The organism is Rhodococcus sp. IEGM 27 (assembly GCF_033142305.1).
In the GTDB taxonomy this organism is placed as follows: Bacteria; Actinomycetota; Actinomycetes; order Mycobacteriales; family Mycobacteriaceae; genus Rhodococcus_F; species Rhodococcus_F oxybenzonivorans.
The window spans coordinates 170675-228345 of record NZ_JAWLSG010000009.1 but is presented as its reverse complement, the minus strand read 5'-3'; the positions used below and the strand labels follow the sequence as shown (position 1 = coordinate 228345).

At 64.6% G+C, this 57671-nt stretch carries 43 protein-coding genes and 5 pseudogenes (1 of these 48 cut by a window edge); 13 read left to right on the top strand and 35 right to left on the bottom strand.

Going from position 1 to position 57671, the window contains the following annotated elements; all coding sequences use genetic code 11:
• Both R4P95_RS26730 and R4P95_RS26725 read right to left on the bottom strand, forming a co-directional pair.
• Nucleotides 1–1653: the 5' portion of an AMP-binding protein gene (locus R4P95_RS26730; protein WP_317745429.1), read on the bottom strand. It extends 45 nt beyond the left edge of the window; the window shows 1653 of its 1698 coding nt (coding positions 1–1653); the start codon lies at nt 1651–1653; the stop codon falls past the left edge of the window.
• On the bottom strand, nt 1650–2843 hold the full coding sequence (locus R4P95_RS26725; protein ID WP_317745431.1) for an NADH:flavin oxidoreductase: 1194 nt from the start codon (nt 2841–2843) through the stop codon (nt 1650–1652). The genes R4P95_RS26730 and R4P95_RS26725 overlap by 4 nt, the downstream gene beginning before the upstream one ends.
• Before the next feature lie 155 nt (nt 2844–2998).
• Here R4P95_RS26725 and R4P95_RS26720 point away from each other — a divergent pair, with 155 nt between their 5' ends.
• Nucleotides 2999–4660, top strand: coding sequence for a class I adenylate-forming enzyme family protein (locus tag R4P95_RS26720; RefSeq protein ID WP_317745433.1), 1662 nt, complete (start codon nt 2999–3001; stop codon nt 4658–4660).
• A gap of 134 nt (nt 4661–4794) precedes the next feature.
• Here R4P95_RS26720 and R4P95_RS26715 read toward each other — a convergent pair whose 3' ends face one another.
• The 5 genes from R4P95_RS26715 to R4P95_RS26695 form a co-directional block, all read right to left on the bottom strand.
• On the bottom strand, nt 4795–5445 hold the full coding sequence (locus R4P95_RS26715) for a PaaI family thioesterase (protein ID WP_317745440.1): 651 nt from the start codon (nt 5443–5445) through the stop codon (nt 4795–4797).
• Nucleotides 5442–6317, bottom strand: a complete 876-nt coding sequence (locus tag R4P95_RS26710) for a MaoC/PaaZ C-terminal domain-containing protein (RefSeq protein WP_317745442.1) — start codon at nt 6315–6317, stop codon at nt 5442–5444. Before R4P95_RS26710 ends, R4P95_RS26715 begins: the two co-directional genes overlap by 4 nt.
• Before the next feature lie 6 nt (nt 6318–6323).
• Nucleotides 6324–8513: an acyl-CoA dehydrogenase gene (locus R4P95_RS26705; protein WP_317745443.1), complete on the bottom strand. Its 2190-nt coding sequence runs from the start codon at nt 8511–8513 to the stop codon at nt 6324–6326.
• A 25-nt stretch (nt 8514–8538) separates the two neighbouring features.
• Nucleotides 8539–9702, bottom strand: coding sequence for a steroid 3-ketoacyl-CoA thiolase (locus tag R4P95_RS26700; protein WP_317745446.1), 1164 nt, complete (start codon nt 9700–9702; stop codon nt 8539–8541).
• A gap of 171 nt (nt 9703–9873) precedes the next feature.
• A complete protein-coding gene (locus tag R4P95_RS26695) occupies nt 9874–10485 on the bottom strand; it encodes a TetR family transcriptional regulator (protein WP_317745448.1) in 612 nt (203 codons plus the stop codon).
• A 191-nt stretch (nt 10486–10676) separates the two neighbouring features.
• On the opposite strand from R4P95_RS26695, the gene R4P95_RS26690 reads away from it, so the two are divergent.
• Nucleotides 10677–12215: an FAD-dependent oxidoreductase gene (locus R4P95_RS26690; protein ID WP_317745454.1), complete on the top strand. Its 1539-nt coding sequence runs from the start codon at nt 10677–10679 to the stop codon at nt 12213–12215.
• Here R4P95_RS26690 and hsaA read toward each other — a convergent pair whose 3' ends face one another.
• Complete coding sequence (gene hsaA, locus R4P95_RS26685; RefSeq protein WP_317745459.1) at nt 12216–13382, bottom strand: 3-hydroxy-9,10-secoandrosta-1,3,5(10)-triene-9,17-dione monooxygenase oxygenase subunit; 1167 nt, start codon at nt 13380–13382, stop codon at nt 12216–12218.
• Nucleotides 13383–13566: 184 nt separating this feature from the next.
• Here hsaA and R4P95_RS26680 point away from each other — a divergent pair, with 184 nt between their 5' ends.
• The 3 genes from R4P95_RS26680 to R4P95_RS26670 are packed head-to-tail and all read left to right on the top strand — an operon-like array spanning nt 13567 to nt 15776.
• Complete coding sequence (locus R4P95_RS26680; RefSeq protein ID WP_317745462.1) at nt 13567–14730, top strand: Rieske 2Fe-2S domain-containing protein; 1164 nt, start codon at nt 13567–13569, stop codon at nt 14728–14730.
• Entirely contained in the window at nt 14708–14962 is a 255-nt protein-coding gene (locus R4P95_RS26675) for a hypothetical protein (protein ID WP_317745467.1), read from the top strand. Before R4P95_RS26680 ends, R4P95_RS26675 begins: the two co-directional genes overlap by 23 nt.
• Before the next feature lie 22 nt (nt 14963–14984).
• The gene (locus tag R4P95_RS26670; RefSeq protein WP_317745472.1) at nt 14985–15776 is read left to right on the top strand and encodes an SDR family NAD(P)-dependent oxidoreductase; all 792 of its coding nucleotides are present in this window, start codon (nt 14985–14987) and stop codon (nt 15774–15776) included.
• A gap of 461 nt (nt 15777–16237) precedes the next feature.
• Here the strand turns inward: R4P95_RS26670 and R4P95_RS26665 are convergent, their stop codons facing one another.
• From R4P95_RS26665 to R4P95_RS26635, 7 genes are all read right to left on the bottom strand, one after another.
• Nucleotides 16238–16753, bottom strand: a complete 516-nt coding sequence (locus R4P95_RS26665) for a hypothetical protein (protein ID WP_213575129.1) — start codon at nt 16751–16753, stop codon at nt 16238–16240.
• A gap of 1357 nt (nt 16754–18110) precedes the next feature.
• Nucleotides 18111–18884: an SDR family oxidoreductase gene (locus tag R4P95_RS26660; protein WP_213575131.1), complete on the bottom strand. Its 774-nt coding sequence runs from the start codon at nt 18882–18884 to the stop codon at nt 18111–18113.
• A gap of 108 nt (nt 18885–18992) precedes the next feature.
• Entirely contained in the window at nt 18993–19433 is a 441-nt protein-coding gene (locus tag R4P95_RS26655) for a tautomerase family protein (protein ID WP_213575133.1), read from the bottom strand.
• A gap of 146 nt (nt 19434–19579) precedes the next feature.
• Nucleotides 19580–20479, bottom strand: coding sequence for an alpha/beta hydrolase (locus R4P95_RS26650; protein WP_213575135.1), 900 nt, complete (start codon nt 20477–20479; stop codon nt 19580–19582).
• Nucleotides 20480–20910: 431 nt separating this feature from the next.
• Nucleotides 20911–21822 (bottom strand): MBL fold metallo-hydrolase, encoded by a 912-nt coding sequence (locus tag R4P95_RS26645; RefSeq protein WP_213575136.1) that lies wholly within the window; start codon nt 21820–21822, stop codon nt 20911–20913.
• A 196-nt stretch (nt 21823–22018) separates the two neighbouring features.
• Complete coding sequence (locus R4P95_RS26640; RefSeq protein ID WP_213575138.1) at nt 22019–24046, bottom strand: acetoacetate--CoA ligase; 2028 nt, start codon at nt 24044–24046, stop codon at nt 22019–22021.
• Nucleotides 24047–24086: 40 nt separating this feature from the next.
• Nucleotides 24087–25040 carry an AraC family transcriptional regulator gene (locus R4P95_RS26635; RefSeq protein ID WP_317745473.1) on the bottom strand — a complete coding sequence of 318 codons (954 nt, stop codon included), beginning with the start codon at nt 25038–25040 and terminating at the stop codon, nt 24087–24089.
• A gap of 156 nt (nt 25041–25196) precedes the next feature.
• Between R4P95_RS26635 and R4P95_RS26630 the strand changes: the two genes are divergently transcribed.
• Together R4P95_RS26630 and R4P95_RS26625 are read left to right on the top strand one after the other, a co-directional pair.
• The gene (locus R4P95_RS26630; protein ID WP_317745477.1) at nt 25197–27524 is read left to right on the top strand and encodes an ATP-binding protein; all 2328 of its coding nucleotides are present in this window, start codon (nt 25197–25199) and stop codon (nt 27522–27524) included.
• Nucleotides 27525–28318: 794 nt separating this feature from the next.
• Complete coding sequence (locus R4P95_RS26625) at nt 28319–28510, top strand: hypothetical protein (protein ID WP_317745483.1); 192 nt, start codon at nt 28319–28321, stop codon at nt 28508–28510.
• A 150-nt stretch (nt 28511–28660) separates the two neighbouring features.
• On the opposite strand, the gene R4P95_RS26620 is transcribed toward R4P95_RS26625, so the two are convergent.
• From R4P95_RS26620 to R4P95_RS26605, 4 genes and pseudogenes are all read right to left on the bottom strand, one after another.
• Nucleotides 28661–31939, bottom strand: coding sequence for a protein kinase domain-containing protein (locus R4P95_RS26620; protein WP_317745487.1), 3279 nt, complete (start codon nt 31937–31939; stop codon nt 28661–28663).
• A 457-nt stretch (nt 31940–32396) separates the two neighbouring features.
• Nucleotides 32397–34210 (bottom strand): annotated as a pseudogene (locus R4P95_RS26615) (zinc ribbon domain-containing protein).
• Nucleotides 34207–35112, bottom strand: a complete 906-nt coding sequence (locus R4P95_RS26610; RefSeq protein WP_317745489.1) for a recombinase family protein — start codon at nt 35110–35112, stop codon at nt 34207–34209. Before R4P95_RS26610 ends, R4P95_RS26615 begins: the two are co-directional and overlap by 4 nt.
• A 345-nt stretch (nt 35113–35457) precedes the next feature.
• Nucleotides 35458–36975, bottom strand: coding sequence for a long-chain fatty acid--CoA ligase (locus R4P95_RS26605; protein WP_317745494.1), 1518 nt, complete (start codon nt 36973–36975; stop codon nt 35458–35460).
• 585 nt (nt 36976–37560) lie between these two features.
• Here R4P95_RS26605 and R4P95_RS26600 point away from each other — a divergent pair.
• Nucleotides 37561–38235 (top strand): TetR/AcrR family transcriptional regulator, encoded by a 675-nt coding sequence (locus R4P95_RS26600; protein WP_109325610.1) that lies wholly within the window; start codon nt 37561–37563, stop codon nt 38233–38235.
• A 142-nt stretch (nt 38236–38377) separates the two neighbouring features.
• On the opposite strand, the gene R4P95_RS26595 is transcribed toward R4P95_RS26600, so the two are convergent.
• The 4 genes from R4P95_RS26595 to R4P95_RS26580 form a co-directional block, all read right to left on the bottom strand.
• Entirely contained in the window at nt 38378–39247 is an 870-nt protein-coding gene (locus R4P95_RS26595) for a mycofactocin-coupled SDR family oxidoreductase (RefSeq protein ID WP_317745496.1), read from the bottom strand.
• A gap of 173 nt (nt 39248–39420) precedes the next feature.
• Nucleotides 39421–39891, bottom strand: a complete 471-nt coding sequence (locus tag R4P95_RS26590) for a hypothetical protein (RefSeq protein WP_249354141.1) — start codon at nt 39889–39891, stop codon at nt 39421–39423.
• Entirely contained in the window at nt 39888–41396 is a 1509-nt protein-coding gene (locus R4P95_RS26585) for a CoA-acylating methylmalonate-semialdehyde dehydrogenase (protein WP_213575154.1), read from the bottom strand. The genes R4P95_RS26590 and R4P95_RS26585 overlap by 4 nt, the downstream gene beginning before the upstream one ends.
• A gap of 45 nt (nt 41397–41441) precedes the next feature.
• Complete coding sequence (locus tag R4P95_RS26580; RefSeq protein WP_317745503.1) at nt 41442–42005, bottom strand: cupin domain-containing protein; 564 nt, start codon at nt 42003–42005, stop codon at nt 41442–41444.
• Between the two features lie 343 nt (nt 42006–42348).
• Here R4P95_RS26580 and R4P95_RS26575 point away from each other — a divergent pair, with 343 nt between their 5' ends.
• Nucleotides 42349–43287 carry an alpha/beta hydrolase gene (locus R4P95_RS26575; protein WP_317745509.1) on the top strand — a complete coding sequence of 313 codons (939 nt, stop codon included), beginning with the start codon at nt 42349–42351 and terminating at the stop codon, nt 43285–43287.
• Nucleotides 43288–43296: 9 nt separating this feature from the next.
• On the opposite strand, the pseudogene R4P95_RS26570 reads toward R4P95_RS26575, so the two are convergent.
• The 3 genes and pseudogenes from R4P95_RS26570 to R4P95_RS26560 all read right to left on the bottom strand — a co-directional run.
• Nucleotides 43297–43439: pseudogene (locus R4P95_RS26570) on the bottom strand (IS481 family transposase); the annotation flags it as partial.
• Nucleotides 43440–44435: 996 nt separating this feature from the next.
• A complete protein-coding gene (locus tag R4P95_RS26565; protein WP_159918545.1) occupies nt 44436–44897 on the bottom strand; it encodes a DUF3237 domain-containing protein in 462 nt (153 codons plus the stop codon).
• Nucleotides 44894–45376, bottom strand: a complete 483-nt coding sequence (locus tag R4P95_RS26560; RefSeq protein ID WP_213575162.1) for a nuclear transport factor 2 family protein — start codon at nt 45374–45376, stop codon at nt 44894–44896. Before R4P95_RS26560 ends, R4P95_RS26565 begins: the two co-directional genes overlap by 4 nt.
• A gap of 286 nt (nt 45377–45662) precedes the next feature.
• On the opposite strand from R4P95_RS26560, the gene R4P95_RS26555 reads away from it, so the two are divergent.
• Complete coding sequence (locus R4P95_RS26555) at nt 45663–46697, top strand: NADP-dependent oxidoreductase (protein ID WP_213575164.1); 1035 nt, start codon at nt 45663–45665, stop codon at nt 46695–46697.
• Nucleotides 46698–46869: 172 nt separating this feature from the next.
• Nucleotides 46870–47104: pseudogene (locus R4P95_RS26550) on the top strand (helix-turn-helix domain-containing protein).
• A 153-nt stretch (nt 47105–47257) separates the two neighbouring features.
• On the opposite strand, the pseudogene R4P95_RS33685 reads toward R4P95_RS26550, so the two are convergent.
• Nucleotides 47258–47527 (bottom strand): annotated as a pseudogene (locus R4P95_RS33685) (hypothetical protein); the annotation flags it as partial.
• Nucleotides 47528–47700: 173 nt separating this feature from the next.
• On the opposite strand from R4P95_RS33685, the gene R4P95_RS26545 reads away from it, so the two are divergent.
• Nucleotides 47701–47928: a hypothetical protein gene (locus tag R4P95_RS26545; RefSeq protein WP_213575166.1), complete on the top strand. Its 228-nt coding sequence runs from the start codon at nt 47701–47703 to the stop codon at nt 47926–47928.
• A 197-nt stretch (nt 47929–48125) separates the two neighbouring features.
• Here the strand turns inward: R4P95_RS26545 and R4P95_RS26540 are convergent, their stop codons facing one another.
• The 8 genes from R4P95_RS26540 to R4P95_RS26505 form a co-directional block, all read right to left on the bottom strand.
• Complete coding sequence (locus R4P95_RS26540; protein ID WP_317745514.1) at nt 48126–49271, bottom strand: alpha/beta hydrolase family protein; 1146 nt, start codon at nt 49269–49271, stop codon at nt 48126–48128.
• Between the two features lie 5 nt (nt 49272–49276).
• Nucleotides 49277–50188, bottom strand: a complete 912-nt coding sequence (bphC, locus tag R4P95_RS26535) for a biphenyl-2,3-diol 1,2-dioxygenase (RefSeq protein ID WP_317745518.1) — start codon at nt 50186–50188, stop codon at nt 49277–49279.
• Nucleotides 50189–50276: 88 nt separating this feature from the next.
• Nucleotides 50277–51455, bottom strand: a complete 1179-nt coding sequence (locus R4P95_RS26530) for an acyl-CoA dehydrogenase family protein (RefSeq protein WP_317745523.1) — start codon at nt 51453–51455, stop codon at nt 50277–50279.
• Nucleotides 51456–51495: 40 nt separating this feature from the next.
• Nucleotides 51496–52554, bottom strand: coding sequence for a 4-hydroxy-2-oxovalerate aldolase (gene dmpG / locus R4P95_RS26525; RefSeq protein WP_317745529.1), 1059 nt, complete (start codon nt 52552–52554; stop codon nt 51496–51498).
• Between the two features lie 37 nt (nt 52555–52591).
• Nucleotides 52592–53497, bottom strand: coding sequence for an acetaldehyde dehydrogenase (acetylating) (locus R4P95_RS26520; protein ID WP_317745725.1), 906 nt, complete (start codon nt 53495–53497; stop codon nt 52592–52594).
• Nucleotides 53498–53505: 8 nt separating this feature from the next.
• On the bottom strand, nt 53506–54291 hold the full coding sequence (locus R4P95_RS26515; RefSeq protein ID WP_317745534.1) for a 2-keto-4-pentenoate hydratase: 786 nt from the start codon (nt 54289–54291) through the stop codon (nt 53506–53508).
• Nucleotides 54291–55994, bottom strand: a complete 1704-nt coding sequence (locus R4P95_RS26510; protein WP_213575177.1) for an FAD-binding protein — start codon at nt 55992–55994, stop codon at nt 54291–54293. The genes R4P95_RS26515 and R4P95_RS26510 overlap by 1 nt, the downstream gene beginning before the upstream one ends.
• A complete protein-coding gene (locus tag R4P95_RS26505) occupies nt 55991–56866 on the bottom strand; it encodes an alpha/beta fold hydrolase (protein ID WP_317745536.1) in 876 nt (291 codons plus the stop codon). The genes R4P95_RS26510 and R4P95_RS26505 overlap by 4 nt, the downstream gene beginning before the upstream one ends.
• Before the next feature lie 196 nt (nt 56867–57062).
• Here R4P95_RS26505 and R4P95_RS26500 point away from each other — a divergent pair.
• Nucleotides 57063–57587, top strand: a pseudogene (locus R4P95_RS26500) (flavin reductase family protein); the annotation flags it as partial.
• Nucleotides 57588–57671 lie beyond the last annotated feature (84 nt).

Below are 57671 nucleotides of genomic sequence, written 5' to 3'. Positions count from 1 at the left end.
CTCCAGCGCGGTCTTCTCGCTCTCGGTCATTTCGTGGTACTCGGGGGCGCCGCGTCCCACCCATCGGAAGACCGGATCGTCACACCGCCAACCTTGTTCCTGCAGAGCACGTTTGAGCACCTTGTTCGATCCCGTCACGGGCAGGTCGGTGGACACGCGGATGAAGCGGGGCGCGGACTTCGTACCCAGGTCGTCCTGGCCGGCTAGGAAGGATGCGAAGTCCGCGGGGTCGAAGTCGCTGGGGTCGGACATCTCGACGGCGGCCATCACCTGGTCGCCCGACCGCGGGTCGGGAACGGCGTAGACACCGGTGGCGATCACCTTGGGATGGCGTCGCAGAATCCGTTCCACCATCAGCGCGGAGGTGTTCTCCCCGTCCACCCGGATCCAGTCACCTTTGCGTCCCGCGAAGTAGAGGAACCCCTCCTCGTCGAGGTAGCCGAGGTCACCGGTCCAGTACCAGCCGTGCCTGATGCGGTCCGCAACCGCATCCTCGTTCTTGTAGTAACCCTCGAATCTCCCTGCTCCAGCCTTGTCGACCATTTCACCGATCGCCTCGTCCGGGTTGAGGACGCGGCCGTGCTCGTCGAGCCGTGCCCGCGCTTTCTCCTCGAGGGTGTCGGGGTCGACGATGACGATGTTCTCGTGAGCGGGTCGGCCGAGCGCACCCTCGGGGGCGGCGGGGTCGAGCGTCACCGAGCCTGCGCCTTCACTGGAGCCGTACCCCTCGTACAGTTCGGCGCCGAACCGTCGGACGAACTCGGCCTTGTCTTCCGGCGAGGCCTCCGTGCCGAAACCCCTTACGAGCGTGTTGTCCGAATCGTCCGGCAACTCCGGCGTGGCCATCAGGTACGCCAGCGCCTTGCCCACGTAGGTGAAGAAGGTCGCGCCGAAAAACCGGACGTCGGGAAGGAAGCCCGAGGCCGAGAACTTGCGCGGCAGACACACGGTGGCCCCGTTGGCGAGTGCGGGCGCCCACAACGCCATCAGGGCGTTTCCGTGGAACAGCGGCATGCAGCAGTAGTCGACGTCCTCCCGTACGTGGCCGTACTTCACCGTGTTGGAGTAGGCGAGGCGCGCCAGGCGACCTTGGCTGCACCGCACGGCTTTCGACGTGCCCGTCGTGCCCGAGGTGAACAGCAACAGAAACAGCGTCGAGTCGTCGATCGCCGGATCCGCTGCGGGGTGCTCCACCCGGCAGGACGCCACCCGATCCGCGTACATCGGATCGTCCACGAGGAGGAATCGGTCTTCGGACAATCCGAGGTCGAGACCGGTGAGCTGCGACTTGCCGGCGGCATCCGTGACGATCAGCTGGCAGTCGACGTACCGGATCTCGGCCTCGAGTTCGGCCCCGCGGCGGGTGGGGTTGATGCCGACGATCGTCGCTCCCCCGAGCGCCGCGCCACCCAGCCAGAACAGGAACTCGGGGGTGTTCTCGAGCAGCACACCGATGTGGAACGGACCGCCGCGACGCAACGACGCGGCGAGTGCGGCACGCGCCGCACTCTCGTGAACCACCGCGTTCCACGTCCAATCTTGCTCGCGGGTGCGGACTCCCAGCCGTTCGTCACCCAACCGGTCGAGCAGCATCTGGGCGATCGTTGTGCGTTCCAACTCGAGCTCTCCTCTCGACGGCGTGTGCGCGGTCATGGCTTCCGGAGCACGCAATGGGTGCCACCGTAGATCGCTGTCATGCACTTGTTGCAGTGATTGCACAGGCCCGGCCTGTGGGTCTCCGCGGTGATGCGGTTGACCAGATCAGGCTCACGCAGCAATGCACGCGCGACCGCCACGAACTGGAAGCCCTCTTCCATGGCGAGGTCGATGCTCGCCTTGCCGGTGATACCACCGAGAAGCACCAGCGGCATGGTGACTGCCGCCCGGATCTGACGGGCGTCATCGAGCAGGTAGGCGTCGCGATAGGGGTACTCCCTCAGGAAATGCTTGCCGACGAGCTGGATGCCGAGCTTGGTGGGTTGCGGCATGGCGGCCGCGAATTCTCGCAGCGGCGCATCACCTTTGAACAGGTACATCGGATTCAGCAGCGAGCTGCCCGCCGTCAGTTCGAGTGCGTCGAGCGAGCCGTCCTGCTCGAGCCACTGCGCCACCTGGATGGCCTCGTCCACCCAGAAACCCCCCGCCACACCGTCGTCCATGTTCAGCTTGGCGAGGATTGCGATCCGATCGCCCACCGCGTCGCGGACAGCCCGCGCGGTGTCGCGGGCGAGCCGCGCGCGGTTCTCGAGGCTGCCGCCGTATCGGTCCTTGCGCCGATTGGTCCGGGGGCTCAGGAACGAGCTGATGAAGTAGTTGTGCCCGAAGTGCAGCTCGATCGCATCGAAGCCGGCCTCGATGGCCCGCTTCGCGGCGTCGACGTGCTGAGCGGTGATCCGCTCGATGTCGGCGACGGTTGCCGCTCGCGCCAAGGTTTGCGTCGTCAGACGGAACTGGGTGCTCGGCGCCAGCGCGGGGGCGCCGTTGTACTTGGCGCCGGCCACCGGCCCCGCATGCCCGATCTGTGCAGACACCGCCGCCCCCTCCGCATGGATGGCGTCGGTCAGCTTCCGCAGTCCCGGCATCGCGTCGTCACGCCAGGTGATCTGGCCGGGAGCCGTGCGCCCGTCGGCGGCGACGGCGCAATAAGCGACGGTGGTCATGCCGACCCCACCCGCCGCCGGCTGCCGATGAAACTCGATCAGTTCGTCGGTGACCAGACCTTTCGGCGTGAGTCCCTCGTACGTCGCGGCCTTGATGACGCGATTGCGCAGAGTGATCGGCCCGAGCTTGGCCGGCCCGAGTGGATCGACCTTCACGGTGGGCGGGTCGAGATCTATGGTCATTAGGTGTCCCTCCAGCTGCGATTCGCTGACGAACGTAACGGCGCGGAGGCACCGCGGATCGAGCCAGTCTCGGTGAGTGGTAACCACGGCCGAAGCCCCGCCATGGCGTGCCATCTTGTGTCGGTACGAGTGCCCGAGGACGAAAGGCCGGCCCCATGACTGCCCCTACAGATCCACAGCTGCACCTGGATCAGGTGATGTCCCGCCTCACCGGGCCCGGTGGCCGGTTCGAGATCGTCGAGGAGCCCGTACTGGGCACACGCATGCCGGTGATGAAGAACCGCGGACGGGCGGTGGGCGACCTGCTCGCCACCTCGTTGCAGTGGGGAGACCGGGACTACCTGGTGACCGCCGACCGCCGGCTGTCGTACACCGAGCACGCGGCGGCGGTGGCGGCACTCGCGACCGCGCTGCGCGATGAGCACGGTGTCCGCAAGGGCGACCGGGTCGCGATCCTCGCCGCCAACACTCCGGAATGGGTGATCGCCTTTTGGGCCACGCAGGTGCTAGGCGCCATCAGCGTGGGACTCAACGGCTGGTGGGTACCGCGTGAGGTCGAGTACGGGCTGACGCACAGCCGCCCCGCCGTCGTCATCGCCGACGCGAAGCGGGCCGAGACGCTCGCCGCGGCCGGAACGGAAGTCCCGGTTCTCACCATGGAAGACGATCTGCCCCGGATCTTCGACCGGTACGCGGGCGCCCCGATGCCCCACACGGACGTCGACGAGGATGATCCGGCCGCCATTCTCTACACGAGTGGCACCAGCGGCCGCCCCAAGGGCGCATTGCATTCGCAGCGCAACATCCTCGCGGTGGTCGACTACCACCGGTTCAGTGACGCGGTGGTCGCCGAGTTCACGGGGTCGCCCACCGACCCGGCCGTCCCGAGCCCGCGGCGCTACCTGTTGACGTCCCCTCTGTTCCACATCGCGAGCCTGCACAACCTGGTGGTGCCGCGGCTCGCCACCGGCGGCGCCGTGGTCATGTATCAGGGCGGATTCGACGTGGACGCCGTGCTCGCCCTGATCGAGCGGGAACGGGTCACCAACTGGGGTGCGGTCCCCACCATGGCGTCGAGGTTGGTCGAACACGACAACCTGGAGAAGTACGACTTGTCCTCGCTGACGGCGTTCTCGCTGGCGTCGGCACCGTCGTCGGTCGCCTTCAAGGAACGGCTGCGGGAGAAGGTGCCGTTCGCCCGGGACGCGCTGGTGGACAGTTACGGTCTCACCGAGTGCAGTACGGCCATCGCCGTGGCCGCCGGCCCCGAACTCGAGCAGTACCCGGGCACGCTGGGCAGGCCGATCATCACGGTCAGCATGGAGATCCGCGATCCGTACGGGAAGTGGCTCCCGGACGGAGTCGAGGGCGAAGTGTGCGTGCGCAGCCCCTTCGTGATGCTCGGCTACTGGGAGGACGAGGCCGCCACCGCCGCGGCAATCGCGCCGGGCCGGTGGTTGCGCACCGGCGACTACGGCGTTGTCGAGAACGGCCGGCTTCGGCTGACGGGACGTCGCTCCGATCTGATTCTGCGCGGCGGCGAGAACGTCTACCCCACCGAGATCGAACAGTGCCTCGACGAACATCCCGGTGTCCTCGAGTGCGCGGTGATCGGAACGCCGCATGAGGATCTGGGACAGGAGGTGTCGGCCGTGGTGGTACTTCGGCCCGGTGCCACAACCACCGAGGCGGAGCTGCGGGACTACGCGGCCGAACGTCTGTCGTACTTCAAGGTCCCGACCCGCTGGCGAATCACCACCGACCTCCTGCCGCGCAACGCGACAGGGAAAATGCTGCGCCGCGACATCGCGGTCTGATCCCCCCGAGAACGCCGAATGCCCCAGTGGTGCAGAATAACTGCACCACCGGGGCATTGGGCGGAAAAGAGATCAGCGGATGCAGCCTCGTTCTCGGACCGTAGGACTTCGGTCATGTCCTGCATCCTGCCCTCTCAGCGCGGCCTGGGGACGGTCTTGTCGATGAACAGTCCCTCGACCGACACACACACCTGCCCGTCCGCGGTCCTGATGTCGCCCACGGTGGAGATTTTCCGCCCGTCGACGCCGATCAGCTTTCCGGTCAGGGTGAGCGGTTCGAACAGTGGGGTCGGACGGTGGTACCGCGTACTCAATTGTGCTGTCATGCCGGACTTTCCGCCCCACGCGTTGGCAACACCCAGCACGTGGTCGAGCAGCAGCGCCGAGACACCACCGTGGACATGCCCGGGCGGACCCTGGTACGGGATGGTCAAGGTGACGGTGCCCTGCACCGAGCCGTCCGCCAGGCCTTCGAGGACTACGGGTGGTGCCAGCGCATTCTCCGGTCCGGTCACCGGATCGTGCCGGGTAACGCCCTCCCCGTTCCACATGTCGATCAGCCGCTCGGCCACCGCGGGTGCGTGCTCCTCGAGGTGCTCGGCGATGCTGTTCAACTCCTCGGCCACTCGCTCGAGGTTGGCGTTGGCTCGGTCGGTGCGCAGCAGGGCGTCGATCACGCGGCGCGCCGCCTCGGTGGCCCGGTCGACCGCGGCCCCGTCGGAGGGGGACGTCAACACTGTTCCCGCGGTGCTGTTCTCGAAGGTGGGATGCGTGCTGGTGTTCACGGGCGAATCTCCATCGTGGTGTGTGTGAGGACGGGCTGTCCGTTCCGTTCGGGACACGTCGCCCGCAGCGTGAGCACGTCGCCGTCCCGCCAGGCCGCGATGTCGATCGTCTCACCCGGATAGAGGGAGCCGGCGAACCGCGCCGAGTACGTGCGCACGCGGGTGGGGTCGCCGTCCAGCATCCCGTCGACGACGGCCTTACACACCACTCCGTACGAGGCGAGCCCGTGCAAGATCGGGCGGTCGAACCCCGCGGCGGACGCGAACTGGGGGTCGGCGTGCAACGGGTTCATATCGCCGCTGAGCCGGTACAGCAGCGCCTGTCCCGTTCCGGTGTGTGACGCCAGCACCTTGTCGGGTTTCCGGTCCGGCAGCGTGGCCACCGACTCGGGACCAGGGGACCCGCCGAACCCGCCCTCATCACGGGCCCAGATCTGCATCCCCGTCGTCCACAACGGGTGACCGTCGTCCGAGTCGGTGGCCGTCTGCTCGAGCACGATGACGGCAGCCTTGCCCTTGTCCCACACGTCGGCCACTCGCGAGGACACCCGGGCGGTGCCCGAGGACGGGATCGGCGCATGCACCGTCAGTGTCTGCCCGCCGTGCAGTATCTTGCGCAGATCCACATCGATGCCGGGCATGGTCAGCCCGGCACTCGGCGCCGATCCCGAAGAAATACCCTGCCCGGCCACCAGGGCGAACGTGGGCAGCACCCGCAGGTTCTTCTCGTACACCCACCGCAGTTCGGCGGGGTCCACCGCGTTGCCGCCCGCCCCGACGCCGAGGTGATAGAGCAGGACGTCGCGTTCGGTCCACGACGCCTCCCGAACTGCCGGTTCCGCGGTCAAGGCGACGTTCACATCGATACTCATGTCAGGTCACTTTCCGGGCTCGGGGTCGCGGGGCAGACCCAGGAGGCGTTCACCGATGATGTTGAGCTGGACGTTGGTGGTGCCGCCCGCGATCGACATGCATTGCGCGTTCAGGAACATCTGGGTGTCCGACGTGCGGCCCTGCTCACCGAGCAGGGCGCGTGGTCCCGCCCAGTCCATCGCCACCTCCCACACCTGCTGGATGTGTTCGACGCCGAGCAGTTTCGCGACCGAGGACTCGGCACCCGGCTGCCCACCGGCGATCGAGCGCAGGGTGGTGCGCAGCCCCATCAAGCCACCGGATTGCGCGTCGCAGAGCACCTTGCCGAGCACCGTCAGCTGCTCGTCGTCGATCCCGCCGGGCAGGTCGGCGGCCAGAGTCAACAGCGCCTCGCCGCCGGATCCGAGGGCGGAGTCGTGCGAAAGCGAGACCCGCTCATTGGCCAGTGTGGTGCGGGCCAGCTTCCAGCCGTCACCCGGTTCACCCACCAGCAACTCGTCCGGGACGAAGACGTTGTCGAGGAACACCTCGTTGAACAGCGCCTCACCGGTGATCTCCCGCAGCGGCCGGATGTCGAGTCCCTCGCTGGACTTCATGTCGATCAGAAAGTACGACAGGCCCTTGTGTTTCGGCGCATCCGGGGCCGTCCGCGCCAGGCAGATGCCCCAGTGCGCGTCGCGGGCCATCGACGTCCATACCTTCTGGCCCTGCAGCACCCAGCCACCGTCGAGCTTGGTGGCCTTGGTGTTCAGTCCGGCGAGGTCGGACCCGGCGCCCGGCTCGGAGAACAGCTGGCACCAGACGAGGTCACCGCGCAACGACGGTGGCACGAATCGCTGCACCTGATTTTCGTTGCCGTGTGCGATCAATGTGGGGACCACCCAGTTGCCGATGATCATGTCGTGCGGCTTCACCTGAGCGGCGCGGAGTTCCTCGGCGATCACGAGTTGTTCGACGGCAGCTGCGCCTCTCCCCCACGGTGCAGGGAGATGCGGTGTCGCATAGCCTTTTTCGGCCAGGTAGCGCTTGCGTTCCTGTTCGGCCAGACCGACCGCCGGAGCCAGCTCGGCACGCACCTCGGTGCGGATGCGGTCCGCCTCCGGTGGCAGTTCGATCCCGAGCACGCGCCGGCTGCCGTCGAGGGTGGCACGGGCGACCCGACGCCGCCACGACGCGGTGGACCCGAGCAGGATTCGCAACGACTGCGCCCGTCGCAGATACAGGTGAGCGTCGTGTTCCCAGGTGTAGCCGATGCCGCCGAGCACCTGGATGCAGTCCTTGGTCACCGAGAACGCCGCCTCGGGTGCGGTGGCTCCGGCTACCGCCGCGGCCAGCGACGCCTCGGCGGGATCAGTGTCCGGGCTCATGGCGCGGGCGGCGTCCCAGGCGCACACCCGGGCCTGTTCGGCGAGGGTGAGCATACGGGCCACCCGGTGCTTGACGCCCTGGAATTGGCCGATGGGTCGGCCGAACTGGTGCCGCGCCTTCGCGTAGTCCGCGGCGGTAGCGACGGCCCAGTCGGCGATGCCCGACGCCTCGGCGGCGAACAGGGTGGCCGCGAGATCGAGGACAAGCCGCGAATCGATCGACAGGACCGCGTCTTCCGAAAGGATGATGCCGTGCGCGGCGGCGACGGCGTTGCGGCGCACCACGTCGTGGCTCGGCAGGTCGGTGACGTCGAGGTGCTCGCGTGGCAGCACCACGAACACCGTCGTGTCGCCGTCCCGCGCCGCCAGCAGGAACAGATCACCCACCTGACCGCCGAGGACGTACCCCGACTCGCCGTCGAGGATTACCTCGTCGCCGTGGCGGGAGATCCGCAACGAACCCGATTGCAGGGACACGGCTCCCAACACCGAACCGTCGGCCAACCCGGACAGCCGACCGCTGTGGCCGCCTTCGTTCAGGACGGCACTCGTCACCACGGTCGGCAGAAATGGTCCAGGAGCCAGAACCCTGCCGAGCTCTTCGGCGACCACCGCGAGTTCCACCAGGCCGCACCCGGCGCCTCCCACCTCTTCCGGCAGGTGCAGCCCCAGCACGCCCAGACCGGCGAGCGCATTCCAGAACAGCGGTCGCTGTTCGGTTTTCGCTTCCGCCGCTTGCCGCAGCACGTCCGGCGTCACGGTTCGAGCGGCCCATCCCCGCACCGAGTCGCGCAGGTCCCGCTCTTCTTCGGTCAATCCCATTGTCATGTCGGCCTCGTCGAGTTCTCGGGTGTCAGATGCGTTCGATGATGGTTGCGGTAGATAGCGCCCCGCCCGCGCACATGGTGATCAGGGCGGTGGATTTGTCTGCCCGTTCCAGCTCGTGCAGTGCCGTGGTGATCAGTCGCGCACCGGTCGATCCCACTGGATGCCCGAGGGCGATCGCACCACCGTTGACGTTCACCTTGGACAGGTCTGCCTCGTGAACCTGCGCCCAGGACAGCACGACCGAGGCGAACGCCTCATTGATCTCGACGAGATCGATGTCTGCCAACGACATTCCGGCCCGTTCGAGGACCAGTGCCGTCGACTCGATCGGTCCGTCCAGGTGAAAGTAGGGGTCGGAGCCGACCATGCCCGACGCGACGATCCGGGCGCGCGGACGCAGCCCGAGTTCGCCGGCCCGTTCCTCGCTCATGAGGAGTACGGCCGCGGCGCCGTCACTGATCTGCGAGGAATTGCCTGCGGTGTGGATGTGCCCGTCGATCACCGGCTTCAGTGCTGCCAGAGCCTCGGCCGTCGTCTCTCGCAGTCCCCCGTCCCGGGTGACCACTGCTTTCTCACCCGTGCGTACGCCCTGCTTGTCCACGACGGGCGCGGTGACGGGGACGACCTCGCGGTCGAACCGTCCCTCGGCCCAGGCCTGAGCGGCGCGGCGCTGCGACTCGAGGCCGAACGCGTCCACATCGCGACGGGTGATTCCACGCCGTTCCGCGATGCGCTGCGCAGACGTGAACTGGTCGCCCATGTCGATCGACCAGTCGTCGGGATAGGGGCTTCCCGTCTCGGGGGTCAACGCCTGACCGAGGAACACCCGGCTCATCGCCTCCACACCGCATCCGATTCCCGCGGTGATCTGACCCGAGGCAATCAGGCCGGCCACCAGGTGCACGGCCTGCTGCGACGACCCGCACGCACAATCGATGGAGGTGGCGGCAGTGCCATACGGCAGACCGGCGTGCAGCCATGCCTGCCTGGTCACGTTGTTGGATTGCTCACCGGCCTGCGTGACGCAGCCACCGACGACCTGACCGATGTTTTCGGCGGGGACTCCCGCCCGCTCGAGGACGCCGCGTTGTGCCGCTCCGAGCAGTTCTGCCGGATGCAGTCCGGACAATGCGCCGCGCTGGCGACCTATCGGTGTCCGGACCGCGTCGACGATGACTGCGTTGCCCATTGTTGGCTCCTTCGCTGAGCCGCCAGGATTCACGCCAGGGCGGCATTTCTGAAACGTATTCTATTTGTTAGGACAGATCAATGCGCTGGCTCGTAGTAGCCGTGCGGAGGCGTCGAGAATGAATTGCACCCCGTTAGGCGTGGCAGTGCGCGACCCTTGTGCCGAGAACGATCAGCGGCGGGAAAGACCGACGAGCAGCAGGTCGCAGCCCTTGCGAATGTCCGATTCGGCGTCGGGAATCGAGATCCGGCCGTTGAGGCACGACTGGACCACCCCGAACCACAGCTGCACCACGAGGCGGAGCGCGGTCAGATCACCTTCGGTCGGGTCTTCGATCCCCGCCGCATCGAGCATGATCTGGCGGAAGGCTCGGTCGACCTTCCCGGCATCCGGGACGGTGGCGACATTCGCGGTGCTGGTGGACTGAATCATCGCCGTGGACAGCGCAGGCCGGCGCAGGAGGCCACGAGTGGCCCGCACCAGCACGTTGTAGACGGCGTCCTGGGGAGTGGTGTCCGACGCGACACCCTTCGAGAATCCGGCGCCCATCTGATCGATCTGGTCGACCATCACCGCGACGAACAGGTGCGTCTTCGACGGGAAGTACCGGTACAGCGTGCCGATGGCGACACCGGCGCGCTTCGCCACCTCGTGCATCTGGACCCGGGCGAGCTCCTTCTCGGACGCCAGCTCGGCGGCCGCCTCCAGCATGCGCACATGGCGCGCCCGCTGTTCCTCCGAACTCGGTTCGGCAGCGTCCCTGACCTCCGCGATTCTCGGCACCCTCGATCCCCTTCTCCCCGAGCAGCCTCGGATCCAGCCCAATTCTGGCATTCGATCGCGGCGGCGCCGAAATGCGTCCGGTGAGTGGGACCAGCGGTGCATTACGTCGCCCGAATGCGATTGCGTGGACGCCACGACTGGGCGTCAGTCAACACCCACAGGCATCACCCACCCCAACGGAGGACACGACGATGCAGGACTGGACAACGGAGTGCGACGTTCTTGTAGTCGGCTCGGGCGGCGGCGCGCTGACCGGCGCATATACGGCCGCCGCGCAGGGAATGCGCACCCTCGTCCTCGAGAAGACTCCACTCTTCGGCGGCACCTCCGCCTACTCGGGCGCCGCCGTCTGGCTTCCGGGCACAGCTGTCCAGGAACGGGCCGGCATCGGCGACTCCACCGAGCTGGCTAGCACCTATCTGCGCGCCGTGGTCGGCGACTCCGAGGTCGAACGCCAGGAGGCGTACGTCGCCACCGCCCCTGAGGTCGTCGACTTCCTCGAGCAGAACCCGCACCTCGACTTCGAGTGGCGTCCCTTCCCCGACTACTACAAGGCGCCGGGCCGCATGGACGCCGGCCGCGCGATCAATCCCCTCGATCTGCCCGGTGACGAGATCGGTGACCTTCGTGAGGTCATCCGTCCGGAGGCCGACGTCGATCGCGCCGGGCAGCCGCACCCCGAGGGAACTCTGATCGGCGGCCGCGCGCTGATCGGGCGTCTCCTGATGGCGTTGTACGGGACCGGCCATGCGGAGCTCCGCACCGAGACGGCGGCCCACACACTGATCGTCGAGGACGGTCGTGTCGTGGGTGCCGAGGCCACCGACGCGGCCGGGCAGACGATCCGCATACGTGCACGGCGCGGCGTTCTCCTCGCCGCCGGAGGGATCGAGGGCAACGCCGGTCTGCGCACCGAGAACGGCACGCCGGGGAAAGCCGAGTGGAGCATGGGACCGCGGGGGGCGAATACCGGCGATCTGCTGGCGGCGGCCGTGGAGGTCGGCGCCGACACGGCACTCCTCGACGAGGCCTGGTGGTGCCCGGGTGTCGAACTTCCAGACGGCTCAGGCGCTTTCATGGTGGGTGTGCGAGGCGGAATCCTGGTGGACGACACCGGGGAGCGGTACCTCAACGAGTCGTTGCCTTACGACCAGTTCGGCCGCGCGATGATCGAACACCGAAGTGCGAACAATTATCTGGTCTTCGATTCCAGGGAGGGCGGCCCCGTCCTGCCGGCCATCTCCATCCCGTCGATTCCGGCGCAGCAACACCTCGAGGCGGGCACCTGGGTCACCGCCGACACCATCGAGGAACTCGCAGAGAAGATCGGCGTCCCGTCCGACACGCTTCGGCGCAGCGTCGAACAGTTCAACGACTACGCGAAGCACGGTGTCGACGAGGCGTTCCACCGCGGCGAGGATCCCTACGACGCCTTCTTCTGCCCGCCCGGAACGGGTGCCGATGCACCACCGAATCCGGCGCTCGGACCGATCGCACAGGGGCCGTTCTACGCTGCCCGCATCATCCTCAGCGACCTCGGCACGAAGGGTGGCGTCCGCACCGACGCCGATGCCCGCGTGCTTCGCGCGGACGGCAGCCCGATCGACGGGCTGTACGCGGCAGGGAACACCAGCGCGTCATTGAGCGGACGCTTCTATCCCGGCCCCGGGGTCCCGTTGGGCACCGCAATGGTGTTCTCCTATCGGGCAGTGCAACACATGCGGAACTGATCAGACGAGGTTGTCCTCCACCGGAAGTCCGAACGCGCCCCTGCCGAACAGTGCGAGGGCGCGTTCGGGTTCGTTGGCCACATGCACGCTGCCCGCGTGAGCGTCGCGCCAGGCCCGTTCGATCGCGTTGCCCCGAGACAGCGAGCTGCCCCCGGCAGTCTTGAAAAGCAGGTCGATCGCGTCCAGCGCCCGCTCGGTCGCCCGCACCTGGTCGCGACGGACTCTCAACCGCAGCGCCATCGGAAGTTCCTCATCCGCGACCGCGAGCTCCCACAGCTCACGGACGTTGCGGTCCATCTGCAGGATCGCCGCATCGATCTCGGACGACGCCCGGGCCACCGACACCTGGGCGAACTGGTCCTCCACGAAGCGGCCACCCCCGAGGCTCAGACGCACGCGTTCACGCATCACCGTCAGGAACCGCTCGTAGCAGCCGGCCACCACACCCACACCGGGGGCGGTGACGGCCGTGGTGAAGATGGTGGCGAACGGCAAGCGGTAGAGCGGTCCCCGGTTCACCTTCTGCCCCGCTCCCCGTAACTGCGCGGTCTCGAAGTTGCGTTTGGTCCGGTAGTCGGGCACGAAACAGTCGTCGACGGTGATCTCGTTGCTGGCCGTCCCCCGCATACCGACCACGTCCCACACGTCGTGGATGCGGTAATCCGACCTCGGTACGAGCGCGGTGAGGAAATCGACCGGCCTACCTTCCGTTCCCACCACCATCGCCCCGAGCAGCGCCCACGACGCGTGCTCGCAACCCGAGGAGAAGTGCCAGTCACCGGACAGCCGGTAGCCGCCGTCCACAGGCGTCAGCCGCCCCACGGGGGCGTACGCGGACGACAGCAGCACCGAATTGTCGTGGCCCCACACGTCGCGCTGAGCGCGGTCGTCGAACAGCGCCAGGTGCCACGGATGCACACCCAGCACCGACGCGAGCCAACCCGTCGATCCGCAGACCCCCGAGATCGCACGCACCGTCTCGTAGAAGTGAACAGGATTGCACTCCGCACCCCCGTATCGCTTGGGCTGCAGCATTGCGAACATCCCGGCGTCCCCGAGTTCGCGGATCACCTGTTCGGACACGCGTCGCGATTCGTCCACCTTGTCGGCGCGCTCTGCGATCATGGGCAGCAATTCACGGACCGACAGCAGCACCTCGTTAACCATCTGCGGAAGGGTATTGCGCGATCGGGGCACCGTGGACGACCGTCTCGCTCAACGGGAAGCGTGCGCACACCCACCACACGTCAACCGGTCCCGTCCAGTGAGACGTCTCGGATCGGCCTCCTCCCACTGACCTAGCGTGCTGAACACCACAGGTACGAACGAGCAGGAGAGGACGGGACGCTTCGTGAGCACCCAGCAGTCCGACAGAGACGAGGTCCGCGAGATCGTTGCGGGCGCTGCACCGACCCGATTCGCCCGCGGCTGGCATTGCCTCGGTTTGTCCCAGGATTTCCGGGACGGCCAGCCGCATTCCCTCGAGGCCTTCGGCACCAAACTGGTGGTCTTTGCCGACAGCTCTGGCAAACTCGCCGTACTCGACGGCTACTGCCGGCACATGGGTGGCGACCTCAGCCAAGGCACCGTCAAGGGTGACGAGGTCGCGTGTCCGTTCCACGACTGGCGCTGGGGCAGCAACGGGCGCTGCAAGAAGATCCCGTATGCCCGCCGCGTACCGCCGCTGGCTCGTACCCGCTCGTGGCACACCCTCGATCAGGACGGAATGCTGTTCGTCTGGAACGACCCGGAGGGTAACCTGCCGCCGGCCGACGTCACGATTCCCCGAATCGAGGGGGCGCTCGACGACGACTGGACGGACTGGTTCTGGTACCGCACCACGGTGAACACGAATTGTCGTGAAGTGGTGGACAACATCGTCGACATGGCGCACTTCTTCTACGTCCATTACTCGTTCCCCACCTATTTCAAGAACGTCTTCGAAGGCCACGTCGCCAGCCAGTTCATGCGCGGCCAGGCCCGCGAGGACATGCGCCCGCACGCCTCCGGACAACCCAAGATGGTGGGAAGTCGTTCGGATGCCACCTATTTCGGCCCGTCGTTCATGGTCGACGACCTCACCTACCAGTACGAGACCCACGACGTCGACTCCGTCCTGATCAACTGCCACTATCCGGTCAGCGCAGACGAGTTCGTGCTGCAGTACGGGATCATCGTCAAGAAGTCGAAAGAACTCGAGGGTGATGCCGCCACCGAGATGGCGAAGAACTTCGGCACCTTCATCGCCAAGGGATTCGAGCAGGACATCGAGATCTGGAAGAACAAGACCCGCATCGAGAACCCGTTGCTGTGTGAGGAAGACGGCCCCGTCTACCAATTGCGCCGGTGGTACGAACAGTTCTACGTCGACGCCGCCAACGTGACACCGCAGATGACCGAACGGTTCGAGTTCGAGCTCGACACCACGCGCCCGGTGGAGTCGTGGAAGAAGGAAGTGGAAGACAATCTCGCACGAAAGGCGCTGGAATCCGATGCAGCCGCTGCAGTGCACTGAGTGCGGTGCGCGGGTGCTGGTCCAGAAGAACAGCTGGGAGCACACGTCCGTGCAGTGGGACGACCTCGCCCGCGGCCGGTGCCACCAGATCGCCGGCTCCGGCGACGGCCGTCCCGGGTCTCCCCGGAAGGGCTGCGAGGCACTGACCACATCCATCGTCCGAGCGGCGGAGCGGGGCGACATCACGGTGCGCGACCCCGACCCGGTTCCCACCCCCATCGTCGTCTCCTGAACTTCCTTCGAAAGGACTCTCAATGATCGACACCCACCAGTACGGGCCATGGGCCGTGATCGCCGGCGGGTCGGAGGGCGTCGGCGCAGGTTTCGCCGACGAACTGAGCCGCGCCGGAATCAGCCTCGTGCTCATCGCCCGCAAGCCGGAACCACTCGAGGAGACGGCCGCGAAGGTTCGCGCGAACGGTGTGGAGGTCCGCACGCTCGCGCTCGACCTCCTCTCGCCGGACGCCTTCGACCGCATCCGCATCGCCACCGACGACATCGAGGTGGGCCTGCTGATCTTCAACGCCGGGGCGAACGGTTACGGGCACGAATTCGTCAGCGGCGACCTGACCGGATTCCAGGGCGTCATCGACCTGAACATCACGTCGCAACTGCAGCTTTCGCATCACTTCGGCGCGAGAATGAAGGAACGCGGGCGGGGTGGCATCATGTTGGTGGGGTCGCTGGCCGGATATATGGGTTCCGAACACCAGAGCATCTACGCGGCATCGAAGGCCTTCGGGCGCATCTTCGCGGAAAGCCTGTGGCTCGAACTGGCACCGTTCGGCGTCCACGTACTCGAACTGGTCCTGGGCGTCACCCGCACCCCCGCGATGGTGCGGGCCGGACTGAACTTCGACCTCCCCGGCATGAACGTCGCCGAACCCGAAGATGTCGCGCGTGAAGGACTCGCACACCTAGCCGACGGACCCGTCTGGGTGGCGGGCGGCAACTACGAAGCAGCCCAGAAGCGGAGCGGATTCCCCCGCGACACACTCGTGCAAGGTGCCGCCGCGGGTATGCGGAAGCTGCTTGGTCGCGGGTGACGGCGGGCGGCCGCAACGGTCGCCGCCCGACGTCAAGACGAGGAGACCGATAGGCGTCCGCGCCATGGGTGATCGCGGTGACCTCGACTGCGCGAGCACCCGGCGTGCAATGCGGGCTCGTGACGACGTTCGCCGACCGTGCACTCGGCATCGCGGCCCGCGCGCATACCGGCGCCCCGATACGGGGGCGCTGTGTAGAGGCAGACTGATTCCTCACCGTCGGGTAAGTGAGGTTCTAACCTCGTCTAGGCGACGAACATGGAGCGGTTTTCGGCAACGTACTCGGCGAACGTCTGAGGCCGGTGGCCCAACAGCGCTTCCAATCTCCCCGTGTCAGGCGCGACTTTCGGCGCGGCTCCCGACTTCAGGGCTTCACCGAGAGTCGAGATATGCAACGCCATGTCGGCGTTGACGGCAGTGTTCCCCGACCTGCCTCGCTCGATCAATTCGTCATGCCACCGCTATCGGTCGACAGTCTCGAACGTCACCTCTTTCTCGAGCTCGGTCGTCAAAATCGCAGCGATATCCCCATGGTTCAACAACTCCGCGCCCGGTGGATAGTGAATATTTCCGCCGCCGAACAACTGTGGGTCGATAATGGCGGCCACCCCGACATCGGCAGCATCTCTAGCACCAATCCACGGGACGGATCCCTCACCGAAGTTGTTACGGATTATGCCGGCATCTCTGATGGTGTCGCCGTGCATCACTTCCACGTTCTCGTGGAAGAACCCGGCCACCCGCAGAACGATCGGATCGAGACCGCTCCACGTCAGAATCTCCTCCGCGAGCGCTTGCGCACGTCCTAGATGACTCGGACTATCCGGGCTCGCCGGGGCCATGGACATGACAACAACACGCGGTACGTCAGCACCTGCGCGGATTGCCGATGCCAGATTCGCTGCAGCGGGGACGATTCCGCTATTCACCGGATAAGCGAAATAGACGGCGTTCATACCATCGACCGGTTCAACCATTGACACCCTGGCCGATTCGGCTAGAGGCGCCCGCCTGGATCGCGTCCTAGCTGTGCGACCCAAACCGGGCCGCACTGCTAGGCGATGCACGCAAGACATTGGCCGAGGAGAAGCTCGCGCCCTTCATCAAGGAGCGCGGCGACGACTGGGAGATCCACATCGACGAGACCCTCATGAACCTCTGGGCGCACGCAGGGTCTGGTGCCGCCGCCGGAGTCGGACATGGAAAAGCTCTGGGCCAAGGAGAACCGACCCATTCCGTACGACGTCGCTGTCTCGTGACTGAGGATCCCGGGGTACGGCGTCGCTGTGCCGCGGGCCTTGTCGGTCCGGACTCCGGGCACTGATCCCGACACGGGCCGACGGTCCGGCTCCGGCCTGTGGGCGGTTCCCGAGATCGATCGTGACGGTCGCGGGCGCATTCGTGCCGGCAGAAAGCGGTCAACTCGTAGGCGTTCTCCGCGAAGGGCTGGTCCTGGACGCGGCCCGTCCCGGCCTTGCGGCGATCACGACTATTTCGGCAGTGTCGCCTTCCAAATGCGCTGGCAGACAGGAATTTCTATTTGCCCAATAGCAATTATTATGTAAACTAGTAATTTGGTTATTCGCATGGCCTGCGAATACGACCACTCGTGGCAACGCTCCTCCGCTGCCGTCTCCGAGGGTATTCACCTGCGGTCCTGGTGAATTGGGTGAGGCGGTGACATTTGTGATACGCAGCTGCAGGTGCCGGACTTCGTTGCGGCGCAGGCCCCTCCGTAGAGGGTTTTGAACGCCACCGCATCACGCCACACCGCCAAGGCACCCTTGCGGCCGGACCGCAAGATTCGCTCCGGTTCGAGGTCAGCTACCCCCGCGATCAAACACCCCAAACGATGAGCGACTCCCCGCCATGAGATCGACAGAATTTGATAAGTCCCTTATCCAGTCAACTCGCGTATCTGCATCAGATTCCTCATTCCCAGTGCCCTTGTCGTTTCCTCAGTTCTTGGAGGGGGTGAAGGAGGTTCGGCAGATCGATTCCACCACCACCCCAACATTGCCGGGCAGAGCAGGGAATTCACCGCCACGACATGTCGAAGTTCAAGGAGTTCATCGAAGGGGGTGAGGATGATCTCGCGCCGGGCCGCGCGGGGCCCGAGGAGGTGGGTTCGATCATTCGTCCTCGGTCCACGCGCGACGGGTGACGGCCCTCGGCCGAAGGGGTCAGCGGTCGAGGGTCTCGCCGCCTGTGGACTGCCGTCGAGCCGCGGTTCCCGGGGAACGGTTTCCCGGGCAGTCCGCTGTATTTCGCCGGGCATTGAATTATGGTGACCTCACGTTGGACTCCCGTGACACAACCCATCCTGTGAACTTTTCAGAACAATTGGCTCGTGAAACCACCGTCGACGGTCAAGGCACTCCCGGTGATCATCGAAGCTTGGTCCGAAGTGAGGAAAAGAGCCGCATCTGCGATATCCTCTGGGGATATCAACCGCCCCTGCTTCTGGTCGATTACCTGAGCGAAACCGCCAGAGGCGAGGCCCATGGTGGACTCCCAAACTGGGACTTCAGACTCAATGAGCGGAGTATCAACGTAGCCGGGCACCAGGGCGTTAACTCGGACTTTCTGTGCTCTGAGTTCACCTGCAGCTGTTGCGGTGAGGTTACGAACTGCAGCTTTCGACGCCCCGTAAGCCGCCGCGAGAGGTGTGCCCCCGGTCCCCGAAATGGACGAGAGGGTGAGGATCGATCCACCACCGGAATTCGCGATAGCCGCCGCGCTGTGCTTGATGGTCAGGAAGACACCGTCAAGGTTCACTGACATGGTGGATCGCCAAACATCGAGCGGCGTCTCCGCGATCGGATGCGATGCGCTGATTATCCCAGCGTTGGCGACCACGTGATGCAAAGCCCCATGCTCTTCGACAGTGCGTTCTATCAGCGCAGAAACGTCCTGCTCGCGGGTCACATCAGCCGGAATTGCGATCGCGCCGGGGATGCGGGAAACAACTGCCTCGGCGGCTCCGCGGTGTCGATCGGAGACGACAACCCGAGCGCCTTCCTTCGCGAACCGGGCGGCAATCACAGCGCCGATTCCGCCGCCCGATCCAGTGACGATCACGACCTTACCTTCGAGTGATGCAGGCATGGCCACCTTCCTTTCCATTAGACGATGTACTGAGCCAGTTCGAGTTCCGCGGGATGAGAGGACCGACAAGGCCCGGGGCACAGCGCCGCCGTACCGCGGGATCCTCTGTCACGAGGCAGCGACGTCGTACGGAATGGGTCGGTTCTCCTTGGCCCAGAGCTTCTCCATGTCCGACTCCGGCGGCGGCGGCACGAGACCCTGCGTGCGCCAGAGGTCCATGGGGGTCTCGTCGATGTGGATCTCCCAGTCGTAGCCGCGCTCCTTGATGAAGGGCGAGAGCTTCTCCTCGGCCACCGTCATCATCAGTGCGCGGACCTCTGCGGTCTCCATCTGCCGGGCGATGTGATCGAGTCGGATCCGGACGAAGTTGTTGTTCGCCTTTCCCCCGACATACATCGTCTCCTTCGGCATGTCCTTGAACAGGACGACCACGTAGAACCGTGGCAGGTTGACGTAGTCCACGTAGATCGACGTGATCGCCTCGGACAGCTGCTCCTTGTCCGCGGGGGTGAAGGCGTTCTCGGGCGCAAAGATCTCCCAGTACGGCATTGCGGGTTCCTCCTGATGATGAGTGCGGCGGGATTTGTGCCGCGATAGCGATTGCTTCTGTCGGGCGGTCCGAATGGGCTCATCAAACTGAGGTCTGATGTTGCCCGCCCGAAGGTTCTTGATGGGCCCGTAGTCGCGGACGGGTCCTATGCCAGGGCGCGCACGAAGTGGTCGCACGCAGCCTTTGACGTCGTCTCGAATGCGGCACCCGTGTAGACGTCGAAGTGGCCACAGGGCAGTACGAGCAACTGCTTGGGCTGCAGGGCCCGTTCGTAGGCCTCGAAGGCGAGTTCTGCGTATGCACTGATGTCTTGGTCAGCCACGATCATCAGTAGTGGGGTCGGTGAGATCCGGTGGATTCCGTCGCCGGGCTCGAACTCGACGATCCGCTCGAGCGAACCGAGGGTCACCTCGTTGCGCCAGGACGGAGCCCTGTCCTGCGCGGTTTTGGTGAAGAACTCCCAGGATTCGGCGCTGGACATCAGCGCGGGAGCCAGCGGATCGGCGTCGACGGCCGGCATGAGCGTGGGCTCCCCGCCGTCGTATATGTTGCGTCGTTCGCCGTCCAGCTGGGCGCGCACCGTTGGCAGGAAGTCGGGACGAACGAGCCGCGTCATCTGGCCGGACCCGCTGATGAACGGGACCTGGGCGACAACGGCTCGCACCCGACGATCGACCGCGGCCACGCTCAGCACGAGGCCGCCGCCATGGCTGGATCCCCAGATGCCGACACGGCCGGGGTCGACGTCCTCGCGGCCAGTCGCATACGTGATGGCGTGGCGAAGGTCGCGGGCCTGGGTGATCGAATCGATGTGCTGGCGCGGAGCGCCGTCGCTGGCGCCGAAGTTTCGGTGGTCGTACACCAGAACGTTCAGTCCCGCTTGGGAAAAGGACTCGGCGTAGTCGTCGAGATACATTTCCTTGACGGCGGACAGTCCATGGACCATCACCACCACTGGGCCCTTGGAAACGACTCCTTCCGCGGGATAGAACCATCCGCGCAAGGTGACATCGTCCGCTGAGAATTCAATATCCTCACGTGGCATTGGAGATCCTTCCGAAATTTGTACGCTTGTTGAAGAAGGTAGTGACGTGGGACACACCGTTGAAGGGATGCTTGCGCCTAATCCGAGTACACGTCCGCCACGTGCGGTTTGCCGTTACCTCGGCCGCGAAATCCCATCGATATCCGCTTCGGGACTGGGCCGGCCGTCGAGACGCATCCGGTTCGGCCCGGCCGGTTTCACGGCGCGACGTACGACTCGACCGTGGTGCCGTTGCGCGGTGAGCGAGTCGCACAATGTCTCGCTGCCACCGCGCGGTATCGAGTGGCGGTGCTCGAGCCGAACGCCTAGAACTGCACCCATCGCGGCGATGGGCCGGGGCAGGAGGGACCCGCGTCGAGGCTCGAGGCTCGCTGTTCTGCGAGTCCCGAGCTGCGGCGGCGTTCGCTGGGCGCGGGGTCCTGCCCGGGTAGTTACGGCCGGATGTCCGCCGCGGTCGAACCTGCGTCTCGAAGCTGGATCGCGTTCATGGCAGAGAACTGCAAGGTCCAGAGGTTTCCATGCCCCGGGTACTTCGCCGACATGATGCGGACCAGGTCCTCCGCATCGTCCGCAACCTCGTAGGCAGCGGCGAAGTCATGGATGTAGGCCCGTGTTTCGGCGATCATGGAATCGACGGCGTGGTCGTCGCCGTCGGGCCTGCGGTGGCCGGCGACGATCACCTTGGGTGCCAGCTTCTCTACCAGGTCCACGGTCTCGAGCCAGTCTTGCCATTCCTCGGGCGTCGACAGGCCGAGCATCGGGTGGATCTCGTTGTAGATGGAGTCACCGGCCACGACGACATCGATCTCCGGGATGTGCACGATCGTCGTGGGATGGATGTCGGCCTGCTTCACCTCGACGATGTTGAGAGGCGAGCCGTCGACGTAGAGCGTGTTGACGTCGATCGGGTCGGGGAGCGCATCACTGACGACGCAGGCGTCGCCGAACAGCATCGCCCACTGCTGTTGCTGCAGTTCCATGGATTCCTTCATGGCCTCGACCACGTGGGGCAGTGCAACGCACTTCGCGTCCGGGAACCGCTCCATGAGGGGACCGATGCCCAGGTAGTGATCGGCGTGGGCGTGCGTCACGTAGATCGTCGTGAGTTGCTTCCCGGTGCGCTCGATCAGGTCCCCCAGGTCCCGGACGTCATCCTCGAGGTACTGGGCGTCGATGAGCACAGCTTCGGTCGGACCGCTGATGAGGGTCGCGGTGGTGGGCGAGAACGTCCCGCGGGGAATATCAGGCCAGTCTCCCGCGGGGATCTCGGGCCAGCGACCGACGTACACGGTCGCTCGGATCGGCGGGGCGGCTGCGGCGGGCGGGCGGGTGTTGGTATCCACGAGGTACCTCCAGGTTGGGTGATTTGGTCAACGGCTTGCGGGTGGGACGTGCGGCCCGCCACCGGTAGATCAACGGTAGGAGCGCGCGATTACCGGGGGCATAGGTCGACCGTGCCCAATACCGGTACATGGCCGCCACGATTCGCTGGACGTGACGAAACCGACCGGCTCACGGCCAGCGGGTCGTCGTTCTTGGTCACGCGCCCTGCAACGGTGAGTTCGCAGCACGAGTGGCTGCGTAGCGGGCAAAGGTTTCCAGCAGGGACGGGTCGTCGATCGATCGTGCTTCGGCGACCGCGGAGACGTCGTTTCCTTGCAGGATGCGCTTGACCGGGACTTCGAGTTTCTTGCCCGTTCGGGTGTGCGGGATCGCCCTGACGACGATCACGTCGTCCGGTACGACGCGGGGCGAGACTGCCTCGCGGATCCGCCCGATGATGCGCTCGCGGAGCGCGTCATCGAGATCGGCGTGATCGGACAGTGCGACGAACAGCGGCATCCAGTACTCGCCGTTCTGCTGCTCCGCCCCGATGACGAGGGCTTCCGCTACCTCCGGGAGTTCTTCGACGACGCGATAGATGTCGGCGGTACCGAACCGGATCCCGTTACGGTTCAGCGTGGAATCAGAGCGTCCGTGGACGATCACGGTGTTTCGTTCGGTGATGGTGACCCAGTCACCATGCCGCCAGACTCCCGGGTAGCTCTCGAAATAGGTCTCGCGGTAGCGGGCCCCGTCGCCGTCGTTCCAGAATCTGGTCGGCATGGACGGCATCGGCTGGGTGACCACCAGCTCGCCCACGGCATCGCGCAGGCTTCGGCCGTCGGCGTCCCACGAGTCCAGGGCCACGCCCAGGTATGGGGCTGTGATCTCTCCGGCCCGCACCGGCAGGATCGGCACGAAGCCCGCGAATGCGCTGGCGACATCGGTGCCCCCTGTCACCGAGGCGAGCGGCACATCGCGGCCGACGTGATCGTTGACCCAGGAGTGCAGCTCGGGAGGGACCACGGAGCCGGTGGCCCCGAGGGTCCTCAGTCGACGCAGATCGTGGTCGGTGCCGGGTGACCGGCCCGCTCGGGCGCAGGCCTGGAGGTATGCCGGGCTCGTGCCCAGCACGGTGATCTTGTGCCGAGCTGCGAGCGCCCACAGCGCGTCGTCGGTCGGGTACGACGGACTTCCGTCGTAGCAGACGATCGTCGCGCCGACGAGGAGGCCGCTCACGAGGGAGTTCCAGACCATCCAGCTCGGCGAGGTGTACCAGAGGTACGTGTCGGAAGGCCCCACGTCGAGATGGAGAGCCAGGGCTTTGAGGTGCTCGAGCACGACTCCACCGTGGCCGTGAACAAACCCCTTCGGCTTCCCGGTCGTCCCCGAGGAGAACAGCACCCAGAGGGGGTGGTCGAACCGCACGTGCGCGGGGGTCATGGCCGGCCCATCCCCTGTGACTGCCTCCACCCACGGCGTGGTGCCTGCGGGAACACTCGTACCCGAGTGAAGTCGGCCGACGACGAGTACCTCACGCAGCGTCGGCATCCCGGCCTGCAGGGCTGGCAGGGCCGCGAGCCGGTCGACCTCGCGCCCGCCGAAGCGGTAACCGTCGGCCGTGACGAGGACCACCGGTTGGAGCTGTCCGAGGCGGTCGACAACCGCTTCGGGTTGATAGTCCTGTCCGCAGCACGACCAGGTCGCTCCGACGCTCGCGGTGGCGAGGAAGGCGATGACTGCCTCGGCGATGTTGGGGAGGTATCCGACCACGCTGTCGCCTTCGCCGACGCCCCGGGCGCGCAGCCAGTTCGCCAGCGCGGTCACCTGGCGGGCGAGCTCGGTCCAGGAAACCGTCCGCGGCCCGGCCCCGCCTGGTTCGGAGTCGTCGATGATCGCTGGGCGGGACGACTGGGCGTGGCTCAGCACCGTGTCCACATAGTTCAGCCGCCTGCCGGGAAACCATTCGGTAAAGGGCATCTCCCGGGTTGCCAGCACCGGGCCAACGCCGGTCATGCGCACTCCGAAGTATTCCTTCATCGACGCCCAGAATTCCTCCGGGCTGGTCACCGACCAGTCCCACAAGGACTGGTAGGAGGTGGCCTCGAATCGGCCGGTCGCCTGCAGCCAGTCGATGAAGTCACTGATCCGGGCGTCGGCGATCCGTTCTGCCGAGGGCGACCAGGCGATGTCCCCGGGTCCGATCGCACTCACCTCCACGGTCGCGTCCATTCCGAAATCCATATCTGCACCCTTCTTCACGCGTTGCTAGTCAGAACGGGCATCAGCAGCCGTGGCTTTCCCGATACTCGCTCGGCGAGACCCCGAAGCAGCGGTGGAACTCCCGGCGAAGGTGGCTGGGGTCGTAGTAGCACCACCGGTGAGCGATCGTCGCGATGGTCATGTTGGAGTTCACAAGTTCCTCGCGGACCGCGGCCATTCGCCGTGCGCGCACGACCGCGGTCATGGTGTCCCCGGTCAGGGAGAAGGCCCGGTGGATGGTTCGTGTCGAGACGTTGTGGGCGGCCGCAAGGTCCTCGATGTGGATCGGACCGCTACGAAGATTGCGCGTGATCCAGTTGTCAATCTGTGCGCGCAAAGCAGCCACGGCCGATCGACCTGTGACAGAGCCGGTCTCTGCGCGGATGATGCCGACAGTCAGTGCCACCAGCGCCCGGCGGGTCGCCTCGATCTCCGAGGGATGCATGGCTGGTAGCCGGCTCCAGACCTGGTCAAGGGTCGTAAACAGGACGCCAACCAGCGGCCGGTCCTGCTCGAGCACGAGGCAGCCGGGAATGTTCGCGTCGCAACCAGCTGCCAGCAGCGCGGCCCGCGGCAGGGTCAGCGTGCGTTTCCTGACCCGCTCCGGCACCGCGAAGCCGTCACCGTCGTAACCGCCGGTGGCCACGACCACTGTCCCGTTCACCAGCGCGGCATCCGTGCCCGCGAAGGAAAGTCGCTCGTCGCCCCAGTCACCTGCCACGACCACGACGACATCGCGCTCAGCGTCACGATCTTTACCCAGCGACAGCACGCTGTGCAGGGGCGGGCAGTCCCAGTCCGCGAGCTGGAGGTCGCCGACGTCTCGCGAACGCAAGCGAGTGGCATTGCCCCACCTCTTGCGGTGTTGCACCGTCATGGGCCCCGAGACATCGCGGACCGCAGTCTCCCAGCGGGCCCCAGGCCCGGCCGCCTCGACGTCGAGGACTTCGATTTCGGTGGCTGCGGTCGCGGTCATCGGGGCCTCTCAAAGCAGTGGACTAGGTTTGATGTGCCTGTACAGCGTGCCTGTGGACCACCACGGGGGGCATTGTGTGAATCACGTATTCCATTACCTATTCGCGCTGCGGCCCGACCGCTCCCGGTCGGACGTGAGCGTTAGTCTGGTCGGACCATGGCTTCACTGTCGGCGAACCAGCCGGACAACCTGCCCGCGGATCTGACGAGTTTCTTAGGCCGTCGATCCGAGACCCAGACTGTCCGAAAGCTTCTCTCCGCCGACCGGCTCGTCACGTTGACCGGGGTAGGCGGGGTCGGCAAAACCCGCCTCGCACTGCGGGTTGCCCGTGATGTCCGCCGCGCCTTCCCGGATGGGGTTTGCCTGGTCGAACTGGCGTCCCTGAAGGACCCAGACCTGCTGCCGCACACGCTGATAGATGCACTCGGGATTCGCGAGCAGTCAGCCCCTGCCCCGTTGGTCCTCACCGACTACTTGCGCCCCCGGCACACCTTGTTGGTCCTCGACAACTGCGAGCACATACTCGAGGCAGCCGCGGACCTGGTGGACCGGCTGCTCCGGGCGGCGCCGAAACTGCGGATCCTCGCCACGAGCCGACAAGCGCTGATGATCGCCGGTGAGCATGTGTACCCGGTTCCGACGCTCCCGGTGCCCGACGTCGATGTCCGTCTCGCTCCCGGCTCGGCGACGCAGTTCGCGGCTGTCGACCTGTTCGCCGCCCGGGCTGCTGCGGTCGTTCCCGGGTTCGAGATCATCCCCGACAATGAACAGGCGGTCATCCGGCTCTGTCAGCGGCTGGAGGGGATCCCGTTGGCGATCGAACTGGCAGCGGTACGGTTGCGCGTGCTCACGGTGGAGGAGCTCGCGCATCGGCTGGATAGTCGGTTCGAGCTGCTTCGCGAGGGCAGTCGTAACTTGCCGGAGCGGCATCAGACTCTTCAGGCACTGATCGACTGGAGCTACGAGCTGTGTACTCCGGCGGAGCAGACGCTGTGGGCGCGCGCATCAGTGTTCGCTGGTGGGTTCGGTCTCGACGCGCTCGAGGCTGTCTGCGCGGACGAGTTGCTTGCCGAGGAGGTCATTCTCGACACGGTGGCCGGGCTGACTGACAAGTCGATCTTGATCCGAGGCGAGCACGGCGGGCGTGTCAGGTTCCGCATGTTGGAGACTATCCGGGAGTACGGCCAGGCCCGACTACGAGAGTCCGGCTCCGAAGCGAAGGTGCAGCGCAGGCACAGAGATTGGTACTGGCGGCTGATCGAGAAGGCTGCCGCGCAGTGGTTCGGTCCGGGTCAGGAGGCCTGGGCAGCCCTGCTCCGTATGGAGCATCCGAACGTGCGCTCGGCGCTCGAATTCTGCCTCGCGCGGCCAGACGAGGTGCGCGTCGGACTGCGGATGGCGGGCCTGCCCTGGTTCCTCTGGACTGCGCTCGGCTTCATGACCGAAGGCCGACTGTGGCTGGACCGGGCGTTGGCAATCGATCAAGAACCGAGTCTCGAGCGGGTTTGGGCGCTGGGCACCGCCGCTGACATCGCCGTCTTCCAGGGCGATGAGGCTGCTGCTACTGCACTGATCGACGCCGTCCACGATCTGGCGGGCCGACTGGGCGACCCACAGGGCCTGGCTTACGCAACCCATATGCTCGGCCTACGCGAACTGGGCACCGACCCGAGCGCTGCGATTCCACTGTTGGTTGAAGCGCTCGAGCGATATGGGCGCGCCGACGTACCCGCCGACTACCCCAACAGTGTGCGGCCTGCACTGACCATTGCCTACTTGCTGTCGGGCGAGCTGGACAGAGCCGCCGACGTGGTCGAGGAGGCATGCGAACAGTGCAAGCAGGCCGGCGAGCGTTGGCTGTTGTCCTACGCCATGTGGGCGAAGGGGTTCTTGAGGCTCCTCCAGGGCGAGCTCGAGCAGGCCGAAGCCGATCTGTGCGAGGCGCTCCAACTCAAGCGGTTCACCCAGGACAGTCTGGGCCTGGCGTTCATCCTGGACGTTCTCGCCTGGACCGCCGCGGCGAGCGGCGACTGCGAGCGGGCCGCCGTGCTCCTCGGCGCATCGGACCAGGCCTGGCAGACCATTGGCGTCCCACTGCTCGGAGCGAAACACCTGCTCGCGCGGCGCGAACAGTTCGAGAACATGGCTCGGCAGGCGATGGGCAACCCCGGCTTCGACACCGCGTTTGCGCGTGGAGGCCAGCTCACCGTTGAGGACATGCTGACCTTCGCGCTCCGAGAGCACCGAGTCTCCCCCGTCGAGCCCCGACAGGCCGACAGCTTGTTGACACCTCGAGAGCGCGAGGTCGCGGAGCTGGTGGCGCAGGGAATGTCGAGCAAGGACGTGGCGGCCAAGCTGGTCATCTCCCGACGCACCGTCGACGTACACGTGGAGCACATCTTCGAAAAACTTGGGTTCAACTCCCGCACTCAGATCGCGACCTGGGTGGCACAACGGCGCGCGCCGGAATCGCCAAATCGGTGATAGCTGGGCGGCGACTGTCGCCGACACGGTGACCTCGCGATCTCGGAGCCGCGAGATCTAGGCGGACGCCGCGGCGGGGCTGTTCTCCGGCGCAGGTCTCGCCAACTTCGGTGACAGCTGTTCTCGAATCCTGCAGTCCAGCAACACGTATCAAGAAGGCTTGTCGAGGGATTGCCGGTCGCCGCACCCGACCATGCGAAGGGCGAGTTCGACGTGGCGAGCCGCGATAATGCTTGGGTCGGAGTAGGCGTGGGAGGGGAACCACCTGCTGGCGAACTTTCCTTGAATGGCTGCATATTCGTGGGAAAGCGGCCGGTGAATGTCAGCAGGCGGACATCGACCTCTGGCTGAGCACTGGTCCGACAACCCGCAGCCTCGCGCGGACGTTCGTCCGTTGGTGTATCAGCAAAAAGCACATACCCTCGGTGAATTTTCCTTACCGTATTGCACGCACAACGCCGATGCTCAGCAACGATCAGAGAATAACCCATCTCCGACAACTCCTCGAATCGTCAGACATTGATCTTTGCATCGGTGTCGCTGCCGTCTTCCTTCTGCTCTACGCTCAGCCGGTTACCCGGATATATTCGATCCGAATGGACGAGGTGTCAATATCCGTCGACGGTCTCGAAATCAGATTCGGTAAGGATTGGGTACCTGTCAACGAACCGTTTGCAGAGCTGATCCGCGAATATTCCTCCAATAGACCGAACGTGAACACTGCATCGAATTCACATTCCAATTGGTTGTTTCCCGGATACGCGCCCGGAAAGCATATGCATGCACAATCCGTAATGAGGGGACTGCGGAAAATCGGAATCAATCTCCAAGGGGCCCGCAACAGCGCTTTACGTGAGCTCGTCCTCGAGATTCCGCCTGCCGTCGTGGCCGACATGTTCAGCTACCACGCCGCCACAGCCGAGAGGCACGCCCAGGCTGCTGGTGCCACCTGGTCGACGTACCCAGCGATGCGCGACGACGGGTAAGAACTCGAGACCAGGCAATACGAGACCTCACCGGTAGTCAGTTGGTTACTCGCCTGGCCCCGCGGTAATACTCCTCTGACCCGCGGTCACTCCAACGTCACGAATTTCCGGGCGCCTGTAGAGACGTCTGAGCGTCCGTACCACAGTGTGTCAGGGCATGGTTCGCCGTGATTCCACTACCCATGCAGCGATCTGGGCACGCGAGGTGAAGCCCAACTTGGCAAGAAGGTGTTCGATGTGCCCCTGTGCGGTACGCACAGATATCGTCAAGCGGGACGCTATCTCTCTATTGGTCAACCCCTCGGCAACCAGCTCGGCGACCTCACGCTCCCGCTTAGTCGGTCCGACCTGTCCAGTGATCGGTGTGTATGACGCCGGACTTTGCTCACCGAGTGCGTAGGCGACCGCGGACTCCACTCCCAGCTTGTTCCCTTTTCTCTGAGCTGCGGCAAATACCTTTTCGCTCAGCGCCCTCCGTGTATCTCGTTCACATCTCTCGCGGTACTGGACCAACCCAGATACGAACATCGGGGAACTCCCCATGGCATTGCTCAGGTTTTCTGCAGCTGAGGTCAACACCACGGCTCGTTCGAAAGCACCTTCCTCGGCCGCGATCCACGCGAGTGCCTGTAGGCACATGCTGATGACGAGCCGCTCATTGACTTTCCGAGCAGCGCGGAGCGCCTGTTGGAGTAGGTCGTTCGCCCGTTCGGTATTGGCGTGTCGCCACAACACCACGGCCAGGGCCCACAGCAAATACGACCGATGCACTGCTTCACCGCGCTCTTCGGTGACCGTAAGTGCACTCTCGTAACATTCGATGGCGCGCTCCGTGTGATCGAGCAACTCGTACGCGAACCCGAGACCTTGCAACAAGAGGATGTGGAGGGCAAGTGCACTCGGCACGGCGGCGTAGGTTGGTCGTGCGGCTTCGAAATGGACTTGTGCATAGTCGATGTCGCCGCCGTACAAGGCCCGGTAACCGTCGGCAAGGTCGATGTGCGCCTGCAGCAGAGGATCGGCCGATCGATCGGCGAGCGTCCGTCCAGCGTGGATGAGGATAGTCGATGCCTGCAGGTCGCCCTGCACTCCCGCCATCACGCTGGCCCAGAGTATTGCCTTGGCGCGGTCAACGCCTACGGTGCTGGGCGACAGCGCCAATAGTCGGTCGATCCAGCGCCGTCCTTCGGTCAACAATCCGCGCGATAACCAGAGAGGAAACAGTGCTGCGGCCATGCCAAGCCCGGACTCGGGGTCTTCGGAGAGACAATATTCGTGTGCCTGTCGTAAATTCGGCAGTTCGGCGACCAATCGGGTCAGCCACTCGAGTTGCCGCGGACCGACCCAGTCAGCCTCGGCGTCCGAGGACAGCTGCACGTACCAGTTTCTGTATCGGATACGTAGCTCGGAGTAGTCGGCGCCGGCACGGACCTTCTCCCGGCCGTAGTCGCGCACCGTCTCGAGCATCCGGAACCGGGCGATCGGAGCCGACTGCTCTCGAATGAGAATCGACTTGTCGACGAGAAGGGTGACGGTGTCCAGGAAATCGTCAACGGTCGGGTTCTGCCCGAAGATCTGCTCGGCCGCATCGAGTTCGAAGCTACCTGCGAACATGGACAGGCGAGCCCACATCAGTTGTTCCAGGGGTGTGCACAGGTCATAGCTCCAGTCGATGCACATCCGCAGGGTCTGTTGCCGTGACGGAGCGTCTCTGCGTCCGCGAGTCAGGAACCGGTAGCGGTCGGTGAGTCGCTGCAGAATCTCCTCTGGGGAGATCGCCCGAAGTCGCGCCGCGGCCAGCTCGATCGCCAACGGCAGGCCGTCGAGGCGCTGGCATATCCGGGCGATGGTCACCTTGTTGTCACCGGTGACCTCGAAGCCGGGCATGACCGCGGCGCCGCGCTCGGCGAAAAGCGCCAACGCGTCGTTGCCGGGCAGCCGTCTCGGCAGATGATCGGCGTCGGGTACCGCAAGCGGGGCGATCGGTAGCGCTATTTCGCCGCTGATACCGATCGGCTCGCGGCTGGTCAGCAGCATCCGCAGGCCCGGGCTGGTGCGGAGCAGCGCTTCGGAGAGTTTCGCGACCGCGTCGACCACCTGCTCGCAATTGTCCAGAACGAGGAGCACTTCGCGCGGGGCAAGGAATTCCGTGAGGACCTCGAGAAGTGGCCTCGCAGCTCGGTCTCGGAGACCCAACGCATCCGCCACCGTGTTGACGACAAGCGAGTCGTCGCGCAGCTCGCCCAGCTCGATCAGGAACACACCATCAGCGAAACGCGATTGCGTTCGATCTGCGACTCGCAGCGCCAGTCGGGTCTTGCCCACCCCGCCCATCCCGGTCAAGGTCACCATGCGGGCCGTCGACAGCAAGCTAGCGACCTTCGCCGTCTCCTCCCGACGGTCGATGAAGCTGGTCAACTCCAGCGGCAGCGCCCCGGTGCGGCCTGGATGCGGGGCTCGTGGCGCATCGTCGTGGGATGGTTGCGTTGGTGGCGTGTGACTGGAGGCGCTGTTGTCGGTTTCGTCGTGAAAGGTGCGGCCGGCCATGTCGTCGACCGGAAAGCCGTGCTCGTGTTGCAGGTGCCGCAGCTGCTGGCCCAGTTCCCCAACGGATGGGCGACCGGCAGGATCATTTGCCATCGCGGCCTCGATCACGGTGCTGACATCGTCGGCGATGCCGTGCTCTCTCGGGTCCGGCGTCGGCGCGGTGGTGATCCGGACGAACTGGGCGACCAGTTGTTCACCACTCCGGCGCTCGAACGCGGCGTGCCCGGTAACGGCGGCGAACACGGTCGCGCCCAGACCGTACACATCGGCCGCCGGACTCGCGGCACCGCCAGCGATGACCTCGGGAGCCGTGAAGGCCGGCGATCCCGTCACAACTCCGGCGGTGGTTTCGAATGCGCCCGAAATGTGCGCGATCCCGAAGTCGGTCAACGCGGGCTCACCGTAATCGGTGAGCAAGATATTGGCCGGCTTGACGTCGCGATGGAGGATCCCGAGGCCGTGCGCGGCTTCGAGGGCACCGGCGATCTTGACGCCCACGCGCAGCACGTCCTCCAACGTCAGCGGACCCCGCCTTCGGATCCGGGCGTCGAGGGAGTCATGGGTGTAGAAGGGCATGACGATATATGGCCGGTCGTGCTCGGTTACTCCGACCTGGAGGACGTTGACGACGTTGGGATGGCCGGTCAAGCGGCCCGCGGCCCGCTGCTCACGCAGAAATCGCGCACGGCTGTCCTCGTCGAGGTCCCCGGTCAGCACCTTCACCGCCACGGTGCGATCGAGCGCAGTCTGCCGACAGCGGTACACGACCCCGAAACCCCCGCGGCCGATCTCCGCGGCGTCGGCGAACCCAGCCGCCGCCAAGTCCGCGACGACCGACCCGGCCACATCCGGACGGGTAGCGAAGGGATCAAACTCCATCATGAAGTCCCTCGGATTGCCGAACCGTGTCGATTGTTTGCCCACTCGAAGTTACTCGTCCCAACTTCGACCCGCGCAGAGTTAGCCGACTCCGCACCTCGATGCTGTGAGGACTGAAAGGCCGACAGGACGTTGAAGCTGCGGGTTGATCCCCGGCTTTCGTCGATAAGGATCGCCAAGACCAGCAGGTCAAAAGAACGATCCAGGGCGGAGCGCGGCGCAGCTCGACGCGCGGGGACACCGGGGTGGCCTGGTAACCGCCGGAGGAGGGTACATCGACACGCCACCCCGTCCCGCCATACTGACCCGCAGCTGCGGTCGATCAGTTCGTGTGGCGCGGAAGGGTGTGCGGTTGATCAGTCGGCCTGCGTGTGGCGCCGCGCCTGGCGACGGGCGTGCCGGTCTCACGATTGACAGCCTGCAAACTCACCACCCCTTAGGATCTGTGAAGAGTCAGCGTCTACGTAACTCTCATACTTCCTGCCACTGATGTGGCAGAGGTTGGAGAAGTACGTACTTCACGGCTACCCGTAACAACATGCGATGCTGGTGCGGGTTTGACCGTGTCCCACACCGACGCTCGAGGTGCGGAACAAACTTTTTCTGATTCACCCCCACCGGTGGTGTCGCGGTGGGAACACTGCGGCGGACCCGGCGATGACGTGGCCGACTCGGGGTGGGACTGGTCTTGTCGCGGCGCTGCCGGACCGGCGCATGTTCGGCGATCCGAATTTCCGGGTTCCGGCCACGCCTGTGGACTGCTGCGCGGCGCCCCAGTAGTGCACGTTTAGCGAGGTTCACCCCTGCTACGTGATCACGATTGCCGCCGACCTTGCACCGTGGGCACCACGCCTGGTGGTAACCGCCCGGCCGGGAGAGTGTGTCGTTGCAGCCCGGGCACAGCGCCGACGTGCCGCGGGCCGGGACGGACACCACCGTCACACCGACCCCTGCGGCGGTGTGTGCGAGAGCGTCGACGGCTTTGCGGCGTGCGGACTGCGCGGCCCGGTTGTCGTTCACCCGGCCATGTCCCCGGGTTTCGAGGGTGCTGAGATCTTCCACCCCGATCACCGTCGCGCCGGCCGCGGCGGCGTAGTCGGTCACTTCCCGGCCGAAGTGAAAGGTGAGTTCCCGGTTGATCTTGCCCCGTTTGACACCGACCGCGGCGCGGTGGGCGTCGAGGACCGCGATCTTGTTTTCCAGGTCGGCGCGCACCTCGGGTGGTGCGGTCGCAGCGAGCCGGATCAAGCGTGCGGCCTTGCGGTGCAGGCGTTGACCTTCCGCTTGCAAGCGGGCCAGCTTGATACCCAGGCCCCGGTCGTCGTAGGTGAAGCCCCGGTAGTCCGAGACCAACCCGTCCGGGCGTTCGGTGACGATCGCGGCGGCACCGAGCGTGGCCGGTGACCAATCCACTCCCACCGCGGTTGTTGCCGCGTTCAGATCAGCAGTGGGTATCTGTTCTGTGGCAGCGCAGCGCAGCAGCACACCTCGGTGGTCGAGGACCAGGGTCGGCAGATGCCAATCCGTGATTGCTCTGCTGTGCAGGTGCGGTGGGATCGCGGCGATCAACCGGACCCGCCGCCACTGCGCCCGCCCAGTCGGGGCCTCATGCGTGGGAAGTTTCAGCGTCAACACCATCACACCGTCTGCGACGGTGATCTGCGAGAGTTGTCGATCGGCGGCGGAAAGCCTGGCCATCATCGATGTCTGCGGCGGTTCCTGTACGTCGGTGATGCGTAGGCGTTCATGGCTCGCACTTCCGGCGCGGCGGGCGCGCGCTGCGAGTTGCCGTGCCACGCCGCGTGCGAAGCCGGGCGGCACATACTCGCCGGCCGTGGTGGGCGGCGTCAGTCGGCCGGTGACGGGGTCGAACCTGGCCGACAGGGCACTGATGGCGGTATCCCGGTACGCCAAGGTGCGCAGCGTGCCGACCGCCTGGGAGGTGACCACCCGGGTCACCCGCGAGGGCACGTACACACCGGTGGGGTAGGACGGGTTCCACCCCAACCGCGCCGCAGCGACATGCCCCTGCACCGGGAGCTTCCGGCCTTGACCGTCGCGGCCGGCGGCGAGGGCATCGAAGGTGGCCGGTTGCCACAACCGGAACACCAACTCCGATTGCGCGGCGCCGATCAACTCGAGCATCCACCGGACACGACGATCGATGGTATCGAGCCCGATCGGGGCGCCGGTAGCGTCGTCGACCGCCGCGTAAAGGCGGGTGGTGTACGAGAACTGGCGCGGCACGGTACATCCGGCCTCGGCAACGGTCATGCCGCCTCACCGAGTACCAGAGTCAGCGATCCGCGCAGGACTTCGTTCTTCGGACAGCAGCAATGTCCTGTTCCGTCGCAACGTCCAGCGTACGCCCACCGGTGGTCGTGGGGGTTCCCTCCGACCACCCGCAACTCCGACAGTTCCCCCGCACACAGATCTTCCGTCGCAGCTCCCTTGACGAGGTCTTTCGACGCGCGGAACACGACGTCGTCGACGGTAAGCATCTCGTCGTCGGGCGACCGCAGCTTCCCGGCGTCGAGCAGCTGATACATCCGGTCGGTGCGGAGCTTTTCCGCCTGTGTGTCTGTGCGGGGCTGAGCTTCCTTCGCTGCGGCGCGGCGCGCGGTGCGGGCCGCTTTCTCGGCGAGCAGTTCGGCGAACCAGTCCCGCGCTGGTTCGGTGCCACCGACCCCATCCTCGGCGGTCGTGATGTCGAGCGGTGTGGCAATGTCGCTGGCACGCATCGCAGCACCGATGTAGTGCACGCGAATTCCCAGCCAGCCCACGACCCGCACCTGACACAGCACGCGATCGGCGCGGACCACTACTTTTCGCTGCCGCTTCTGCGTGTCCACCGTCTTCATCGGATTACCCCCGCAAACCGTGCTGCCGCATCGGCCGAGAAGACGGCGTCGATTCAGCCTCGACCGCAACTGACAGAACCGGCCCGAAAACGACGCCAGCAACGCCATGAAGTCATCGATCAACTCTTCCCCCACCGATGTGTCGCCATGCTCCCGCAGGACCTCGACCGTAACCCCGACCACCGACAAATACCTTTCGATCCAGGCGACACCGAACCTGACCAACCGATCCCGCCACACCACCCGCACCACGGTGAAGTGACCCTTGGCAGCGTCGTCGAGCATCCGGTCCAACCCGGCCCGCGTTTCCCACACACCCGAACCGCGATCCTTCTACACCCGATACACGACCCCGCAGGCGCTCTCGCGCAACACCTTCTCCCGATTAGCGAGCGAGGACTCCTACCCAGTCGAGCCGGACACCCGGCAGTACAACGCTTCCACCCGGTCGACCGGAACCTTGTCAGGGGCAGATCGGCCGAGATAGGCGTCGAGGTCAGCGCGATCGAAGACTCTTGACCGGAACCCTGTACCCCGTGAGGGCACCCGGCCTTCCGATGCAGCCTTGCGAACTCCCACGACTGACACTTCAGCTACACCGCGGCCTCACCCATTCACATGAAACGGAGAGTAGCAGTCAGGATTAGGAGGTATCAGAGACTACGTCAACTGTTGAGAGACTACGGCGGGCGGCTCAACTTGCCTGCGAAGAATTTTGCCGGTCGGTCCCTTTGGGAGGCTGGGGACAAACCAAATTTGCCGGGGGTACTTGTACGCGGCGAGCCTGGCGCGAACAAACTCGATTATCTCAGATGGCTCGGCGTGCGCTCCGCGTTTGAGTGATACGGCAGCTCCGATTTGCTCCCCGAGATGCGTGTGTTTGATACCTACAACAGCTGCCTCGGCAACAGCTGGATGCTCGTACAGAACCTCTTCCACTTCGCGTGGGTACACGTTGTAACCACCTCGAATGATGATGTCCTTTTTTCTATCAACGATGCTGTAGTAGCCATCGCTATCTCGTGTGGCGATGTCTCCTGTGCGGAACCAGCCGTCGCTTATGGCCTCCGCGGTGGCAGCCGGACGAGCCCAGTATCCCTTCATCACGTTCTCACCGCGGATTTGGATTTCTCCGGCCTCATCACATTCGACAATTTCGTTGTCGTCGTCGTCGACTAGGCGCAGCGTGCATCCGCGCACGGGAATCCCGATCGTGCCAGCTTTGCGTGGGTATCCGGGCTGGTTGAAGCAAGCAATGGGTGCGGTTTCAGAAAGTCCGTACCCCTCGTATATTTCGCATTCGAATCTTCGTTCGAACGCTTTGAGAACCTCGACGGGCATCGGTGCTCCCCCTACGATGCAGCAGCGGAGATGGGATAGCTTGACGGAGTCGGCGTCGGGAGAGTTGAGCATCGCGGAGTACATGGTGGGGACCCCTTCGAGGACTGTAACCTCATCTCGAATCAGGACACGCAGGGCTGATTCCGCATCGAACTTGGGGATCAGAGTCAGGAGGGCTCCTGACTTCACCGCGGCATTCAGTCCACAGGTCAGGCCGAACACGTGGAACAGTGGCAGGCACCCCAAGATGACGTCATTGGGCCCGGTTTGGATCAGAGTCTCGGCAGTCGTCGAAGCATTGGTCGACATATTCTCGTGAGTGAGTTCCGCCCCCTTAGGACTTCCCGTCGTCCCCGAGGTATAGAGAAGAACTGCGGTGTCGTCGCGGCTACGCTCCACAGGTTCATCGATCGGGTTCCCGGTCAGATCAGCGTCACTCGGACCACGGTCGTCGACCAAGAGCGCGGGAATCTTCTTTGCTAGTGCGGCTTTCGCAACCAGATCCCCGCGAGATCGCGAGCCATAGATGAGAGCCATCCCAGAGTCTTCCAAGTAATATGTGATCTCCCGGTCCTTGAGCATGGGGTTGATCGGAACTGCGACGGCGCCCGCCATCAGAACCCCGTAGAAGACGATCGGAAACGCAGGGACGTTCGGCAGTACGATGCCGACCCGATCGCCGGATCGAATACCTCGCGAATGCAGGTCGCCCGCCACTGCCGCAGCGGCACGGTGGAACTCTGCGTAATTCAAGGTGGTTTCATCAAGCCGGATCGCGGGTCGATCGCCTAGTTGCCGAGCAGTCTCGACGAGATTGTTTGCGAGATTTGATGACATCGAACGACTTCTCCTGGATTGGCGTGGCGTCAGGAGGCTACGGATGCGCCAGCGCTTCGGGACGTGAGGGACCGTCGCGCAAGTGAGCGAACCGACCTGAATTTTCGAGTTACGAGATACCCCGCGAGCGGGTTTCGCCGGCGTGCCGATGAACATTGCCCGTCGCAGTTCACGTACGTACAATATAAACGATGTGTCGAGTATGATCAACGTGCAGTCGAGATACTTAGCCAGATGCTTGCCTACGCAATGGGGAGGAGGGTCGACTTGGCGCTGTGCCGTCGATGGGTGACGCTCGCGCGGGCCATGAGCCCTGCACGCAAGGCTCATGGGCTGACGTGGGTCGAATCGCGTAATGGGTGCCGCGTCACCAATTTCGCATCAGTCGTCGACTTGCTACATGAACATTAAGTCAGATCGGCATGCCAACTTGGTCAAGACGGGCCTGGGAATTCGCCCCCGATTGTTTTACCGAACTGCCGTGCAATCCGAGAGGGCCGTCTCGGGCGATGCTGCGATGCATATCGTGTACGGACGTCGTGCCCCCGGCTACATTTGCAGGTTGATCTAGCCTACTCTGTAGCCATGGCGACTTCGTTCTCAAACGGTCTCAACGCATCCGAACCTCGGACTGGCAGGCGCAATCTCAAGGGCGACATGCGCGAGCAAGCAATCCTCGAGGGTGCTTATGAGATTCTGCGCACCGAGCCGTTACGAAACGTGTCGATCGACGACCTTGCCAAGAGGGCCGGGTTGTCGCGTTCATCCTTCTATTTCTATTTCGAATCTAAATGGCAGGTTCTTTCGGCGCTTCTATCGAGTGTGACTGCCGATGTGTTCACTGCATCATCAATGATCTTCGAGCGACCTCCTGGAATTTCTCCGGAGGCTGCCATTGAGCATGCAGTGTCGGAGGTCATGGTCGTGTGGGAGCGGCATGGACACGTACTCCGCGAGGTCGGTGATGCAGCGGCGGCCGAACCCACTTTGCAGGCCCAGTGGGACAAAATACTCGGTCGCTTCATCGATGCCGCGGCCGCTGCGATCGAGCGCGACAGAGCTACGGGTGTGGCTATTGATGGACCACCGGCTCGTTCACTGGCGGCAGCGCTAATGTGGATGGGCGAACGAAACCTGGGACTTATGAGCATGCGAAGCGAGAATGCAATCCGCACCGAAGACATGGTTGAGACGGTCACCACAGTGTGGCTCAGAACGGTATTTGGTTTGGAATGGAGAGGCCGTTCGAAGAGCGATTAGTTCGGGTCGTTCAGTGCGATCGCAGCGAACTGGTTAAAACACCGGTTCGCTGCGATCGATTTGTTCTATTCAGCTTTGTCTCGCATGGAAAATGCGGGCCTTCAGGAAGTGTGTTCTCTCCAGTCGAAGGTACGTCGAGTTGTTACTGCGGTTGATCGGCGGCCATCTTTGCCATATTCAGTCCTGGCATAAGCATATGGCCACCGTCAACGTGCATCTCGAGTCCGGTTGTCCAACGAGACTCGTCGGACGCGAGCCAAAGCACCGCTTCGCTCATGGCGCGTGGTGGGAGCAACCCGACATCGCGAAGGGTCGACCAGTACTTCGCGCCTCCAAGGTCTTCTTTCACACCCTGACCGGGGCCTTTACCTGCGCAGAGATCATATCCGCCCTGCCAGTCGAGGGCTGGAGTATCAGTCGGCCCTGGGAGCAAGATATTGACTCGGATTCCGTACTGACCAAACTCGAGCGCAGCGCTTTTCGCCAGCCCTATAACGCCGTGCTTCGACGCGACATAGTGGGCGTAATGGGGTGATCCCTCCACGCCGTTGCCGGAAGAGGTAACGATGATTGAACCGCCGCCCCGTTCCTTGATCGCCGGCGACACTGCCTTCAAGGTGCGCCACACTCCGGTGATATTGACGTCCAGAACAGCTGTGAACTCGTCTTCAGGGATATCGTGGAACGGGTGTACGGTCCAGATCCCGGCGTTGGCGACCGCAACGTCCAGACCACCGAATGCCTTTACGCCATCAGCAACCAGTTTGTCGAGTGACGACTGCTTCCGGACATCTCCCTCGTGTGCAATGATTCGTCGTCCCAGTGCTTCTACCTCTTTGACTGTGATCTGGAGGTCATCAGCTGATCCGGTCGGATACGGGAGCCCGGTGTCCGGCGGACAGTCGATGGCGAGGATATTGGCGCCCTCCTCAGCGAGCCGGATTGCGTGCGCCCGTCCCATTCCACGTGCCGCACCTGTTACCAGGGCGACCTTTCCGTCCATGCGTCCCATTGGTCTCTCCTCTTGTGAGTGTGAATCGGATTGGTTGTGCTTCGCGGTCGATCGGCGTATCGGGTGGCCGCTTGTGTACATTGAATTGCCAACTCGCGGTGTAGTTCTGGTCCCGGTTTCTCACCCCACATTCACACATGGTGGAAGGCATTCGGGAGGCAGCGTTCGCAGCGTTATGGTGTGCTTTCGGTCGGGGTTATGAGCTGTAGCAGTACGTCGATTCCAGGTGGCTCGGTCCATACATGCTCTGAGTCGGCGATGATGAAAGGAGCTCCGATCGGGTCCGGTCGTCCGGGCCCGCGGATCGTGCATCCAGCGAGATCGAACTCTCGCGCGTTTCCGTCGAACCGCAGCGCAATGTGGTCGAGCTTTGCCGAGGCTCGGCCCAGCGCGAGATCGAGAGCGTGTGGATCGTCGATGGTGTATAGCTCGATATTGGCCGACGCTATGGCGAGAAACGTCGCGCGGATGGAGAGAGAGGGTGCCTCGAAAGTGTGCGCGATACTGACGTTGAATCTGCTCTGCCAACGTGTGGTGGCCAACTCGAGGTCGCGGACGAGTATCCCCACATGATCCAGCCGCGGAGTGCTTTCTTCCCGAGCATCGTCGGAAGGCGAGGATGGGGAGCGATCGATCATCGTCATTGATGCCTCGCGGCGACGAAATGAGGAGACACGCCCATTCGGGGTTCAGTCCAACGTTGGGTGACCACCTTCGACTTGGTATAGAAGCGATACGCATCGTAGTTGAGCCCGTCATCGCCAAATCTCGAGTCGCCCCAACCTCCGAATCCGAACCAAGAGATCGGAACTGGAATGGGAACGTTGATCCCGACGCTTCCGGCCTGGACGCTGTGAGCGAACCGGCGACCGGCCACTCCACTTGCGGTGAAGATGGTCGCACCATTGCCATATGGGCTGGCGTTCACAATGCGAAGTGCTTCGTCGAGATCATCGACGCGCACCACACTCAGAATGGGTCCGAACACCTCCTTCTGATAGAGGTCGCTGTCGACGCTTACGTTGTCGACTAAGCTTGGGCCGATAAAATAGCCGGCTTCGGACGTTAGGTTGACACGGCCGTCTACGACGACGTTTGCGCCTTGGCTAGGTGCCGCCTCCAACGCACCTCTAACTCGTTCGATGGCGACCTCTGAGATGAGCGGCCCCATGTCGGTGCCTTCGACATTCCCCGGTCCGGTACGGAAGGCTGTGGCCCGCTCCGCGGTCTTGGCAACTAGCTCGTCCGCGATTTCCCCCACCGCTACCGCGATGGGCACGGCCATGCATCGCTGGCCGGCGGCGCCGTATGCAGCCGACGCCAGTGCGTCCGCCGCTGCGTCCAGGTCGGCGTCGGGCATGACGACCATATGGTTGTTCGCTCCACCCAGTGCCTGAACCTTTTTGCCGGCAGCGGCGGATCGGCGGTAGATCTCACGCGCAACCGGGGTGGAGCCCACAAAGGAAATGGCAGCGACGTCCGGGTGTTCGATCAACGCGTTCACCGTGTCAACGCCACCGTGCACGACGTTGAAGACACCGTCGGGTAGCTCGGCTTCGGCGAGCAGTTGTGCCAGCCGCACCGAGGCGGATGGAACCCTCTCGCTCGGTTTGAGCACGAACGAGTTACCGCAGGCGATCGCGGCCGCGAACATTGACACCGGCACCATGATGGGGAAGTTGAATGGGGTGATACCAGCACACACTCCGAGCGGCTGCCGGAACGAGTACGTGTCGACTCCTCTGGAGACCTGTTCTGCGTACTCACCTTTGAGGTGCTGCACTACAGATATCGCAACTTCGACAGCTTCGACAGAACGGGCGACCTCCCCTCTTGCGTCTGCGAGGGTTTTCCCCTGCTCCGAGGTGATGATCGATGCAAGCTCTTCACTGTGTTCGAGCATCAGGGCACGGAAGCGGTGGAGAGTGGTCGCGCGGACGGGGGCCGGGGTCGAAGCCCAGGCCCCCGCAGCGCTCCGGGCGCTCGCCACCGCCGCGTCGACGACAGCAGCGCCGCCCAGCTCAACAAGCCTCAGTACGTGACCCGTGGCTGGATCGACAACCTCCGACCTCCGCCCGTTCGTCAAGCTGGAGGGGGCGCCAGCGATCCAGTGCGGCACCGTTGCAAGATGGACATCGTTTGTAGTCACAGAAACTCCATAGTCACGTAGAGGCGAGTTGATGTTTTGGGCCGCTTAAGCTTTGGCGTCCCGCGGGTGCGGCAACTCGGGGAACATCTCCAAGCCATAGTTCGTTTTGAGATTCTCCACCTCTGCGGCTAGCTCCTCCGGAGTGCGCAATTCGCGATCGCGCGCTTCGTAGAAGTACTTGTCGATGCCGCCGCCGGGTTCGAATCCGCTGCTGTCGGGACCCGGAACGAAGATCACGAGAATTCTCGCCTCTTCTCCGACTACCTCGTAGGTATGCCGCTGATCCTTTCGCCCCCAGACGAATTGACCCGCGGCGGCATTGTAGGACCCGTCTTCGGTGTGGATCTTGATTTCACCGTCCATCACGAAGAAGCCTTCCTCTTCGCGGTGATGGATGTGCCAGACCGGCTCGGTTCCGCGAACCCAGTTGGTCTCGATGATGATCAGCTGGCCATTGGTGGTTTCACCGGTCGCATGAATCCAGAAATCTACACCGGTCATGAAGTCGCCGGTCATGTTGAAATGCACATCGCTGCGGTGGGAGACGTAGCTGTCTCCGTCTCGGTTTGTCGTCGGCTGAATCTGGTCGACATCGGACTTCGTGACCATGAGGGCCCCTTTTCGTTGCTTGCCGTGGTGATGAGTGACGTCACGGCTCGGACGTTTTTGAGATTAGACTCACAGTCGATAGGAGTCAACACTATGTCGGTTAATGGAGAACTGGCAGCTCAGAGCGGCGATAGCGGGGTGGGCCAGCGCTGAAAGGACTCCGGTACGCATTACTCGACACTATGTTGACGAACGACAACGCTAAGTGCAGAGTTGTTACACCGACGTGTGACCCGACTAGTCGAGGGTCGTACGCATCTGACAGCAGCTGTGACAGGAGGCGACTGGTGAGTCCGCTACGAGAGCGCGTAGGTGCCGCGACGAACATCCATGCAGGACATTCATGAGTAATCTGCACCCTCAGGTACTCGAGTTGCTGGCGTCCCTATCAACGAATCCGCCGGTGCAGCCGTGGGAGGTATCCATAGCCGCGTACAGGGCGGTCGGCGAAAAGTTGATCGGCTTGGCGGGTGATCTCAATCCACATTGCGATGTGAGGGACTTAGAGCTTCCCCTTCCCGGGAGGGTAGTGAAGGCCCGGAGTTACTCTCCCAAAGGCGCAACCGCAGCAGTGCCGGGTGTCGTGTACTTCCACGGTGGCGGTTTCGTCAGGGGCAGCCTGGAGTCTCATGACCGACTGTGTCGCGAGTTGAGCGTCCAGGGCGCTCTCCGCGTGATCTCGGTGGCGTATCGCCTTGCGCCCGAAAACACCTATCCGAGCGCTCACGCAGATGCGATCGAGTCGTTTTGCTGGGTGGCCGATCGTTCTGATGAGCTGAGAATTGACGGCGAGGCGCTGGCGGTTGCTGGAGACTCCTCTGGGGGGATGCTCGCTGCGGCGACCGCAGCGACTCTCGGCGCACGTACAGACGGTGCGTCGGTCAAGGCGCAGGGACTTCTGTGCCCAGTGCTAGATCTGACCTCGAGTAGTGACTCTGTGAACCGATACGGGTCGGCGCCTCTTCTTTCGCGTGCCGCACTCGAATGGTGTATCGATCAGTACGTGCCCGACGTGCGGCTTCGGGAGTCGCCGGAAGTCTCGCCGTTGTTCAGTAAGAATCTGAACAGCGCCCCGCCTGCGCTCATCGTCAACGCAGAGATCGACCCAGTCTCAGATGATGCCAGTCGATATGCGTCTAAATTGCATGCTTCGGGCGTTGCAGTCGTCCAGCGCGAGTATGCGGGCATGCCCCACAGCTTCTTTCTACTAGCCGGCGTGGTGGATGACGGACAGCGTGCTATTACTGGCTTCGCGGAAGGATTGTCTAGCTTGCTGCGATAGGCGATCTGGAGTGTGGGGTCGACGGTAGTCGTAGTGGACGTGCCGTACGACGACGGCCTCTGATCGTTGGGTTTCGTTGATCCAGTCGCGGGCGTGGAGGAACCCTCGGGGAGAATCCGGTTGTAGCGCTCGACCCTGCCGTTGTGTCGTGGGTGTAGGGCCGGACTGGTGACGGGTGCGGGAGATGCCCTTTCGGCGGCGACGTGGGTAATTGGGTGCGTGCGGCAGCGTTCGACGAGTCGGCGTCGACCTTCTGGGGACAACGGGGCATTGCTGTGGGTCCCTGACGGGACTCGCGTCTGTAGTGCGTAAGTTGCTGACGCGCAAAAGCATCCCGCTCAGATCCGGCACAGCGAGTGATTCGGCGTCAGCTTTGACGCAGAGGTGGCTGGGCTGCCGTCTCGCGATCGAACGCCCGGCACCGCCGAGCGACTATGCGCCCCTTCAGATCGACCAGTCGAGGGCTATTCGGCGGTTGAGATTGGCGACATTCATCAGCTCGAGAATGTCCAGGACGGGAGGCGGGGCGTAAGACGCAGCCTCACCCGGGGCTTCGACCAATTTCAGTCCATACTCGTCAAGGACAGACCGCCCGGCGGTGCGAAGGTTCTCCTGGGCATGCTCCTACTGGGCGTCGGTGCCGAGCCATGTCGAGGAGCTGTCTCTCGTCGACAGTCGGACGTAATCGACGGGAAGCCCCAAGCCTCCTGCGCACGCAGTGCTGCCCGCAGTTGAGTCGATGTGTAGATCAACGCATGATGAGAACAGTTCGCTGGCCGTAGCATCAGCTCGTCGTCGCCCATTGCATGGCAGGAACATGTCCTGACTGAATTTGCTCAGATGGCCGGAACGCTCGTACAGCGCCCGCTTCCCGAGCACCGGCGAGAGCACGCCGAGACAGCCATCGGCGGACGCGAGTTCCTTGGCCAGCTTCTGCCAAGTCAAGTCCGTCGACGTCCAATACAACGTCATGACCCGCAACGACTAGCTACGCCGTCATCACTCATCACAGCGGCTCGGATTCGCTAAGAGGCTGCGTGGCTTGCTTGGCGGTCAATGCCACGCCTTCCAACTTCGCGCGAAAGCGGCGGGCCGCACCTCACACTTACATGTGATGTGCGGCCCGCCGGCTGCAGTCCCGGTTCCTCCTACTGCAGGCCTACGCGAAAGACCTGAAACTCGATGACGGGTCCGGGTGTAATTCGCCCTTGTCCCACGAAGATAGTCTGGTTGACCCAGCCGTACCTAGCGTCCCCGCACTCGAGGCGTGGAGTGGTGACAAAGTAGTGGTCACCAAAGTTCGTGCTCGAGTCCCCGCCGGTCAAGGCGGCTGCAGCGGCTTCGGTCACCTCAACCAGGCCCTGGTAACTCATGTAGATGACGGCACCGTCGTCGGTATTGAACTGAGCGCGCACATCCAGCCGCCCGAATCCGTCATCTCCAGCCAGGAGCCAGTCACCGCCGCCGATGGCTGCTGTACCGCTCAGTCGATCGCCCGTAACCGTGCCGCCGGTAACGGGGAGGACCTGCCGCACGCCGTACGGCCCAGGACCGACGACCTGCGGCGCAGCGAGTTCTGCGGTGTACGAAAATTCCGGGATGAGCTTCACTTGCTTACCTCCAGGCCTGCGGCTGCCATCACCTGGGACATACCCTCCGCAATGACTTCGACGCCGAAGGCTTGTTCGACGATATTTGGATCGAAGTACTCGCGAATCAAGGCCACCTTGCCGCCTCTGATTCGCATGTGTGTGCAGTACGTGTTCGCGTACACGTTTCCGTTCTGCGTCACGGTCGCCTTTCCGTGTAGCTCGAGCACAAACAGCTCGGGATCTGTCGTGTCGTGCACAACCAGCGAGTCGATCTTCAGGTCGGGCACGGACTTGAAGAACCAGTCGATGAAGTGGCCGATGAGGTGGCGGCCGGGGACCGATTTCGCGAGGGGCTCAGGGGCGAACGGCATCTCCCAAACAGCATCTTCCGCGAACCAGTCTTTCCAAGCCTCCAGCTCTTTTCCGGTCGGCGGCCCGCTATCGAGGTCGCCCCAAAAACCATCAACTACCTTGCGATTCTCCGCTTGTGTACTCACAGTCGCCTCCTTGGTGGGCTCTGGCGACGACTGATGTGCCAGCCGCCGTAGCCTCAAAGAATGCCCGTCCTGTCGGTGATAGTCAACAGTGTGTCGACAGTATTCGCCGACAAGCGCGCCGAGTCCCCACCGCACTGTGGACGGTGTGTTGACTATCATCAACTGTGAGTCTAATCTCAGGATGGTCGGCTCAATGAGCGACTGAACAGAGTGCCCGCGAAGCCGTATTCCGGCGGGCTCGAGAGGCATTCCGCTTTGGCATTTATGCGCCCCTTAAGGAGATGTGATGAGTACTTTGACCAACCGGCTCTACCGATTGCGAAGTCGTCCGGAGGGGGAAGTAACTGCCGAAAATTTAGAATGGTTGGAAGAGCCGGTTGCCGATATCCGTGATGGGCAAGCGCTGATCCGAACGCACTACTTGTCGGTCGACCCCACAAATCGTGTGTGGATGAGTGCGATGCGTTCCTATATCCCCCCGGTCGAATTGAACGCCGTCATGCGCGGGGCCGGTGTGGGACGGGTCGTCGCCAGCCGACGTGACGATCTTCCTGTCGGCTCGTTTGTTGTGGGATTGACGGGCTGGCAGGACTATTGCGTAGCTGATGCAGCGACTGAAGACATGTCATTCACAGTCCTACCCGATCCGCTACCGGCCCCCCTCCCCGCGTTCGTCGGAGTCATGGGCCACACCGGAATATCGGCGTACCTCGGCGTTGAGTTCGGTGATCCTCGACCGGGAGAGACGTTTTTCGTCTCCGCCGCGGCCGGGGCAGTGGGCTCTATTGCAGGTCAGCTCGCAAAGCGTCGGGGTGCCCGAGTGGTCGGTATCGCAGGTGGCGCCGAAAAATGTCGATACCTGGTGGAGGAGTTGGGGTTCGACGCTTGTATTGACCGACATGCGGGTGACTGGCAGAAGCAACTCGACGACGCCACACCTGACGGTATCGACGTGGACTTCGAAAATGTTGGCGGCGAGATCATGGACCACGTTTTCGGCCGACTGAACATTGGGGCACGAATCACGCTCTGCGGGCTGGTTTCCGAGTACAACGACTATAATGGAGACAACGCCCAACGCGGCCTACGTAATGTCAGTCAGCTGCTTATGCAGCGGGCAACTTTGCGAGGGTTCATCGTTTTTGATCACGTGGATCGGTACGCAGAGATCATTGGACAGCTGTCGCTGGCTCTCAGTGCCGGCACGCTGCGCTCCGCGGAGACCGTGGTCGACGGTCTGGAGCACGCGAGGCATACTCTCAACCGCAGTCTCGCCGGCGAGAACAAAGGGAAGGTCGTGGTCAAGGTGATCACCGACTAACCGAACGACGGTAGATGGCTGGGCGTACCAGTCGGCTGGCGGTTGAGCACTCGAGCGCCCCCGGGGGCCGCTTCGCACCGGCCCTCTTGAATAATCCTCAGTGCGGCAATCGATTACCTCGGCTTCATGGTGTTCTGCCGCTTGCTGGCGCCTCATAGGCTTGACTCGACAAATGGACCATGACGCGGTCCCCCGAGAACAGGTCTATCGGCTGGTGACCCAGCCTCCACAACGGCTGAGCATGGATATGCTGGTCCCCGCTCTGTGACATCCTCGGCTGGACGCCGAACGATCTGATCGAACCGGAGGTCGTCAACCAGCAGATCCGTAAAACGGTTGGTGCTGAATCTGATTCGATCAGTATTGAGCCACGTCGAAGCGTGATTCGAAGGCCTGGCCGAAAGTGAGGCCGCACCGGTAAAGCTCCTCAAACGCCGCACACCCGAGGGCCGGTGCTGTGAGCGGTGAATGGAACGGGTCGAGCGGCGAGCGTGGGCGCGGTGTGGCCAGATCGGTAGCATCGTCGCCCGCCGCCAGGAGAGCCGGATCTGCCGCGCGTGTTACGGCCTCGAGCCTGCCCGGCGGAACGAGTGTTCACGGTGCGGTAAGTCTGCTGAGATCAGCAGCCGCAGCGAGGACGGCTCCCCGCTGTGCAACCGGTGCACCTCGCGTCCAGAAAAGCCGTGCGTGCATTGCGGCCGAGTATGCATCGCGACGCTGTCCTGTCCGGGGGTGGCGAACCATCGGGTGGCAGCACGGTCGAAGTCGTCGTGGTCTTCGGTGGCACCAACCCAGGCGACAACGCCGTCGGGTCGGATGAGCCGAGCGGTGAGGCCACGATGGTTGCGTACGGACTATCCAGTACCGGATTGGCCTGCCCATCTCTGGCTGAACACCCCCTGGTTCTCCTACCCCTGGGAGTGGACACCCGGCAAAGGTTCTAGGAGTTTTCGCCATCATCCTCGGCTTAACGCCGACCGAGATCGACACCACGGAGAACCAAATGGATACCTACGACCATGCGTTGTTGGACTTCGCCCTACGGTGGAGCGGCTATGGTGGCGGCGACTATTACATCTTCACTGAGTTCGGAATACCCCCCAGAACTTTCTACCAACGCGTGCTGTGGATGGTGGAAAAGCGGCTCGCCTCCAGACTCGACCTGACCATGAGACAGCAACTTCGGGAACACTGCCTCGCGAAGTTGACTTCGTTTCAAGAACCGCAATGACAGCGTAAAAACCGACGCAGCAGCATCGTAGAGAACTGGCCGCCTGGCAGAAACCAGCGCCAAACAGCCTGACACGGGTTTCCTCCGCGTCGCGGTCGTCGGGTGCAGGGTCGTCGATAGTCACCCGTCTACCCCAGGCCATCACCAGCCGGTTGTCATCACTTCCTGGACGGTCGTGGTGTCGAGGCCCGGCATCCTCAGCGGTCCAGGATGCCGTTGACGAAATCCTGCGCGTCGGCCTGCGAAGCCCCGATGGTTGCCCGGTGGTCCGCACCCTCGTACGTCACATACTCGAGGTCGTTCCCCTTGTCCCGCAACGTCTTCACCATCAGATCGGTGGACGGCTTGCTCACCACCCTGTCACCGGAGCTCTGTGTGATCAGGGTCGGAACCTGGACGTCCACCTGCGAGGGTTCCTGACGGGTCAGGTACTCGGTGAGCGGTCCAAGATCGGCGTCCGGACGGAAAACCTGCCCGGCGGGTACCGGTGGCACCTTGCGGATGTCGTCGAGGCAACCGGTTCGCGCGGCCGCCAGCAGGGGCTGGGCCTGCTCGGTCAGCAATGCCGACGGGTCGATCGCGGGGTCGGCGGCCTGCGCCCCGAGAAGAATCAGCGGTAGGAACGCCTCCGCCGCTTCGATTCCGGGCACACCGGACCGGAAGTACTGCGGCGTCTGGTCGAGGCCGCTGCCCGGCGCGATCGCCACCGCACCCTTCAGCTCGAGTTCCGGTGCCCGCTCCCCGGCCTGGGCGGCAGTGAACAGCGCCGCCTGCCCGCCCTGACTGTGCCCGACGACGAACCACTGGGAGCCGACCGACGGATCCAACTCACGCGCGGCCCGCACGATGTCGACGACGGCGTTGACCTCGGTGTCACCGTTGACATACGGATGAATACCCGGCGTACCCAGCCCGTGGTAGTCGGTGCGGACCACGGCGAAACCCTGCTCGACCCAGTCGTCGAGGGAGGCGTCGACCTCGGTCAGATAGGCGTGGGTGGGGCCGCCCGGGAAGTCCGCCGACGGCGCGCACGCGTCGGCCACACCGGTGGTGCCGTGCGCCCAGCTGATGACCGGGTACCCGCCCTCGGGTGCCGGTGTGCGCGGCAATGCGACGGTGCCCGACACCACCACGGGATCACCGTTCACGTCCTGCGAGGTGTAGGTGATCAGCTCGTTGCGGGCGGCGCTGGGCAATGCCGGAGCGTCGGTCACCGCACTGGACGTGAGCAATTGGCCCGCCCGGAGCGGATCCGGTTCCGTCGTCGTCTCGGACGGTTCGGTCGAGCACGCAGCGCCGGTGAGCACGACGAGGGCCGCCACCGCCCCGAACCCGGTACGCACCGAGTTCACGAGAACGCTGCCAGTGGCTCGGACCCGGACCAGTCGTGGCCCCAATAGCTGTCTGCGGTGATTTCCTCAGCGGTGTAATACTTTTCGTCGACGAGCATGCCCTCGGTGCCGAACTCGAGGTCCCAGCCGCCGGGAGCCCGCACGTAGAACGAGACCATCCGATCATTGGTGTGGCGACCCAACGTCGAGGAGATCGAGAATCCGAGCTTGCCGAGCCGGTCGAGTGCCTGGCCGACGGCGTCGAGGGTATCGACCTCCGTCATCAGATGCACCATCCCGGGTTCGCCGCCGTGCGGTGCCGGGCACAGGGCGAGACTGTGGTGACGCTGATTAACTCCCATGAACCGGACCCGTCGGGCGGGACCGGGGGCGTCGGGCGGCCCGAGGCGGATGGCACCGCGCGGCAGGAAACCGAGCACCTCGGTGTAGAACGCGTAGGCCTCCTCGAACGCCGGGGTCGGAAGCACCACATGTCCCAGACCCTGTGCGCCGGTGACGAACCGGCCGCCGTGCGGGGTGACCACCGGACTGTGGTCGAGAACCGGCCCGAAGAACACTTCCACCCGCGTCCCGGTCGGGTCGTCGAACGCGATGACCTGCTCGGCGTCGCGGTACCGTGCCTCGTCCTCGGACAGAACGTCGACGGCGACACCCGACTTCTCGACCTGCTCACGCACCCGTTGCAGGGCGAACTGGTCGCGCACCTCCCACCCCACGGCCAAGGCCTTGTCCTTCTCGCCGGGCAGCACGATCAGTCGGGCCCGCCGCTCGTCGAGTCGCAGGTACAGGCCGTCCGGCTCGGGGCCCGAACCCACCGCCATGCCCAGCCCGTCCACCACCAGCTCGCGCCAGCGCGGCACGTCCGTCGTCTGGATCCGGAGGTAACCGAGTCCTCGAATGTCTGTCATGGAGAATCCCTTTCCTGGGGGAGGCTTCGCCACCCGTGAGTGGTTGACGAGTCTCTGGACTCCTTAACCACTCACGGGCGCGGAGCGCCTAGATCATGGAGCGGTGCACACCCTGCGGTTCGCCGCCGAGCTGGGTGAGTGCGGAAGAGTGGTAGATGGACCCCGGTACGTGGATGGCGTGGGAGAGTCCGGCGTGGGCGTCGCGCCAGAATCGCTGCATCGGCGTGCTGAGCTGCAGCGCGCCGCCGCCGGAGCGGGCGAAGATTTCGTCGACTGCGCGGACCGCACGCCAGGCGGCCGCTGTCTGGGTGCGTCTGCCGATGGCACGCAGTTCGAACGTGACGTCCTGTCCCTTTTCCGTCATGTCCCAGAACCGGTCGACCGTCTCGAGGATGGCTGCGCGGGACGCTGCGATCTCCGCGGCCGCCTCGCCGATCGCGAACAATACGTATGGATCTTCTTTGATGGCGGTGCCGGAGACGGTGACGCGTTCGCGCTGCGCGTTGAGGTGGCACGCCAGCGCGCCTTCGGCGATGCCGATCAGCGAGGAGGTGATCCCGAGCGGGAAGATGCACGAGAACGGGAAGTTGTAGAGCGTCTGGGTACGTCCGAACTCCTTCGGCGCGGACCCGTCGAACACCTTGTCCGCCTGCAACGTCCGGTGCTGCGGAATGAACGCGTCCTTCACGATCAGGTCCTTCGACCCGGTGCCGCGCAGGCCCACGACGTTCCAGCTGTCCTGGTCGATGTCGTAGTCCGAACGGGGCAGGAGCACGTGCAGGATCTTCGGCGGCATCACCCGGTTGCCGTCGGCATCACCGACTGCGGCGCCGATCATGATCCAGCCGCAGTGGTCGGTGCCCGACGAAAAAGACCAGCGTCCGTTGAGGACATAGCCACCCTCGGTCGGCACGGCGACACCCATCGGCGCGTACGGGGAGGCCATCCACATGTCGGGGTCTGCGCCCCACACCTCGTCCTGGGCCTTGCGGTCGAAGAACGCCAGTTCCCACGGGTGGACGCCGACGATGCCGCTGACCCACCCGGCTGCGCCGTCGATGGCACCGATCCCCATCGCGGTCTCCGCGAATTCGCGCGGATGGGCTTCGTGGCCGCCGTACTCCTTGGGTTGCAGCATCCGCATCACCCCGGAGTCGCGCAACCGCTTGGCGGAGGTGTCCGACAGGCGCATCAGCTTGTCGCCCTCGGCGCCTTCCGCGCGGATTTCGTCCGCGAACTGTTCGATCCTGTCAAGAACCTGACCCATGATGATCTCGGCTTTCTGGTTTCGGCACCCGGTCAGGCGCCTAGGGGGACTTCTTCTCGGCAACAGCGGCGCTCGCGGCCTGCCGGTCCGCGAGACCGAGCGCAATTTCGATCAGCTGGTCCTCCTGCCCGCCGACCAGTTTGCGGCGGCCGGCCTCGATGAGGATTTCCGCACCGGACACCCCGTACCGGCGGGCGTGCGCATCGGCGTGCTTGAGGAAGCTCGAGTAGACGCCCGCGTATCCCATCGTGAGGGACAGCCGGTCGAGAAGACAATCGTCGTCCATGATCGGCCGCACCACGTCCTCGGCGGCGTCGATGATCTTCAGAGTGTCTATGCCGGTGCGGATTCCGAGCTTCTCGGTGACGGCAGCGAAGGCCTCGACCGGAGTGTTACCCGCGCCCGCGCCGAAACGCCGGGTGGACCCGTCGATCTGCAGCGCGCCGGCTTCGACGGCGAGCACGGAGTTGGCGACGCCGAGGCCGAGGTTCTCGTGTCCGTGGAAGCCGACCTGTGCGTCGTCCCCCAGTTCGGACACCAGCGCGGCGACCCGGTCGCTGACACCGTTCATGATGAGCGCACCCGCCGAGTCCACCACGTAGACGCATTGGCAGCCGGCGTCGGCCATGATCCGGGCCTGCTTCGCGAGCGCTTCGGGCGGCTGGCTGTGCGACATCATCAGGAAGCCGACGGTTTCGAGCCCGAGGTCGCGGGCGAGCCCGAAGTGCTGGACGGAGATGTCGGCCTCCGTACAGTGGGTCGCGATCCGGCAGATGCGCGCACCGTTGTCGGCGGCCTCCCGGATGTCGGACTGAACACCCAGGCCGGGGAGCATGAGGAAGGCGATCTGCGCCTGCTTCGCCGTATCGACGGCGGCCTTGATCAGCTCCTGCTCCGGGGTGTGGCTGAAGCCGTAGTTGAACGAGGAACCGCCGAGCCCGTCACCGTGAGTGACCTCGATGACGGGAACGCCGGCGGCATCGAGTGCCCCGACGATGGAGCGGACGTGGTCGACGGTGAACTGGTGCCGCTTGGCATGGGAACCGTCGCGCAGGGACGAGTCCGTCACCCGGATGTCGAGATCGGCGCTGTAGGGCATCGGTATTCCTTCGAAGAGTGAGTGGTAACGGACGCGTTCAGACGCTCGCGCCGAGGATCTGCGTCGCGAAGCTCTCGCCCACCTTGGTGGCGGCGGCGGTCATGATGTCGAGGTTGCCCGAGTAAGGCGGCAGGAAGTCGCCGGCGCCCTCGACCTCGAGGAAGATGCCGACCCGGGCGAGCCCACCACTGATCGGTGTCGGGTCGTCGAACTGCGGTTCGGCGCGCAGGCGGTAACCGGGCACGTAGGACTGCACGGACGACACGACGTCGTGGATCGACGCGCTGATCGCATCCCGGTCGGCGTCGGCGGGAATGGCGCAGAACACGGTGTCCTTCATGAACATCGGCGGCTCGGCCGGATTCAGGATGATGATGGCCTTGCCCTTCTTCGCCCCGCCGATCGTCTCGATGCCCCGACTCGTGGTGATCGTGAATTCGTCGATGTTGGCGCGGGTACCGGGTCCGGCGGACGGGGACGCCACGCTGGCGACGATCTCGGCGTAGGCCACCTCGGTGATCCGGGAGACGGCGTACACCATCGGGATGGTGGCCTGTCCGCCGCAGGTGATGAGGTTGACGTTGGGCGCAGTCCGGTGCTCGCCCATGTTGACGGCCGGCACGACCGCGGGACCGAGCGCGGCGGGAGTGAGATCGACCGCCTGGATGCCCAGTTCCCGGTAGCGCGGGGCGTTCACCCGGTGCACGTAGGCGGACGTGGCCTCGAAAACGATGTCGGGGCGCTCGTCCTGGGCGAGCAGCCAGTCGACACCGTCGGCGCTGGCGATCACGCCCCGATCGGCCGCACGCTTCAGTCCCTCACTGTCCGGATCGACACCGATCATCCAACGCGGTTCGATGATGTCCGAACGCAGGAGCTTGTACAGGAGGTCGGTGCCGATGTTGCCGGATCCGACGATCGCGGCGAGAGCCTTGGTCACAATTGTCGCCCTTACTTGAATTCTACTGATACGGAACCGATGTCACTGAAGTCGGCGCGGAACACGTCGCCGGGCCGGGCATCGATCGCCCGGGTGCACGAGCCGGGCAGGATCATGTGACCTGCCTCGAGCCGCACTCCGAAACTCGCGACCTTCCGTGCCAGCCAGGCCACGGCCTTCGTCGGGTTGCCGAGCACCGCCGACGCCTCACCGCGGGCGATCTCCTCGTCACCCTGGAAGAGCACGGCCGAGATGGCGCCGATATCCACCCTCGACGGTTCCACCCGTCCGGCGCCGAGGATCACTCCCGCCGACGACGCATTGTCGGCGATCGTGTCGGCCAGCCCGATCTTCCAGTCCGTGATACGCGAGTCGATGAGTTCGATACTGGGAACGATGTATTCGGTGGCCGCGAGAACGTCCGCCTCGGTGCACCACTCCCCCGGCAACGTCTCGCCCAGCACGTAGCCGATCTCCACCTCGATGCGCGGAGAACAGAAGCGGGCGGTGTCGATAGGGGTTCCCTCGGCGTACACCATGCTCGACAGCAGGTGTCCGTAGTCGGGCTCGTCGACGCCCATCATCTTCTGCATGACCTCGGAGGACAGGCCCACCTTGTGGCCGTACACCGTCTCCCCCGCCTCGAGTCGCGCGCGGATGTTGATCAGCGCGATCTCATAGGCGTCGACCACGTCGATGTCCGGGTAGGTCGCGGTGAGCGGTTCGATGGGTGCCCGGTCCCGTTCGGCGTCCCTCAGCGATCGGGCCGCATCCAGCCTCTGCCGCTCGCTCAGCATCAGGCCACCTCGCCCGCGTGTGAGCGATTCTCTCGCCGCAGGCCACCGGCCTGGGCGGCGTGCTGCGCGGCGATGTAGCCGAACACCATGGCGGGACCGATGGTCGCGCCCGCACCGGCGTATTCGTTGCCCATCACCGAGGCCGAGGTGTTGCCGGTGGCGTACAAGCCGTCGATGACCGAACCGTCCTCGCGGAGTACCCGAGCGTCGGCGTCGGTGACGAGTCCACCCTTGGTGCCCAGGTCGCCGGCCTCGCAGCGGATGGCGTAGAACGGGCCCTGGGTGATCTCGTCGAGGCACGGGTTCTTCATCGTCGGGTCGCCGTAGTACCGGTCGTACGCGCTGTCGCCGCGGCCGAAATCCTCGTCCCGACCGGTGCGGGCGAAGCCGTTGAACCGGTCGACCGTCGCCACCAGAGTGTCGGCCTTCACGCCGATCTGATCCGCGAGGTCGCGCAGGGTGTCGGCTTTGTGCACCACACCTGAGTCGTAAAAGCCCTGGGGGAAAGGCACACCCGGAAGAACCTGCGCGAACGGGTAGCGCGACTTCGCCTTGGAGTCCATCACGAACCAGGCGGGTACATGGCCGCCGTCGAGCTGATCGTGCACGAAGTTCACATACGGCGACGACTCGTTGGTGAAGCGTTCGCCGCGACTGTTCACGATCACGGACGGCGGAATGCACCGCTCGGACACCAGCGGTATCACGGCGCCCATCGGATGCATCACCGACGGCATCCACCACGCATCGTCCATGAGATCGACTGCCGCGCCTAGCTTCTGGCCCGCGAGGATTCCGTCGCCGGTGTTCTCCTTGGCTCCGGCGCTGATGTTCGCGACACCGTGCTTGGGCAGGTATTCGGCGCGCATGTCTTCGTTGTGTTCGAAGCCGCCGGTCGCGAGGAGTACCCCGCGTTTTGCACCGATCCGGACGGTATTGCCATCGCGCTTCGCGACCACTCCCAAAACAACGCCGCTGTCGTCGACGATCAGTTCCGTCATCGACGTCTGCAGCCACAGCGGAACCCCGGCATCTTTGAGGACCATGCGCATCCTGGCCACCAGTGCGCGTCCACCTGTCGCCATGTGACGACGACGAATCACGTTGGACGCCACCCGCCAGGCCGCCACCAGCGACGCCTTGCGTCCCTTCCAGGTGCGCTTCACCATGGCGAGGTCGTGGTAGTCCTTGGACGTCACCCACAGTCCGAGCGGGCCCTTCATGCTGTTCGGCCGCTGGTACCGCTCGTCGTCCTGCAGTGCCCTCGTGTCGAAGGGCTTGCATTCGATGGTCCGCCCGAGGGGTCGGCCGCCGTCGTACTCGGGGTGGTAGTCGGAGTAGCCCTTCACCCAGTAGAGCTTCATGTGCGGGCTGCGGTCGAGCAGTTCCATCAGCTCGGGGCCCTTGTCGACGAACGCGTCGAGTCGGTCTGCCGACACCCGGCCCTCGGTGATGATGTCGAGGTAGCGGCGAATCGACTCGCGGGAGTCGACGACGCCCTTCTCGCGCAGGGTGGGGGCGTTCGGGATCCAGATTCCGCCACCGGAGATCGCGGTCGACCCACCGAACGTCGCGCCCTTGTCGATCACGAGGGTGTCGAGCCCGCGGTGCGCGGCGGTGATCGCGGCAGCCATTCCGCCGCCCCCGCTGCCGACCACGAGGAAATCGACGGTGGTATCGAAGGTCTGGGAGCCGGCACTCATCGGTCGCCACCTTCCTTGCGGAGCAGGAAGGCGAGGACGGCACTCTCGAACGCCGTCTTCTGCTCGATCATCGCCCAGTGCCCGCAGTTCGGGAAGACGTGGAGTTCCGCCTTCGGGATCAGCCGCATCGGGATGATCGACATGTCCACGGGGCTCACCCGGTCGTCGCGGCCCCACGTGAGGAGGGTGGGGGCTTTCACCTTGTGCAGCTGCGCCCAGTAGGGCGTGGCGTCGGACTCGAGGGCCGCCCGGGTGTTCGCCTCGAACGCTGCCCGGCTGTACATCTTGCGGGCGCTGGCGAGGGTGTCGGGTTCGGTGGCCTGTGTCCAGCGTTCCTCGATGAGTTCCTCGGTGACCATTGCGGGGTCGAACACCATCGAATGCAGCCACTCGATCAGCCGTTCCCGGGTGGGGTCGTCCGTGAACTCCATGAGGAGTTTGATGCCCTCACCGGGGCCTGGGCTGAAGAGATTCTTGCCGATGCCACCGATGGTGATCAGTTTGGTGACCCGGTCGGGGTGCGCGATGGCGAACTGAGTGGCGACGATGCCGCCCATCGAGTTCCCGAGGAGTGCGACCTCGTCGATTCCGAGCCCGTCGAGGAAGCGGAGGACCGCGTCGGTGGCCGTGAGCATCGGGTGCCCACCGAAGTCGTCACTGACCCCGAAGCCGGGGAACTCCAGAATGAAGGTCCGGAAGTGCTCGGCGAAGACGTCGAGGTTGCCGCGGAAGTTGCGCCACCCCGTCACGCCGGGGCCGGAGCCGTGCAGCAGCAGAAGCGGCGGGCCGTCGCCGGCGTCGTGGTAGCGAAGCACGCCGAGGTCGGTGTTCAGCTCCTTCAGGGTGCCCTCGTAACTCGAGTCAGTCGTCATGGTCGATCACGTTGCCAGCGCGTGCACTGCTCGGACAGAAGCGATCCCGGTCAGCGAGACGTCCACCGCCCCGGCGACGCCTCGATCCGGGGCTTCCACTGATCGAGACGGCAGTTCGTGACCTGCCTGCCGCGTCCCTAGCCTCGAAAGCGATCACCGAATCAGTCGGTGTCGCAAACGATGTGGAGGTGGTCCGATGCCAACCGAACCGACGTGGCCCGAACTCGACACGCAGATCGCCGCACCCACCCCCGACGAAATGCGGCGCAATCTCGGCCATTTCGCGAGTGGTGTCACGGTCGTGACCGGACTCGACGCCGACGGTCCGGTCGGATTCACCTGCCAGTCGTTCGCATCGGTGTCGCTGGCGCCTCCGCTGATCCTGTTCTGCGCCGATCATCGCGGGCGCGCCTGGCCACGCATCCAGGAGTCGGGGCGCTTCACCGTCAATGTTCTGCACGAAAGTCAGACGGACGTCTGCATGCGCTTCGGCTCCAGCCGCGGTGAAAAATTCGACGGACTCGACTGGGAGAGGTCGCCGTGGGCGACGCCCTCGCTCCCCGGCGTACTGATGCGCGTGCACGCAGACGTGCAGTCGGTGCACGCCGCCGGTGACCACGACATCGTGATCGGGCGGGTCCTCGGCCTCGAATCGGTCAGCGACGAGCGCCCGTTGGTGTTCTTCCGGGGTGGGTTCGGGCTGGGCGCCGTACCCCGTCCCGGGGGGGGGGGGGGGGGGGCCGGCGGCCGCGCACCCGGCCCCCGGGCGCCGCGCCCCCCGCCCCGCCCCCCCCCCCCCCCGGCG

Bases quoted from the DNA above. Each gene is read 5' to 3' on its own strand.
- R4P95_RS26515 (WP_317745534.1), bottom strand. From the start codon at position 54,291: ATGCTGAGCGAGCGGCAGAGGCTGGATGCGGCCCGATCGCTGAGGGAC.
- R4P95_RS26710 (WP_317745442.1), bottom strand. From the start codon at position 6,317: ATGAGTATCGATGTGAACGTCGCCTTGACCGCGGAACCGGCAGTTCGG.
- R4P95_RS26705 (WP_317745443.1), bottom strand. From the start codon at position 8,513: ATGACAATGGGATTGACCGAAGAAGAGCGGGACCTGCGCGACTCGGTG.
- R4P95_RS26700 (WP_317745446.1), bottom strand. From the start codon at position 9,702: ATGGGCAACGCAGTCATCGTCGACGCGGTCCGGACACCGATAGGTCGC.
- bphC (WP_317745518.1), bottom strand. From the start codon at position 50,188: ATGACAGACATTCGAGGACTCGGTTACCTCCGGATCCAGACGACGGAC.
- R4P95_RS26630 (WP_317745477.1), top strand. From the start codon at position 25,197: ATGGCTTCACTGTCGGCGAACCAGCCGGACAACCTGCCCGCGGATCTG.
- R4P95_RS26650 (WP_213575135.1), bottom strand. From the start codon at position 20,479: ATGCCACGTGAGGATATTGAATTCTCAGCGGACGATGTCACCTTGCGC.
- R4P95_RS26690 (WP_317745454.1), top strand. From the start codon at position 10,677: ATGCAGGACTGGACAACGGAGTGCGACGTTCTTGTAGTCGGCTCGGGC.
- R4P95_RS26655 (WP_213575133.1), bottom strand. From the start codon at position 19,433: ATGCCGTACTGGGAGATCTTTGCGCCCGAGAACGCCTTCACCCCCGCG.
- R4P95_RS26725 (WP_317745431.1), bottom strand. From the start codon at position 2,843: ATGACCATAGATCTCGACCCGCCCACCGTGAAGGTCGATCCACTCGGG.
- R4P95_RS26620 (WP_317745487.1), bottom strand. From the start codon at position 31,939: ATGATGGAGTTTGATCCCTTCGCTACCCGTCCGGATGTGGCCGGGTCG.
- R4P95_RS26530 (WP_317745523.1), bottom strand. From the start codon at position 51,455: ATGGGTCAGGTTCTTGACAGGATCGAACAGTTCGCGGACGAAATCCGC.
- R4P95_RS26665 (WP_213575129.1), bottom strand. From the start codon at position 16,753: ATGGTTGAACCGGTCGATGGTATGAACGCCGTCTATTTCGCTTATCCG.
- R4P95_RS26555 (WP_213575164.1), top strand. From the start codon at position 45,663: ATGAGTACTTTGACCAACCGGCTCTACCGATTGCGAAGTCGTCCGGAG.
- dmpG (WP_317745529.1), bottom strand. From the start codon at position 52,554: ATGCCCTACAGCGCCGATCTCGACATCCGGGTGACGGACTCGTCCCTG.
- R4P95_RS26575 (WP_317745509.1), top strand. From the start codon at position 42,349: ATGAGTAATCTGCACCCTCAGGTACTCGAGTTGCTGGCGTCCCTATCA.
- R4P95_RS26595 (WP_317745496.1), bottom strand. From the start codon at position 39,247: ATGGGACGCATGGACGGAAAGGTCGCCCTGGTAACAGGTGCGGCACGT.
- R4P95_RS26675 (WP_317745467.1), top strand. From the start codon at position 14,708: ATGCAGCCGCTGCAGTGCACTGAGTGCGGTGCGCGGGTGCTGGTCCAG.
- R4P95_RS26545 (WP_213575166.1), top strand. From the start codon at position 47,701: ATGGATACCTACGACCATGCGTTGTTGGACTTCGCCCTACGGTGGAGC.
- R4P95_RS26635 (WP_317745473.1), bottom strand. From the start codon at position 25,040: ATGACCGCGACCGCAGCCACCGAAATCGAAGTCCTCGACGTCGAGGCG.
- R4P95_RS26625 (WP_317745483.1), top strand. From the start codon at position 28,319: ATGAGGGGACTGCGGAAAATCGGAATCAATCTCCAAGGGGCCCGCAAC.
- R4P95_RS26580 (WP_317745503.1), bottom strand. From the start codon at position 42,005: ATGGTCACGAAGTCCGATGTCGACCAGATTCAGCCGACGACAAACCGA.
- R4P95_RS26590 (WP_249354141.1), bottom strand. From the start codon at position 39,891: ATGACGATGATCGATCGCTCCCCATCCTCGCCTTCCGACGATGCTCGG.
- R4P95_RS26720 (WP_317745433.1), top strand. From the start codon at position 2,999: ATGACTGCCCCTACAGATCCACAGCTGCACCTGGATCAGGTGATGTCC.
- R4P95_RS26640 (WP_213575138.1), bottom strand. From the start codon at position 24,046: ATGGATTTCGGAATGGACGCGACCGTGGAGGTGAGTGCGATCGGACCC.
- R4P95_RS26670 (WP_317745472.1), top strand. From the start codon at position 14,985: ATGATCGACACCCACCAGTACGGGCCATGGGCCGTGATCGCCGGCGGG.
- R4P95_RS26605 (WP_317745494.1), bottom strand. From the start codon at position 36,975: ATGTCATCAAATCTCGCAAACAATCTCGTCGAGACTGCTCGGCAACTA.
- R4P95_RS26505 (WP_317745536.1), bottom strand. From the start codon at position 56,866: ATGACGACTGACTCGAGTTACGAGGGCACCCTGAAGGAGCTGAACACC.
- hsaA (WP_317745459.1), bottom strand. From the start codon at position 13,382: ATGGTTAACGAGGTGCTGCTGTCGGTCCGTGAATTGCTGCCCATGATC.
- R4P95_RS26510 (WP_213575177.1), bottom strand. From the start codon at position 55,994: ATGAGTGCCGGCTCCCAGACCTTCGATACCACCGTCGATTTCCTCGTG.
- R4P95_RS26600 (WP_109325610.1), top strand. From the start codon at position 37,561: ATGGCGACTTCGTTCTCAAACGGTCTCAACGCATCCGAACCTCGGACT.
- R4P95_RS26660 (WP_213575131.1), bottom strand. From the start codon at position 18,884: ATGCCTGCATCACTCGAAGGTAAGGTCGTGATCGTCACTGGATCGGGC.